This is a genomic window from Pseudomonas sp. GW460-LB5, from assembly GCF_059423245.1.
This window is the reverse complement of sequence record NZ_JBWKXT010000033.1, coordinates 1-54743: the sequence shown is the minus strand read 5'-3', so window position 1 is coordinate 54743 and position 54743 is coordinate 1. Positions and strand designations below refer to the sequence as shown.

Annotated in this window: 57 protein-coding genes; 37 read left to right on the top strand and 20 right to left on the bottom strand. The window is 62.5% G+C overall.

Annotated elements, in window-relative coordinates; all coding sequences use genetic code 11:
* Positions 1–89 precede the first annotated feature (89 nt).
* The 5 genes from pyrG (at position 90) to ispD (ending at position 5164) form a co-directional block, all read left to right on the top strand.
* Positions 90–1718 carry a CTP synthase gene (gene pyrG / locus AC07XM_RS19650; RefSeq protein WP_016485222.1) on the top strand — a complete coding sequence of 543 codons (1629 nt, stop codon included), beginning with the start codon at positions 90–92 and terminating at the stop codon, positions 1716–1718.
* A gap of 3 nt (positions 1719–1721) precedes the next feature.
* A complete protein-coding gene (kdsA, locus tag AC07XM_RS19645) occupies positions 1722–2567 on the top strand; it encodes a 3-deoxy-8-phosphooctulonate synthase (protein ID WP_012270852.1) in 846 nt (281 codons plus the stop codon).
* Positions 2568–2720: 153 nt separating this feature from the next.
* Positions 2721–4010, top strand: a complete 1290-nt coding sequence (gene eno / locus AC07XM_RS19640) for a phosphopyruvate hydratase (RefSeq protein WP_016485223.1) — start codon at positions 2721–2723, stop codon at positions 4008–4010.
* A gap of 168 nt (positions 4011–4178) precedes the next feature.
* On the top strand, positions 4179–4460 hold the full coding sequence (gene ftsB, locus AC07XM_RS19635) for a cell division protein FtsB (RefSeq protein ID WP_016485224.1): 282 nt from the start codon (positions 4179–4181) through the stop codon (positions 4458–4460).
* Entirely contained in the window at positions 4457–5164 is a 708-nt protein-coding gene (gene ispD / locus AC07XM_RS19630) for a 2-C-methyl-D-erythritol 4-phosphate cytidylyltransferase (RefSeq protein ID WP_016485225.1), read from the top strand. Before ftsB ends, ispD begins: the two co-directional genes overlap by 4 nt.
* Before the next feature lie 34 nt (positions 5165–5198).
* Here ispD and AC07XM_RS19625 read toward each other — a convergent pair whose 3' ends face one another.
* On the bottom strand, positions 5199–6095 hold the full coding sequence (locus AC07XM_RS19625) for a LysR substrate-binding domain-containing protein (protein WP_023048356.1): 897 nt from the start codon (positions 6093–6095) through the stop codon (positions 5199–5201).
* A 107-nt stretch (positions 6096–6202) separates the two neighbouring features.
* Here AC07XM_RS19625 and AC07XM_RS19620 point away from each other — a divergent pair, with 107 nt between their 5' ends.
* The 8 genes from AC07XM_RS19620 (at position 6203) to rpoS (ending at position 13507) form a co-directional block, all read left to right on the top strand.
* Positions 6203–7315, top strand: coding sequence for an S-(hydroxymethyl)glutathione dehydrogenase/class III alcohol dehydrogenase (locus AC07XM_RS19620; protein ID WP_016485227.1), 1113 nt, complete (start codon positions 6203–6205; stop codon positions 7313–7315).
* Between the two features lie 8 nt (positions 7316–7323).
* Positions 7324–8178: an S-formylglutathione hydrolase gene (gene fghA, locus AC07XM_RS19615; protein WP_023048355.1), complete on the top strand. Its 855-nt coding sequence runs from the start codon at positions 7324–7326 to the stop codon at positions 8176–8178.
* Between the two features lie 176 nt (positions 8179–8354).
* Positions 8355–8828, top strand: a complete 474-nt coding sequence (gene ispF / locus AC07XM_RS19610) for a 2-C-methyl-D-erythritol 2,4-cyclodiphosphate synthase (RefSeq protein WP_016485229.1) — start codon at positions 8355–8357, stop codon at positions 8826–8828.
* Positions 8825–9883 carry a tRNA pseudouridine(13) synthase TruD gene (truD, locus tag AC07XM_RS19605; protein ID WP_102689722.1) on the top strand — a complete coding sequence of 353 codons (1059 nt, stop codon included), beginning with the start codon at positions 8825–8827 and terminating at the stop codon, positions 9881–9883. Before ispF ends, truD begins: the two co-directional genes overlap by 4 nt.
* On the top strand, positions 9871–10620 hold the full coding sequence (gene surE / locus AC07XM_RS19600; protein ID WP_016485231.1) for a 5'/3'-nucleotidase SurE: 750 nt from the start codon (positions 9871–9873) through the stop codon (positions 10618–10620). Before truD ends, surE begins: the two co-directional genes overlap by 13 nt.
* 35 nt (positions 10621–10655) lie before the next feature.
* Positions 10656–11294 (top strand): protein-L-isoaspartate(D-aspartate) O-methyltransferase, encoded by a 639-nt coding sequence (locus tag AC07XM_RS19595; protein ID WP_015269209.1) that lies wholly within the window; start codon positions 10656–10658, stop codon positions 11292–11294.
* 239 nt (positions 11295–11533) lie between these two features.
* Positions 11534–12391, top strand: a complete 858-nt coding sequence (locus AC07XM_RS19590; RefSeq protein ID WP_095117272.1) for a peptidoglycan DD-metalloendopeptidase family protein — start codon at positions 11534–11536, stop codon at positions 12389–12391.
* Positions 12392–12499: 108 nt separating this feature from the next.
* A complete protein-coding gene (gene rpoS, locus AC07XM_RS19585; RefSeq protein ID WP_003252351.1) occupies positions 12500–13507 on the top strand; it encodes an RNA polymerase sigma factor RpoS in 1008 nt (335 codons plus the stop codon).
* 582 nt (positions 13508–14089) lie between these two features.
* Here the strand turns inward: rpoS and fdxA are convergent.
* The gene (fdxA, locus tag AC07XM_RS19580; RefSeq protein WP_016485233.1) at positions 14090–14413 is read right to left on the bottom strand and encodes a ferredoxin FdxA; all 324 of its coding nucleotides are present in this window, start codon (positions 14411–14413) and stop codon (positions 14090–14092) included.
* A 140-nt stretch (positions 14414–14553) separates the two neighbouring features.
* Entirely contained in the window at positions 14554–17127 is a 2574-nt protein-coding gene (mutS, locus tag AC07XM_RS19575) for a DNA mismatch repair protein MutS (protein WP_060519606.1), read from the bottom strand.
* Positions 17128–17314: 187 nt separating this feature from the next.
* Here mutS and AC07XM_RS19570 point away from each other — a divergent pair, with 187 nt between their 5' ends.
* From AC07XM_RS19570 to recX, 4 genes are all read left to right on the top strand, one after another.
* The gene (locus AC07XM_RS19570) at positions 17315–18382 is read left to right on the top strand and encodes a hypothetical protein (RefSeq protein ID WP_023047667.1); all 1068 of its coding nucleotides are present in this window, start codon (positions 17315–17317) and stop codon (positions 18380–18382) included.
* A gap of 54 nt (positions 18383–18436) precedes the next feature.
* A complete protein-coding gene (locus AC07XM_RS19565; RefSeq protein ID WP_016485236.1) occupies positions 18437–18919 on the top strand; it encodes a CinA family protein in 483 nt (160 codons plus the stop codon).
* Between the two features lie 103 nt (positions 18920–19022).
* The gene (gene recA / locus AC07XM_RS19560; RefSeq protein ID WP_016485237.1) at positions 19023–20090 is read left to right on the top strand and encodes a recombinase RecA; all 1068 of its coding nucleotides are present in this window, start codon (positions 19023–19025) and stop codon (positions 20088–20090) included.
* Between the two features lie 20 nt (positions 20091–20110).
* Entirely contained in the window at positions 20111–20581 is a 471-nt protein-coding gene (gene recX, locus AC07XM_RS19555) for a recombination regulator RecX (RefSeq protein ID WP_016485238.1), read from the top strand.
* 294 nt (positions 20582–20875) lie between these two features.
* Here recX and AC07XM_RS19550 read toward each other — a convergent pair whose 3' ends face one another.
* Positions 20876–21994: an LOG family protein gene (locus AC07XM_RS19550; protein WP_023047668.1), complete on the bottom strand. Its 1119-nt coding sequence runs from the start codon at positions 21992–21994 to the stop codon at positions 20876–20878.
* 160 nt (positions 21995–22154) lie between these two features.
* Here AC07XM_RS19550 and AC07XM_RS19545 point away from each other — a divergent pair, with 160 nt between their 5' ends.
* On the top strand, positions 22155–22364 hold the full coding sequence (locus AC07XM_RS19545) for a hypothetical protein (RefSeq protein WP_016485240.1): 210 nt from the start codon (positions 22155–22157) through the stop codon (positions 22362–22364).
* A 15-nt stretch (positions 22365–22379) separates the two neighbouring features.
* Here the strand turns inward: AC07XM_RS19545 and AC07XM_RS19540 are convergent, their stop codons facing one another.
* Positions 22380–22799: a quorum-sensing-regulated virulence factor family protein gene (locus tag AC07XM_RS19540; RefSeq protein WP_102689723.1), complete on the bottom strand. Its 420-nt coding sequence runs from the start codon at positions 22797–22799 to the stop codon at positions 22380–22382.
* A gap of 260 nt (positions 22800–23059) precedes the next feature.
* Between AC07XM_RS19540 and AC07XM_RS19535 the strand changes: the two genes are divergently transcribed.
* The 3 genes from AC07XM_RS19535 (at position 23060) to AC07XM_RS19525 (ending at position 25038) form a co-directional block, all read left to right on the top strand.
* A complete protein-coding gene (locus AC07XM_RS19535) occupies positions 23060–23770 on the top strand; it encodes a tRNA-uridine aminocarboxypropyltransferase (protein WP_060519603.1) in 711 nt (236 codons plus the stop codon).
* Positions 23771–23948: 178 nt separating this feature from the next.
* Positions 23949–24599 carry a response regulator transcription factor ErdR gene (gene erdR / locus AC07XM_RS19530; RefSeq protein ID WP_016485243.1) on the top strand — a complete coding sequence of 217 codons (651 nt, stop codon included), beginning with the start codon at positions 23949–23951 and terminating at the stop codon, positions 24597–24599.
* A 73-nt stretch (positions 24600–24672) separates the two neighbouring features.
* Positions 24673–25038, top strand: a complete 366-nt coding sequence (locus AC07XM_RS19525) for a diacylglycerol kinase (protein ID WP_016485244.1) — start codon at positions 24673–24675, stop codon at positions 25036–25038.
* Here the strand turns inward: AC07XM_RS19525 and finR are convergent.
* Positions 25035–25961, bottom strand: a complete 927-nt coding sequence (finR, locus tag AC07XM_RS19520) for a LysR family transcriptional regulator FinR (protein ID WP_016485245.1) — start codon at positions 25959–25961, stop codon at positions 25035–25037. The two genes, AC07XM_RS19525 and finR, sit on opposite strands and share 4 nt — an antisense overlap.
* 118 nt (positions 25962–26079) lie before the next feature.
* Between finR and fpr the strand changes: the two genes are divergently transcribed.
* The gene (fpr, locus tag AC07XM_RS19515; RefSeq protein WP_012270923.1) at positions 26080–26859 is read left to right on the top strand and encodes a ferredoxin-NADP reductase; all 780 of its coding nucleotides are present in this window, start codon (positions 26080–26082) and stop codon (positions 26857–26859) included.
* Between the two features lie 187 nt (positions 26860–27046).
* Here the strand turns inward: fpr and AC07XM_RS19510 are convergent, their stop codons facing one another.
* Both AC07XM_RS19510 and AC07XM_RS19505 read right to left on the bottom strand, forming a co-directional pair.
* Complete coding sequence (locus AC07XM_RS19510; protein WP_102689724.1) at positions 27047–27541, bottom strand: SprT family zinc-dependent metalloprotease; 495 nt, start codon at positions 27539–27541, stop codon at positions 27047–27049.
* Between the two features lie 131 nt (positions 27542–27672).
* Entirely contained in the window at positions 27673–28272 is a 600-nt protein-coding gene (locus AC07XM_RS19505; RefSeq protein WP_012270925.1) for a Yip1 family protein, read from the bottom strand.
* 262 nt (positions 28273–28534) lie between these two features.
* Between AC07XM_RS19505 and ttcA the strand changes: the two genes are divergently transcribed.
* Together ttcA and AC07XM_RS19495 are read left to right on the top strand one after the other, a co-directional pair.
* Entirely contained in the window at positions 28535–29359 is an 825-nt protein-coding gene (gene ttcA / locus AC07XM_RS19500; protein ID WP_016485247.1) for a tRNA 2-thiocytidine(32) synthetase TtcA, read from the top strand.
* Positions 29360–29363: 4 nt separating this feature from the next.
* Positions 29364–30035, top strand: a complete 672-nt coding sequence (locus AC07XM_RS19495; RefSeq protein WP_016485248.1) for a DNA-3-methyladenine glycosylase I — start codon at positions 29364–29366, stop codon at positions 30033–30035.
* A 102-nt stretch (positions 30036–30137) separates the two neighbouring features.
* Here AC07XM_RS19495 and AC07XM_RS19490 read toward each other — a convergent pair whose 3' ends face one another.
* From AC07XM_RS19490 to arsC, 3 genes are read right to left on the bottom strand one after another with little or no spacing between them, the layout of a single operon-like run.
* Positions 30138–30551, bottom strand: coding sequence for a DUF2069 domain-containing protein (locus AC07XM_RS19490; protein ID WP_016485249.1), 414 nt, complete (start codon positions 30549–30551; stop codon positions 30138–30140).
* Positions 30544–31149, bottom strand: coding sequence for an NAD(P)H:quinone oxidoreductase (gene wrbA / locus AC07XM_RS19485; protein ID WP_102689725.1), 606 nt, complete (start codon positions 31147–31149; stop codon positions 30544–30546). The genes AC07XM_RS19490 and wrbA overlap by 8 nt, the downstream gene beginning before the upstream one ends.
* On the bottom strand, positions 31146–31499 hold the full coding sequence (gene arsC / locus AC07XM_RS19480) for an arsenate reductase (glutaredoxin) (RefSeq protein WP_060519594.1): 354 nt from the start codon (positions 31497–31499) through the stop codon (positions 31146–31148). Before arsC ends, wrbA begins: the two co-directional genes overlap by 4 nt.
* A gap of 85 nt (positions 31500–31584) precedes the next feature.
* Here arsC and AC07XM_RS19475 point away from each other — a divergent pair, with 85 nt between their 5' ends.
* Complete coding sequence (locus tag AC07XM_RS19475; protein WP_023047672.1) at positions 31585–32049, top strand: TlpA disulfide reductase family protein; 465 nt, start codon at positions 31585–31587, stop codon at positions 32047–32049.
* Between the two features lie 34 nt (positions 32050–32083).
* Here AC07XM_RS19475 and AC07XM_RS19470 read toward each other — a convergent pair whose 3' ends face one another.
* Genes AC07XM_RS19470 through AC07XM_RS19455 form a run of 4 tightly spaced genes read right to left on the bottom strand, consistent with a single transcriptional unit; the run spans position 32084 to position 36740 of the window.
* Positions 32084–32488, bottom strand: a complete 405-nt coding sequence (locus tag AC07XM_RS19470; RefSeq protein WP_016485253.1) for an META domain-containing protein — start codon at positions 32486–32488, stop codon at positions 32084–32086.
* A complete protein-coding gene (locus AC07XM_RS19465) occupies positions 32485–32922 on the bottom strand; it encodes a hypothetical protein (RefSeq protein WP_096425701.1) in 438 nt (145 codons plus the stop codon). Before AC07XM_RS19465 ends, AC07XM_RS19470 begins: the two co-directional genes overlap by 4 nt.
* A 31-nt stretch (positions 32923–32953) precedes the next feature.
* Positions 32954–33943, bottom strand: coding sequence for a 2-hydroxyacid dehydrogenase (locus AC07XM_RS19460; protein ID WP_016485255.1), 990 nt, complete (start codon positions 33941–33943; stop codon positions 32954–32956).
* A gap of 13 nt (positions 33944–33956) precedes the next feature.
* Complete coding sequence (locus AC07XM_RS19455; protein WP_016485256.1) at positions 33957–36740, bottom strand: response regulator; 2784 nt, start codon at positions 36738–36740, stop codon at positions 33957–33959.
* A 193-nt stretch (positions 36741–36933) separates the two neighbouring features.
* Here AC07XM_RS19455 and AC07XM_RS19450 point away from each other — a divergent pair, with 193 nt between their 5' ends.
* The 7 genes from AC07XM_RS19450 (at position 36934) to AC07XM_RS19420 (ending at position 45268) form a co-directional block, all read left to right on the top strand.
* On the top strand, positions 36934–37653 hold the full coding sequence (locus AC07XM_RS19450) for a response regulator transcription factor (RefSeq protein WP_016485257.1): 720 nt from the start codon (positions 36934–36936) through the stop codon (positions 37651–37653).
* A gap of 6 nt (positions 37654–37659) precedes the next feature.
* Positions 37660–39051 carry a sensor histidine kinase gene (locus tag AC07XM_RS19445; protein WP_102689726.1) on the top strand — a complete coding sequence of 464 codons (1392 nt, stop codon included), beginning with the start codon at positions 37660–37662 and terminating at the stop codon, positions 39049–39051.
* A 159-nt stretch (positions 39052–39210) separates the two neighbouring features.
* The gene (gene cysM, locus AC07XM_RS19440; RefSeq protein WP_102689727.1) at positions 39211–40110 is read left to right on the top strand and encodes a cysteine synthase CysM; all 900 of its coding nucleotides are present in this window, start codon (positions 39211–39213) and stop codon (positions 40108–40110) included.
* The gene (gene rlmD / locus AC07XM_RS19435) at positions 40111–41469 is read left to right on the top strand and encodes a 23S rRNA (uracil(1939)-C(5))-methyltransferase RlmD (RefSeq protein ID WP_102689728.1); all 1359 of its coding nucleotides are present in this window, start codon (positions 40111–40113) and stop codon (positions 41467–41469) included. It begins immediately after the preceding gene.
* Positions 41470–41565: 96 nt separating this feature from the next.
* Positions 41566–43806: a GTP diphosphokinase gene (gene relA, locus AC07XM_RS19430; protein ID WP_016485261.1), complete on the top strand. Its 2241-nt coding sequence runs from the start codon at positions 41566–41568 to the stop codon at positions 43804–43806.
* A gap of 62 nt (positions 43807–43868) precedes the next feature.
* Positions 43869–44702, top strand: a complete 834-nt coding sequence (gene mazG / locus AC07XM_RS19425; RefSeq protein ID WP_016485262.1) for a nucleoside triphosphate pyrophosphohydrolase — start codon at positions 43869–43871, stop codon at positions 44700–44702.
* 26 nt (positions 44703–44728) lie between these two features.
* Positions 44729–45268, top strand: a complete 540-nt coding sequence (locus tag AC07XM_RS19420) for a DUF2058 domain-containing protein (RefSeq protein ID WP_016485263.1) — start codon at positions 44729–44731, stop codon at positions 45266–45268.
* Between the two features lie 44 nt (positions 45269–45312).
* Here AC07XM_RS19420 and AC07XM_RS19415 read toward each other — a convergent pair whose 3' ends face one another.
* The 4 genes from AC07XM_RS19415 to purM all read right to left on the bottom strand — a co-directional run bounded on the left by AC07XM_RS19415 (position 45313) and on the right by purM (position 48108).
* On the bottom strand, positions 45313–45495 hold the full coding sequence (locus AC07XM_RS19415) for a hypothetical protein (RefSeq protein WP_016485264.1): 183 nt from the start codon (positions 45493–45495) through the stop codon (positions 45313–45315).
* A gap of 182 nt (positions 45496–45677) precedes the next feature.
* Positions 45678–46388 carry a DUF3108 domain-containing protein gene (locus tag AC07XM_RS19410; RefSeq protein ID WP_016485265.1) on the bottom strand — a complete coding sequence of 237 codons (711 nt, stop codon included), beginning with the start codon at positions 46386–46388 and terminating at the stop codon, positions 45678–45680.
* 8 nt (positions 46389–46396) lie between these two features.
* Entirely contained in the window at positions 46397–47050 is a 654-nt protein-coding gene (gene purN / locus AC07XM_RS19405; RefSeq protein WP_016485266.1) for a phosphoribosylglycinamide formyltransferase, read from the bottom strand.
* Entirely contained in the window at positions 47050–48108 is a 1059-nt protein-coding gene (purM, locus tag AC07XM_RS19400) for a phosphoribosylformylglycinamidine cyclo-ligase (RefSeq protein ID WP_016485267.1), read from the bottom strand. Before purM ends, purN begins: the two co-directional genes overlap by 1 nt.
* Before the next feature lie 436 nt (positions 48109–48544).
* On the opposite strand from purM, the gene AC07XM_RS19395 reads away from it, so the two are divergent.
* From AC07XM_RS19395 to AC07XM_RS19375, 5 genes are all read left to right on the top strand, one after another.
* The gene (locus AC07XM_RS19395) at positions 48545–49612 is read left to right on the top strand and encodes a DUF2066 domain-containing protein (RefSeq protein WP_102689729.1); all 1068 of its coding nucleotides are present in this window, start codon (positions 48545–48547) and stop codon (positions 49610–49612) included.
* Between the two features lie 12 nt (positions 49613–49624).
* Positions 49625–50698, top strand: a complete 1074-nt coding sequence (locus AC07XM_RS19390) for an AI-2E family transporter (protein ID WP_016485269.1) — start codon at positions 49625–49627, stop codon at positions 50696–50698.
* A gap of 252 nt (positions 50699–50950) precedes the next feature.
* The gene (gene hda / locus AC07XM_RS19385) at positions 50951–51658 is read left to right on the top strand and encodes a DnaA regulatory inactivator Hda (RefSeq protein WP_016485270.1); all 708 of its coding nucleotides are present in this window, start codon (positions 50951–50953) and stop codon (positions 51656–51658) included.
* 126 nt (positions 51659–51784) lie between these two features.
* Positions 51785–52438, top strand: coding sequence for a C40 family peptidase (locus AC07XM_RS19380; protein WP_016485271.1), 654 nt, complete (start codon positions 51785–51787; stop codon positions 52436–52438).
* 139 nt (positions 52439–52577) lie between these two features.
* A complete protein-coding gene (locus tag AC07XM_RS19375; RefSeq protein ID WP_016485272.1) occupies positions 52578–53111 on the top strand; it encodes a C40 family peptidase in 534 nt (177 codons plus the stop codon).
* 57 nt (positions 53112–53168) lie between these two features.
* Here AC07XM_RS19375 and AC07XM_RS19370 read toward each other — a convergent pair whose 3' ends face one another.
* On the bottom strand, positions 53169–54476 hold the full coding sequence (locus AC07XM_RS19370; RefSeq protein ID WP_102690332.1) for a PQQ-dependent sugar dehydrogenase: 1308 nt from the start codon (positions 54474–54476) through the stop codon (positions 53169–53171).
* Positions 54477–54743 lie beyond the last annotated feature (267 nt).

Below are 54743 nucleotides of genomic sequence, written 5' to 3'. Positions count from 1 at the left end.
GTGATTGACGCAGGTGATCGGGGGCTTCGGCCTTCCTTCGCTTTCTCCGGCGGCGCTGGCCGCCTTAACGCAGACTTCTAGGGTTTTTCATGACGCGCTACATATTCGTCACGGGCGGTGTTGTTTCTTCATTGGGGAAAGGCATTGCCTCGGCTTCCCTGGCGGCCATCCTGGAAGCGCGGGGCCTGAAGGTCACCATGCTCAAGCTGGATCCGTACATCAACGTCGACCCGGGCACCATGAGCCCGTTCCAGCACGGGGAAGTGTTCGTCACCCAGGATGGCGCCGAGACTGACCTCGACCTGGGCCACTACGAGCGGTTCATCCGCACCACCATGACCCAGAACAACAACTTCACCACCGGTCGCATTTACGAGCACGTGCTGCGTAAAGAGCGTCGTGGTGACTATCTGGGCGCGACCATCCAGGTCATTCCGCACATCACCGACGAAATCAAGCGTCGTATCATCAAGGGTGCCGGCGATGCCGACGTGGCCCTGGTGGAAATCGGCGGTACCGTGGGTGACATCGAGTCGCAGCCGTTCCTTGAGGCGATCCGCCAGCTGCGCGTCGAAGTGGGCTCCAAGCGCGCCATGCTGATGCACCTGACCCTGGTCCCGTACATCGCCACCGCTGGCGAAACCAAGACCAAGCCGACCCAGCACTCGGTCAAGGAGCTGCGCTCCATCGGCTTGCAGCCTGACGTGCTGATCTGCCGCTCCGACCACCCGGTCGATGCCTCGTCGCGTCGCAAGATTGCGCTGTTCACCAACGTTGAAGAGCGTGCGGTAATTTCGCTGGAAGATGTCGACACCATCTACAAGATCCCGGGCGTGCTGCACGCTCAGGGCCTGGACGACTTCGTCGTCGAACGTTTCGGCTTGCAGTGCAATGGTGCCGACCTGTCCGAGTGGGACAAAGTGGTCGATGCCAAGCTCAACCCGGAGCATGAAGTGACCATCGCCATGGTCGGCAAGTACATGGAGCTGCTGGATGCGTACAAGTCGCTGATCGAAGCGATGAGCCACGCCGGCATCACCAACCGCACCAAGGTAAACCTGCGCTATATCGACTCGGAAGACATCGAGAACCAGGGTACCAGCCTGCTCGAGGGCGCCGACGCCATTCTGGTGCCGGGCGGTTTCGGCCTGCGTGGCGTGGAAGGCAAGATCACCGCGGTGCAGTATGCCCGTGAGAACAAAGTACCGTACCTGGGCATCTGCCTGGGCATGCAGGTGGCCGTGATCGAGTTTGCCCGTAACGTGATGGGCTGGAAAGACGCCAACTCCACCGAATTCGACCGCAACAGCGGCCACCCGGTGGTCGGCCTGATCACCGAGTGGGCAGATGCCACCGGCGCCGTCGAAACCCGTACCGAGGCTTCCGACCTGGGCGGCACCATGCGCCTGGGCGCACAGGATTGCCAACTGGCCGCCGGCTCCAAGGTGCACGACTGCTACAACAAGGACGTGATCACCGAGCGTCACCGTCACCGCTACGAAGTGAACAACAACCTGCTGCCGCAACTGGTCGATGCTGGCCTGGTGGTTTCCGGTCGTTCCGAAGACGGTGCGCTGGTGGAAGTGGTCGAGTCCAAGGACCACCCATGGTTCGTCGCCTGCCAGTTCCACCCGGAATTCACCTCCACCCCGCGTGACGGCCACCCGCTGTTCAGTGGTTTCGTCAAGGCAGCCCTGGCTCAGAAGAACAAGGCCTGATCAATGACCCAGAAGATCATTCGCGTCGGTAACATCGAGATCGCCAACGACAAGCCGTTCGTCCTGTTCGGCGGCATGAACGTCCTGGAGTCCCGTGACCTGGCAATGAAGGTCTGCGAAGAGTACGTGCGGGTGACCGAGAAGCTCGGTATCCCGTACGTGTTCAAGGCGAGTTTCGACAAGGCCAACCGTTCGTCGGTAACGTCCTACCGTGGTCCGGGCATGGAAGAAGGGCTGAAGATCTTCGAAGAGATCAAGCGCACCTTCAACGTGCCGGTGATCACCGATGTGCACGAGCCTTACCAGGCCGAGCCTGTTGCCAAGGTATGCGACATCATCCAGCTGCCGGCCTTCCTGTCGCGGCAGACCGACCTGGTGGTTGCCATGGCCAAGACCGGCGCGGTGATCAACATCAAGAAAGCCCAGTTCCTCGCACCCCAGGAAATGAAACATATCCTGGCCAAGTGCGAAGAGGCCGGTAACGACCAGTTGATCCTCTGCGAGCGCGGTTCTAGCTTCGGCTACAACAACCTGGTGGTGGACATGCTCGGCTTCGGCATCATGAAGCAGTTCGAGTATCCGGTATTCTTTGACGTGACCCACGCCCTGCAGATGCCGGGCGGCCGTAGCGATTCCGCCGGCGGCCGTCGCGCCCAGGTCACCGACCTGGCCAAGGCAGGCATGAGCCAGGGGCTGGCCGGCCTGTTCCTTGAAGCCCACCCCGACCCGGACAACGCCAAGTGCGATGGCCCATGCGCCCTGCGCCTGGACAAACTGGAGCCATTCCTGGCCCAGCTCAAGCAACTGGATGACCTGGTAAAAAGTTTTCCGACGGTAGAAACCGCGTAAAGCTCATTTCTCGGGTAAAGTAGCGCCCGATCCACCCCTGACCAATCGGTCAGGGGCTCCCTTCACCCGGCCTGCCCACTGCAAACCCGCCTGGTGAACGGCAAGAATTTCTTAAGCTAGGTTGTTTTCGTCAATTCTGGAGTGCTTACAACAATGGCAAAAATCGTCGACATCAAAGGTCGTGAAGTTCTCGATTCGCGTGGCAACCCCACCGTGGAAGCCGATGTACTGCTCGACAACGGCATCATCGGCAGCGCTTGCGCGCCGTCCGGTGCTTCCACCGGCTCGCGCGAAGCGCTGGAGCTGCGTGATGGCGACAAGAGCCGTTACCTGGGCAAGGGCGTGCTTAAGGCCGTCGGCAACATCAACGGCCCGATCCGTGAGCTGCTGCTGGGCAAGGACCCTTCCGACCAGAAGGCCCTGGACCGCGCCATGATCGAACTGGACGGTACCGAGAACAAGGCCAAGCTGGGCGCCAACGCCATCCTGGCTGTTTCCCTGGCTGCCGCCAAGGCCGCTGCCCAGGACCAGGACCTGCCGCTGTACGCGCATATCGCCAACCTGAACGGCACCCCAGGCCAGTACTCGATGCCGGTTCCGATGATGAACATCATCAACGGTGGCGAGCACGCCGACAACAACGTCGATATCCAGGAGTTCATGGTTCAGCCGGTTGGCGCCAAGACCTTCTCCGACGGCCTGCGCATGGGTACCGAAATCTTCCACCACCTCAAAGCCGTGCTGAAGGCCCGTGGCCTGAACACCGCCGTAGGTGATGAAGGTGGCTTCGCCCCTAACCTGGCATCCAACGAAGACGCCCTGGGCGCTATCGCTGAAGCCGTTGAAAAGGCCGGCTACAAGCTGGGCACCGATGTGACCCTGGCCCTGGACTGCGCGGCTTCCGAATTCTACGAAGACGGCAAGTACAACCTGTCTGGTGAAGGCAAGTCGTTCGATGCCGAAGGCTTCGCCGAGTACCTGAAAGGCCTGACCGAGCGCTTCCCGATCATCTCGATCGAAGACGGCCTGGACGAGTCCGACTGGGCTGGCTGGAAGATCCTCACTGACAAGATCGGCGAGAAGGTACAGCTGGTTGGCGACGACCTGTTCGTGACCAATACCAAGATCCTCAAAGAAGGCATCGAGAAGGGCATCGGTAACTCGATCCTGATCAAGTTCAACCAGATCGGCTCGCTGACCGAAACCCTGGAAGCCATCCAGATGGCCAAGGCTGCGGGCTACACCGCGGTGATCTCGCACCGTTCCGGTGAAACCGAAGATTCGACCATTGCCGACCTGGCCGTGGGTACCGCTGCCGGTCAGATCAAGACCGGTTCGCTGTGCCGTTCCGATCGCGTTTCCAAGTACAACCAACTGCTGCGCATCGAAGAGCAGCTGGGTGCCAAAGCGGTTTACCGTGGTCGTGCCGAGTTTCGCGGCTAAGCAAGAGATGGTAAAAAGACAGCAGCCGGAGCTGTAGGAACGTTCTTACTGAACTTTACTGCGTTCCAACGGGTTTCTGTCTACGAAGCCTGGCCTCGGCCAGGCTTCGTGCTATTTGAGACCCCGAAATGCATAGTGTGCGGCGGTCTTTTTAACCTGGATACCTAGATGCGCAGTCCTTATTGGTTGTTCCTCGTCCTGCTCCTGCTGCTGGGTGGCCTGCAGTACCGCCTGTGGGTGGGTAGTGGCAGCCTGGCGCAAGTGACCGAGCTGAAGCAGCAGATTGCCGAGCAGCATGCCGAGAACGAGCGCCTGCTCGAGCGTAACCGTGTGCTCGATGCCGAAGTGCTGGAGCTGAAAAAAGGCATGGAGACCGTTGAAGAGCGGGCTCGCCACGAATTGGGAATGGTCAAAGAGGGCGAAACCCTCTTCCAGTTGCCACAGAAATGATCGATACGTTGCCGGCCTTCTGGGCCGTGATTCCTGCTGCGGGCGTAGGTGCCCGCATGGCTGCCGACCGCCCCAAGCAATACCTGGAGCTGGCCGGGCGGACCCTGCTCGAGCACAGCCTCGACTGTTTTCTTGGCCACCCGGCGCTCAACGGCGTGGTGGTCAGCCTTGCTGAAGATGACCCGTACTGGCCGGCCCTGTGTTGTGCCAGCGACTCGCGCATCCAGCGCGCGGCGGGCGGGCGTGAGCGCGCCGACTCGGTGCTCAACGCTTTGCTGTTACTGCATGCCCAGGGGGCCTCGGACAGCGACTGGGTGCTGGTGCACGATGCCGCGCGGCCAAACCTTGCGCGCAGCGACCTGGACAAGTTGTTGTCGGAGCTGGCGGACGACCCGGTGGGTGGCCTGCTGGCGGTGCCGGCGCGTGACACCCTCAAGCGTGCCGACAGCAATGGCCGGGTGAGCGCTACCGTGGACCGCAGTACCATCTGGCAGGCGTATACCCCGCAGATGTTCCGCCTGGGGGCGTTGCACCGGGCGCTGGCCGAGTGCCTGGTGTCGGATGTGGTGGTGACCGATGAGGCTTCTGCCATCGAATGGTCCGGCCAGGCGCCGCGGCTGGTGGAAGGGCGCAGTGACAATATCAAGGTGACCCGGCCCGAAGACCTGGAATGGTTGCGCCAACGCTGGGCGGGTAGGCGCTGAAATCGCCGGGTCCGCTCTGCGGCCCCCTTTGCCATCAGATCCCGCGATATTCCGGCAACCCCGCCAACCCTTCCTTCAGGTAATCCACCAGTCGCCGCACCTTCGGTGACAGGTGCCGCTGCTGCGGATACAGCGCCCACACCGCCGTATTCGGCGGCTGGTGCGCCTCCAGCAAAGACACCAGCGCACCGCTGTTCAGGTGCTCCAGCACGTAGTAATCCGGCAACTGACACAACCCTATCCCTTGCAGCGCCGCATCCAGCACCGCCTGGCCACTGTTGCAGCGCCAGTTGCCCTGTATTCGCTGGCTGATCTCGCGGCCGTCCTGCTGCAGCGCCCACAAGTCCGAACTGCCCACCAGGCAATTGTGCCGCGCCAGTTCCGACAGGCTGTGCGGCCGGCCGTAACGCTCCAGGTAGGCCGGCGAGGCGCACAGGTACATGCGTCGCGGCGCCAGGCGAGTGGCCACTAGCCGAGAGTCGGCAAGGCGGCCCAGGCGAATGGCCAGGTCCATGCCTTCATGCAGCAGGTCGAGTGTGTGGTTGCTCAGTTCCACATCCACCCGCAACTGGGGGTACAGCGCCATGAACCGTGTCACCAGCGGCACGATGAAGCGCTCGCCGTAGGCTACCGCGCAGGTCATGCGCAGCAAGCCCTTGGGCTCGCTGGCCAGGTCGCCCATGGCGCGCAGGGCTTCTTCGCGGCCATCCTGCAAACGCTGGCAATGCTGCAGAAAGGTCTGCCCGGCCTCGCTCAGGGTTACCCGGCGCGTGCTGCGATACAGCAGGCGGGTCTGCAGGCGCTCTTCCAGACGGGCGATTTGCCGGCTGATGTGCGACGACGAAACCCCCAGGCGTTCGGCGGCTGCAGTGAACTGGCCCGATTCTGCCACCGCGACAAATTCGTCGATGCCTTCCCAGCGGCTGCTCATGGATTATCCCTGTGTGGCAATAATGTTTTGTCTTTGGCCGGATTATTCATCAAAAGGCGGTGAATTACACTGTGAGACTGAATCGCCCCTCTATTTGGAGACCTTTGATGATCAAGTCCCGTGCTGCTGTAGCCTTCGAAGCCAAAAAACCCTTGGAAATCGTCGAAGTCGACGTGGCCATGCCCAAGGCCGGGGAAGTGCTGCTGCGTGTGGTCGCCAGTGGTGTCTGCCACACTGATGCCTACACCCTGTCGGGTGCTGACCCGGAAGGCATCTTCCCGTCGATCCTCGGCCACGAAGGCGGCGCGATCGTCGAAGCGGTAGGCGAGGGCGTGACCTCGGTGGCCGTCGGCGACCACGTGATCCCGCTGTACACCCCGGAATGCGGCAAGTGCAAGTTCTGCCTGTCGGGCAAGACCAACCTGTGCCAGGCCATCCGTGCTACCCAGGGCAAGGGCCTGATGCCGGACGGCACCACGCGCTTCTCGTACAAGGGCCAGCAGCTGTTCCACTACATGGGCACCTCGACCTTCTCCGAGTACACCGTGCTGCCGGAAATCTCCGTGGCCAAGATCCAGAAAGAAGCCCCACTGGAAAAAGTCTGCCTGCTGGGCTGTGGCGTCACCACCGGTATCGGCGCGGTGCTCAACACCGCCAAGGTCAAGCCGGGTGACACCGTGGCCATCTTCGGCCTGGGCGGCATCGGCCTGTCGGCGGTGATCGGTGCGGTCAAGGCCAAGGCCGCGCGCATCATCGCCATCGACATCAACCCGGCCAAGTTCGAGATTGCCCGCCAACTGGGTGCCACCGACTGTATCAACCCGAAAGACTACGACCGCCCGATCCAGGAAGTGATCGTCGACCTCACCGACGGTGGCGTGGACTTCTCCTTCGAGTGCATCGGCAACGTGCAACTGATGCGCGCTGCTCTGGAATGCTGCCACAAGGGCTGGGGCGAGTCGGTCATCATCGGTGTAGCCGGTGCCGGCCAGGAAATTGCCACTCGTCCGTTCCAGCTGGTCACCGGGCGCGTCTGGCGTGGTTCGGCGTTCGGCGGCGTGCGTGGCCGCAGCGAGCTGCCGAGCTACGTGGAAATGTCCGAAAAGGGCGAGATTCCGCTGGATACCTTCATCACCCATACCATGGGCCTGGAAGACATCAACAAAGCCTTCGACCTGATGCATGAAGGCAAGAGCATCCGCAGCGTGATCCACTTCTGAGGTGTGCCATGAGCCTGGATAACATCTCCTGCCAGAAGAGCTTTGGCGGCTGGCACAAGCGTTACCGGCATCACTCCAAGGTGCTGGGTTGCGACATGGTGTTCGCCGTGTACTTGCCGCCGCAGGCCGAGCAGGGCGAGAAGCTGCCGGTGCTGTACTGGCTTAGCGGCCTCACCTGCACCGACGAGAACTTCATGCAGAAGGCCGGCGCCCAGCGCATGGCAGCTGAGCTTGGGCTGATCATCGTGGCCCCCGACACCAGCCCGCGTGGCGAACAGGTGCCGGGCGACCCGGATGGCGCCTGGGACTTCGGCCTGGGGGCCGGCTTCTACCTCAACGCCACCCAGCAACCCTGGGCCCAGCATTACCGCATGCATGACTATGTGGTGGAGGAGTTGCCGGCGCTGATCGAGGCGCACTTCCCGGCTTCGGGCGAGCGCAGCATCAGCGGCCACTCAATGGGTGGGCATGGCGCGCTGGTGTGCGCCTTGCGCAACCCGGGGCGCTACCGCTCGGTGTCGGCGTTCTCGCCCATCAGCAACCCGATGGATTGCCCCTGGGGCGAGAAGGCTTTCAGCCGCTACCTGGGTGAAGACCGAGCGCGCTGGCGCGAGTGGGATGCCAGCATCCTGCTGGCTGAAACACCGGCCGGCGAATGCCCGCCCTTGCTGGTTGACCAGGGCGACCGTGACGACTTCCTCGAGAAGCAGCTCAAGCCTGAAGCGCTGGAGCAGGCAGCGCGAAAAGGGGGCCATGAAATGACCCTGCGTTTGCAGCCGGGCTATGACCACAGCTACTACTTCATTGCCAGCTTCATCGAAGATCACCTGCGCCATCATGCGGTGGCACTGGGGCGGGTGTAAGGCGTAGCTGGGGTGTTTGCCCCATCGCAGGCAAGCCAGCGCCCACAGGTACTGTGCATGGCTCCAGGGCCATGGGGGCGAGGTGGGCACTGGCTTGCCGGCGATGGGCTGCGAAGCAGCCCCAATGCTGCAAAAGCAGGTAGAATCACGCCCTGACTCATTCAGGGCGTTTTTCTATGCGTATTGGCCATGGCTACGATGTGCACCGGTTCTGCGACGGTGATTTCATTACCCTGGGCGGGGTGCGTATCCCCCACAAATACGGCCTGCTGGCCCATTCCGACGGCGACGTGCTGCTGCACGCCCTGAGCGATGCCTTGCTGGGCGCTGCGGCGCTGGGCGACATCGGCAAGCACTTCCCCGACACCGACCCACAATTCAAGGGCGCCGACAGCCGCGTGCTGCTGCGCCATGTGGTCGGCATCGTCAAGGCCAAGGGCTGGAAGGTCGGCAATGTCGACGCCACCATCGTCGCCCAGGCGCCGAAGATGGCCCCGCACATCGAGACCATGCGCCAGCTGATCGCCGAAGACCTGCAGGTTGAACGCGACCAGGTCAACGTCAAGGCCACCACCACTGAAAAGCTGGGCTTCACTGGCCGTGAGGAGGGGATTGCCGTGCATTCGGTCGCCCTGCTGCTGCCAGCATGACCGAGCAGGAACTGCTGGGCCCGCGCGCATCGGGCGAACCCTTGGGCACCGCCGTCCTCAAGGCAGTGGCTGAAGACTTCCAGGTTGACGAAGTACTGGACATTCCGCTGTCCGGCCAGGGTGAGCACCTGTGGCTGTGGGTCGAAAAGCGCGACTTGAACACTGAAGAGGCCGCCCGCCGCCTGGCGCGCGCCGCAGGCGTGCCGGCGCGCGCTATCAGCTACGCCGGGCTCAAGGACCGTCAGGCCCTGACCCGTCAGTGGTTCAGCCTGCACCTGCCGGGCAAGGCCGACCCGGACCTGTCGCGTGCTGAAGATGCCAGCCTGCGCGTGCTCAAGCAGGTGCGCCACCAACGCAAGCTGCAGCGCGGCGCGCATTCGGCCAACGGCTTCACCCTGCGCCTGACAGCCCTTGCTGCTGACCACCAGGCTGTGGATGCCCGCCTGGCACAGCTCAAGCAGCACGGTGTGCCCAACTATTTCGGCACCCAGCGTTTCGGCCACGGCGGGGGCAACGTCCATGATGCCCTCGACTGGGCCGCGCGCAAGGCGTTGCCCGAGCAGCGTAACGTGCGTTCGCGGTTGCTTTCGGCCGGGCGCAGCTACCTGTTCAATCAGGTGCTGGCTGCACGTGTCGCCGAAGGTAGCTGGGCGCAGGCCCAGGTCGGCGACTTGCTGGCGTTCACCGACAGCCGTAGCTTCTTCCCGGCCGGTGAGGCGGAATGCGCCGACCCACGCCTGGCGATTCTCGACCTGCATCCGACCGGCCCGATGTGGGGCGAGGGCAGTTCGCCCGCAGGCGGCGCCACCGCGCAGCTGGAAAATGCCGTGGGCGAGCGGCAACAGGCACTTTGTCATTGGTTGGCCCAGGCGGGCATGGATCACGAACGGCGTATTTTGCGGCTCCCTATTGGCGGCCTGACATGGCATTATCCCGAGCCTGATATCCTGCAACTGGAATTCGTCCTGCCGGCCGGATGCTTCGCCACCGTGGTGGTGTGCGAGGTCGTGGATCTGGTGTCGGCAGGGCAGACGGACAGCCCATGCGTATTCTGATTTCGAACGACGACGGTGTCACCGCACCCGGCATCGCCGCGCTGCACGCTGCGCTGGCGGATTACGCCGAGTGCGCGGTGATTGCCCCGGACCAAGACAAGAGCGGCGCCAGCAGTTCGCTGACGCTGGACCGGCCACTGCACCCGCAGACCCTGGCCAACGGCTTCATCAGCCTCAACGGCACACCGACCGACTGTGTGCACCTGGGGCTTAATGGGCTGTTGCCGCAGGCGCCGGACATGGTGGTGTCGGGGATCAACCTCGGTGCCAACCTGGGTGATGACGTGTTGTACTCCGGTACAGTCGCCGCAGCGTTGGAAGGCCGTTTCCTTGGTGGCACGTCGCTGGCGTTTTCGCTGTTGTCGCGCCAGCCGGACAACTTGCCGACGGCGGCCTACATCGCCCGTCGCCTGGTCGAGGCACAGTCGCGCCTGGTGCTGCCGCCACGCACCGTACTCAACGTCAATATCCCCAACCTGCCGCTGGAGCACATCCGTGGCATCCAGCTGACCCGCCTCGGTCACCGGGCGCGGGCGGCGGCACCGACCAAGGTGGTCAACCCGCGCGGCAAGGAAGGCTACTGGATCGCCGTGGCCGGTGATGCCGAAGATGGCGGCCCGGGCACCGACTTCCATGCGGTGATGCAAGGCTTTGTCTCGATCACTCCGCTGCAGCTCGACCGCACCTTCAATGATGCCTTCGAGCAGCTCGACGGTTGGCTGGAGGGCCTGCTCTGATGCGCGAGGACGATATGCTGCGGCGTGGCATCGGCATGACCTCCCAGCGTACCCGGGAGCGGCTGATCCAGCGCCTGTGCGAAGAAGGGGTGTCGAACACCAAGGTGCTCGACGTGATTCGTCGTACCCCGCGTCACCTGTTCGTCGACGAGGCACTGGCGCATCGTGCCTATGAAGACACCGCGCTGCCGATCGGCCACAACCAGACCATCTCCCAGCCATTCATGGTTGCCCACATGAGCGAGCTGCTGCTAGAGGCCGGCCCGCTGGACAAGGTGCTGGAGATCGGCACCGGCTCGGGTTACCAGACGGCGATACTGGCCCAGCTGGTGGAGCGGGTTTTCTCGGTGGAACGTATCAAGGTGCTGCAGGACCGTGCCAAGGAGCGTCTGGTGGAGCTGAACCTGCGCAATGTGGTATTCCGCTGGGGCGATGGTTGTGAAGGCTGGCCGGCGCTGGCGCCTTACAACGGCATCATCGTCACTGCGGTGGCGCCGGAAGTCCCCCAGGCACTGCTTGACCAGCTGGCGCCCGGTGGCCGCATGGTCATACCGGTAGGGCCGGCCGGCGAAACGCAGCAACTGATGCTGATCGTGCGCGAGGAGCATGGGTTCTCCCGCCGTGTGCTGGGTGCTGTGCGTTTCGTGCCGCTGCTCAATGGCCCGCTGGCCTGAGTGCAGCGTCGAGCTGGGTGCTGCGGGCATGAGCTGCACGGTATTTTTGCGCCGGTGGCGAATTCTTGTAGCTGCGCCCTGTCTATCTGGCGGAGCGAAGCGCTAGCACACAGCGCGCACCGCGGCTTTGCTACAGCCTTTTGCATCAGCCTGCCATTACCGGCCGGCTTGGTTATAATTGCAATAATATTGCATTTCTTGTCTTCATATCGTTTTTCGGCACCATGAGGGGAGCGCGGGTGGGTCACACAGTCATTCGGCAGCGCAAGGATGGGTCGGGTTTAAAGCTTCTGTTGATTGCACTGGCCATGGGCACGCTACTGGTGGGTTGTTCGAGCACCAGTAATACCAGCGCGCGGGTGGTCGACCGCAACAACACCGTGCCCAAGCGCCCGGCGGTGACGTCCGGGCAGTACATCGTCAAGCCTGGTGACACGCTGTTCTCCATCGCCTTCCGTTATGGCTGGGACTACAAGGAGCTGGCCGCACGCAATGGCATCTCGGCGCCTTATACCATTCGCCCAGGCCAGGCGATTCGTTTCAGCAGTGGTTCTAGCAGCAGTACCACGGTGGTGTCCAACCCGTCCTCGTCGAGCCGCACCACGGTCACGCGGCGGCCTGTGGGGGGCACGTCCACGTCGCCTGCCAGCACCGGCAAACCGGCCACGCCTGCCCCGTCCAGCAGTGCGCCGGTGGTTGCCACCGTGCCGGCTGCGGAGCGCGCGGTAGGCGGCTGGACCTGGCCAGCCAACGGTGTGCTGATTGGAAAATTTGCTTCAAACGGTAGTTTGAATAAAGGCATTGATATCGCCGGTGATTTGGGACAGCCTGTTTTTGCTGCGTCTGATGGTGCGGTGGTGTACGCCGGGAGTGGTTTAAGGGGCTACGGCGAGCTGATCATCATCAAACACAGCGATACCTACGTCAGTGCCTACGGCCATAACCGCAGGCTGTTGGTTCGGGAGGGGCAGCAGGTCAAGGCAGGGCAGTCGATTGCTGAAATGGGGTCTACAGGCACAGATCGGGTGAAGCTGCATTTCGAGATTCGCCGCCAGGGCAAACCCGTCGATCCACTCCAGTTCCTGCCACGCCGTTGATCGTTGTACCCGGCCTGTTCCTGTGATGTAGAGGGGACAGGCTCCAGCGCTGCCAGGGAAAAAGGTGCCGCTCGAGTCTGAGTTCGAACTCAGCAAAGGACTATAACAATGGCTCTCAGTAAAGAAGTGCCGGAGTTTGACATCGACGATGACGTCCTCCTGATGGAGACGGGTATCGTTTTGGAAACGGATGTGGTGTCAGACGAACCTGCTGTATCTTCGGTTCGGACGAGGGCCAAGTCGGGCTCTTCACTCAAGCAACACAAGTACATCGATTACAGCCGGGCGCTTGATGCCACCCAGTTGTATCTCAACGAGATCGGCTTCTCGCCCCTGCTTTCACCAGAAGAGGAAGTGCACTTCGCGCGCTTGTCGCAGAAGGGCGATCCTGCTGGCCGCAAGCGCATGATCGAAAGCAACCTGCGCCTGGTTGTCAAAATTGCCCGTCGTTACGTGAACCGCGGCCTGTCGCTGCTCGACCTGATCGAGGAGGGCAACCTGGGGCTTATCCGTGCGGTCGAGAAGTTCGACCCGGAGCGTGGTTTCCGTTTTTCGACCTATGCGACCTGGTGGATTCGCCAGACCATCGAACGGGCGATCATGAACCAGACCCGCACCATCCGCCTGCCGATCCACGTGGTCAAGGAACTGAACGTCTACCTGCGCGCCGCACGCGAGCTGACCCAGAAACTCGACCACGAACCCTCACCGGAAGAAATCGCCACGCTGCTGGAAAAGCCAGTCGCCGAGGTCAAGCGCATGCTGGGCCTGAACGAGCGGGTGTCTTCGGTGGACGTGTCGCTTGGCCCGGATTCGGACAAGACCCTGCTCGACACCTTGACCGACGACCGCCCCACCGACCCGTGCGAACTGTTGCAGGATGACGACCTGTCGCAGAGCATCGACCAGTGGCTGGGCGAGTTGACTGACAAGCAGAGGGAAGTGGTGGTGCGTCGCTTTGGCCTGCGTGGGCATGAAAGCAGCACCCTGGAAGATGTAGGGCTGGAGATCGGCCTGACCCGGGAACGGGTACGGCAGATCCAGGTAGAGGGGCTCAAGCGTTTGCGCGAGATCCTTGAGAAGAACGGCCTGTCCAGCGAGTCTTTGTTCCAGTAGCGAAGGCCTGTCACCCAAAACGCCCCGATGACCTCGGGGCGTTTTTGTGTGTGTCATTTGAAAATGTTGGGATACGCGATCATCCGGGCAATCACGGTCTCTTGTGGGAGCAGCCTTGTGCTGCGAATGGGCTGCAAAGCAGGCCCAAAATCTGCCGGGTAAACAGATAGCTAATGTGTACTGCGCTACCTCAGTAACATTGCGTGTAAGCCTTTTCTTACTTGTTTTGTAAGCTATCTATGCAAGCCTCAGTACATCATTGTCGCTTCCAGCCTGTGCATTTTTCCAAGCCATTGAAAAACATGACTTATTCGGCTGTGAGGAAATGTGTCCCCAGCAATACCTTGTGAGGTTTCGCGCTTGCCCGCCCGGCTCAACCCGCTAATATTCGAACTGTGCACAGGGACATGCACAGGCTTTCAGGACGAAGGCCAAGGACGTCGCAAGAAGCGATTTCATCAGGATGATGTTAGGGACAAGCAGGGACTACGGAAAAAATGTGGGCGGGTCAAACCGCCCCTTTTTTTTGCCCGTAAAAAACCAGAAAAGGCCCCGAGGGGCCTTTTCCGTGTCCGGGCGCTATCAGCGCTCCAGGTCTGCAATCTTGCCAGTCTTGCCGTCCCACTCTTCAGCGTCAGGCAGGGCTTCCTTACGCTCGGTGATGTTTGGCCAGACTTCCGCCAGCTCGGCGTTCAGCTCGATGAAGTTCTCCATCCCGGCAGGGATTTCGTCTTCCGAGAAGATGGCTTGCGCCGGGCATTCCGGTTCGCACAGTGCGCAGTCAATGCACTCGTCCGGGTGGATGACCAGGAAGTTCGGGCCTTCGTAGAAGCAGTCCACCGGACAGACTTCCACGCAGTCGGTGTATTTGCATTTGATGCAGTTGTCGGTGACGACGAAGGTCATTTCTAGTTCTCTCCTCAGGCGACGGCGGCGGCCCTTCCTCTCAGGGCCGCGCGGTTTACAGGTATGTGGCTGCAGGCCAGGCTAATAACCTGCAGCACCAGCAAACCGCGGCGGATTCTACCAGCTTGTAGTGGGCGCCGTTATAACAGGTTCTTTAGTTGATATAGCATTTCGATAGCTTGGCGCGGGGTCATGTCGTCCAGTTGCAGCTTGCCCAGCTTCTCGATGGCTGGGTGTGGCAGGCTGGCGAACAGATCGCTCTGGTGCGGCACCTGTGGCACATCCCTGGCCTTTTCGGCCGGGGCTTGCTCATGCGGCAGGCTGGTGGTTTCCAGGCGCGCCAGATGTTCCCGGGCACGCTGGATCACCACACCCGGCACACCGGCCAGTTGTGCCACGGCCAGGCCGTAGCTCTGGCTGGCAGGGCCAGGCAGTACGTGGTGCAGAAACACGATGCGTTCGTTGTGCTCGGTGGCATTCAGGTGCACGTTGGCCACCAGTGGCTCACTTTCCGGCAGCACGGTGAGCTCGAAGTAGTGAGTGGCGAACAGCGTATAGGCGCGCAGCTGAGCCAGGCGCTCGGCCGCAGCCCACGCCAGCGACAGGCCGTCGAAGGTGCTGGTGCCGCGGCCCACTTCGTCCATCAGCACCAGGCTGCGCTCGGTCGCGTTGTGCAGGATGTTGGCGGTTTCGCTCATCTCGACCATGAAGGTCGAGCGCCCGCCGGCCAGGTCGTCACTGGAACCGATGCGGGTGAAGATGCGGTCGACCAGCGACAGCTCGCAGCTGGCTGCCGGCACGAAACTGCCGATGTGCGCCAGCAGCACGATCAAGGCGGTCTGGCGCATGTAGGTGGATTTACCGCCCATGTTCGGGCCGGTGATGATCAGCATGCGCGTGCTGTTGTCCAGGCCCAGGTCGTTGGCCACGAACGGCGTGGTCAGTACCTGCTCCACGACCGGGTGACGGCCTTGCTCGATGCGCAGGCACGGCTCGTCGACGAAGCGCGGGCAGTTCAGGTCGAGGGTCAGCGCACGTTCGGCCAGGTTGCTGAGCACGTCCAGTTCGGCCAGGGCGGCAGCGCTGTCCTGCAGCGGCGCCAGGTGGCTGATCAGGGTTTCCAGCAGGGCGTCGTAGAGCATCTTCTCACGGGCCAGAGCGCGGCTCTTGGCTGACAGCGCCTTGTCCTCGAACACTTTCAGCTCGGGGGTGATGAAGCGCTCGGCGCCCTTGAGGGTCTGACGGCGGATGTAGTCGCCCGGTGCCTGCTCGGCTTGCTTGGTGGGCAGCTCGATGAAGTAGCCGTGTACACGGTTGTAGCCGACCTTGAGGTTGGCAAGGCCGGTGCGGGCCTTTTCCCGGGCTTCCAGGTCGATCAGGAACTGGCCGGCGTTCTCGCTGATCGCCAGCAGCTCGTCCAGCTCGTTGTCATAGCCGGCCTTGAGCACGCCGCCGTCGCGGATTACCGCCGGCGGGTTGTCGATGATCGCCCGCTCCAGCAGGCTGGCCAGTTCCGGGTAGGTGCCGGTAATGGCTGCCAGGCGCGCAAGGTGCGGCGCCTCCAGCTCGGTCATGGCGTTTTGCAGTTCGGGCAGGGCGCCCAATGCATCGCGCAGGCGCGCCAGGTCGCGTGGGCGGGCATTGCGCAGGCCGATTCGGGCGAGGATACGCTCGATGTCGCCAATTTCTTTCAACTGTGGCTGCAGCTTCTCGAAGCGGTAGCTGTCGAGCAGGCAGCGGATCGAGTCCTGGCGTGCTTGCAGAACCTTGAGGTCGCGCAACGGGCGGTTCAGCCACCGGCTCAGCAGGCGGCTGGCCATGGCGGTCTGGCAGCGGTCGACCACCGATTGCAGGGTGTTGTCACGCCCACCCGCCAGGTTGACGTCCAGCTCCAGGTTGCGACGGCTGGCGCCATCGAGGATGACCGTGTCGTCCAGGCGCTCATGGCGCAGGCTGCGCAGGTGCGGCAGGGCGGTGCGCTGGGTTTCCTTGGCGTAGGTCAACAGGCAGCCGGCGGCACCGATGGCCAGGGTCAGCTTGTCGCAGCCAAAGCCCTTGAGGTCCTTGGTCGCGAACTGTTGGCACAGGGCCTTGCGTGCCGAATCGCGGTCGAAATCCCATGGCGCACGGCGGCGGGCACCGGGGCGTTTTTCGGCGGGCAGGTCACGTGGCCAATCGTCTGGGATCAGCAGTTCGACAGGGTTAAGGCGCTCAAGCTCGGCCAGCAGGTTTTCCCAGCCTTTGATTTCCTGCACGCTGAAATTGCCGCTGGTGATGTCCAGCACCGCCAGGCCAAACAGGCGTTCATCACCGAGCAGCGCGGCAATCAGGTTGTCGCGGCGCTCGTCCAGCAGCGCCTCGTCGCTGACGGTGCCTGGGGTGATGATGCGTACCACCTGGCGCTCCACGGGGCCCTTGCTGGTGGCCGGATCGCCAATCTGTTCGCAGATCACCACCGATTCGCCCAGCTTGACCAGCTTGGCCAGGTAGCCTTCCAGCGAATGGAACGGAATCCCGCACATGGGGATGGACTGGCCGGCCGACTGCCCGCGCGCGGTCAGGGTGATGTCCAGCAGTTTTGCGGCCTTCTTTGCGTCTTCGTAGAAGATTTCGTAGAAGTCGCCCATGCGGTAGAACATCAGCTGGTCCGGGTGCTGGTTTTTCAGCTTCCAGTACTGCTGCATCATCGGGGTGTGTGCGGAAAGATCTGACATTCAGGGCCTTACAGCGGGTGATCTGGTTGGCGATGGTAAACCGGCAATGGTACAGGCTTTTTTGTTGCGATGCAGGCGCAGGCTTCGGGGCATGTGCGCGCAGCCTGGCGGGCAATGGTGGAGCTGTGCGGCGTTAGCCTCTAAAATGCGCGGCCCTCGACGAACGCCTGTAGCCATGACGTGCACGATGAATGTGTCCAGCCCTGTCCCTTATGTTAAGCAACAGCTGATCTACCTCCTGTACGGCGAGCGCCGGATCTATCAGCTGGAGGCCAAACTCAGCATCCTCACCGCCGTGGCGCGCTGCAACCCGGCAGAGCTGCCGGTGATCCGTGTGCTTACCGACCAACCACAGGCCTTTGTCGGTTGGCCGGTGGAAGTGATCACGCTGGATGAGCAGACCCTGCAGGCCTGGACCGGTGACGGTGGCTACACGCACCGGCGCAAGGCCTGCGCCATTGCCCAGGCGGGGCAGTGGGCGGAAAAAACTGTGTTTATCGATACCGATACGGTGTTCCTGCAATCGCCGCTGAAGCTGTTCAGTCAGGTCGATGCCGGACAATTTCTGGTCGACGAGGTGGAAACAAGCTGGGCCGAAGCTTTGCGCAGCAGCGACTACCTTCGCTTCAGCGCGGGGCTCGCCGAGGCAGGAAGTGCGCCGGCCGATGATTTGCGGCTGTGCAACAGCGGTGTCATGGGCTTCACCCGCTGCAATGTCGGCATTGCTGAACGCGCCATCCCGCGCATCGATGCCTGGACACCCTATACCGGTGACCTCCACACCATCGAACAGATTGCTTTTTCCTTCGAATTGCACGGGGCGAAGGTCAATGAAGCGCGTGGCGTGATCAGCCATTACTTCGCGATGAAGCAGTACGTGCATGCCATCCTGGAAATTTTCTTTGCCAGGCACGGCGAAGGCTTCCATCCACAGATGCCAAGGCTGGCCCTCAAGGTGCCGGCACATCGCCCTGTCCCTTCGTGGCTGGCGCGGCTCTCGGTAAAATGGAGCCTCAAGCGTGTGCCTCGGGAGCTGCGTGGCATCGGCCGTAAGCTGCTTTACGGCAGTGTGATGAGCGGCGACGACTACCAGCGTGCCTGCAAGGTGATCTGGTGGCGTTCGGCGATTGATGACATGCGCAAGCAAGGTGGTATCGACTGGAACCAGGATTGGCCAGCAGGGCTGCCGCGCCTGGGGCGGCGTGACGAGCGTGCGTTCAGCGAAATTGCCCGGGAGAGCCTGAAGGTTTCCTGAGCCAGGGGCCGCGGCAGGGTGATAGGGTAGAGGGTAGCCTTCCAGGAGCCTGACATGGACCCGATCACCACACTTGCCACCCGCCTGGGTGAACACTTGCGTCGTTTCAACGCACAGGTGGCTACCGCCGAATCCTGCACCGGCGGTGGCATTGCCGAAGCCATCACCCGTATACCTGGCAGCTCGGCCTGGTTCGAGGTGGGCTACGTGACCTATTCCAACGCCCAGAAAACCCGCCTGCTGGGCGTGCCCCCCGCCTTGTTCGGCCAGGTTGGTGCAGTCAGCCAGGAAGTGGTCGAAGCCATGGTCCGAGGGGCCCAGGCCGCCAGCGGCGCCCGCTTTGCCGTGGCGGTAAGCGGTGTGGCCGGGCCGGATGGTGGTTCGCCAGCCAAACCGGTAGGTACCGTGTGGCTGGCTTGGGGCGATGGCAACCGCGTGTTCAGCGAGCGCCGCCAGTTCGACGGTGACCGCGAAGCCGTGCGCCGACAGACGGTGATCGCCGCGTTAGACGGCTTGTTACAGCTTGGCGCCGAGTAAATCGACGACAGGGGTTTGCGCGAGCGCCTGCCTGTGGAATAATACTGGCTACTTATACAGGTATTCCGGCCATCAGGGCCAAGTCGAACACGTGAGGATTTCAATGGACGACAACAAGAAACGCGCCTTGGCTGCGGCCCTGGGTCAGATCGAACGCCAATTCGGCAAAGGCGCGGTCATGCGCATGGGTGATCACGAGCGCCAAGGCATTCCTGCCATTTCCACCGGCTCGCTGGGCCTGGATATTGCGCTGGGCATCGGCGGCCTGCCAAAAGGTCGTATCGTCGAGATCTATGGCCCGGAATCGTCGGGTAAGACCACACTGACGCTGTCGGTTATCGCCGAAGCCCAGAAGAACGGTGCCACCTGCGCCTTCGTCGACGCCGAACACGCCCTCGACCCTGAGTACGCCGGCAAACTGGGCGTCAACGTCGACGACCTGCTGGTCTCGCAGCCGGACACCGGTGAGCAGGCCCTGGAAATCACCGACATGCTGGTGCGCTCCAACGCCGTTGACGTGATTATCGTCGACTCCGTGGCTGCGCTGGTGCCGAAGGCCGAGATCGAAGGCGAAATGGGTGACATGCACGTGGGCCTGCAGGCTCGTCTGATGTCCCAGGCGCTGCGCAAGATCACCGGTAACATCAAGAACGCCAACTGCCTGGTCATCTTCATCAACCAGATCCGTATGAAGATCGGCGTGATGTTCGGCAGCCCGGAAACCACCACTGGTGGTAACGCCCTGAAGTTCTACGCCTCGGTGCGTCTGGACATCCGCCGTACCGGTGCGGTCAAGGAAGGCGACGAGGTGGTCGGCAGCGAAACCCGCGTCAAGATCGTCAAGAACAAGGTCTCGCCGCCGTTCCGTCAGGCCGAGTTCCAGATTCTTTACGGCAAAGGTATTTACCGTAACGGCGAGATCATCGACTTGGGCGTGTCTCAAGGCCTGGTCGAGAAGTCGGGTGCCTGGTACGCCTACCAGGGCAACAAGATCGGTCAAGGCAAAGCCAACGCTGCCAAATACCTGGCCGAGAACCCGGCTATTGGTGCCGAGATCGAGAAGCAGATCCGTGAAAAGCTGCTGAAAGCCGGTGCGGGTGCTGAAGCCAGCAAGGCTGCCGCCGCTGATGCCAGTGCTGACGATGTGGCTGACGCCGAAGCCGGTTATTGATTGCGCGGTAGATAGCCAACATGTCCGCCGTACTCGACACCCCCGTCGCCATTCGGCGGACAGCCATGGACCTGCTCGCCCGACGCGAGCACGGTCGCGTCGAGCTGACGCGCAAGTTGCGTCAGCGCGGTGCTTCGGATGAGCTGATCGAGCCTGAACTCGACCGGCTTGCCGAAGAAGGGCTGCTTTGTGAAGCCCGCTACCTCGAAAGCTTCATCAGGTACCGTTCCAGCGCTGGCTATGGCCCTTTGCGAATTCGCGAGGAGCTGGGGCAGCGGGGTCTGGCGCGTGCTGATATCGAGCAGGCGTTGCGCGAGAGCGAGGTGGATTGGCGCGAGCGCATGCGTGATGTCTGGCAGCGCAAGTTTGCCGGGCAGCGCCCACAGGATCCGCGCAGCCGCGCCCAGCAAACCCGGTTTCTGGCTTACCGGGGTTTTCCCATGGACATGATCGGCCGCCTGCTCAGCGGGCGTGAGCTCGACGATTACTGACCACTCTGATTGTTTAGTGCCTGTGAGATCGAGCGCCGCCCGCGCGGCGCATCGCGAGCTGCGCTCGCTCCTACGTTTGTTTGGGGCGAGTCATGCCTGTGACAGGCGCGCGCGACCGCCTTGTTTGTACGACACGATATCGCGCCATGCACCGAGGCGTCCGCGCACAAATCCCACAGAAATAACTGGCCCGAAACAAACGTAGGAGCGAGCGCAGCTCGCGATGCGCCGCGTGGGCGGCGCTCGGTCGCGCAGGCGATAAAACTGTCGTGGCGAACGCTTCAACGCCCCGCATCAGCTCACCTTCAACGCCTCCCTGGCTCGCTGCGTGGTATGCATGGGTTGCGGTTTGGCCCAGTTCTCCGACAAGTTGATGAAATCCACCAGCTCGCGCAGCCGGCCCTGGTCCCGGCCGGTGAAGGCAAATGACAGCCGGGTCAGGTGGTTGAAGTTGCCCACTTCATGTTCCGCACTGCTGTCCGCTTGCTGGTGAAACTTGCCACTCAGGCGCAAGTCTGCAAAGCCTTCCTGGATATCAAACAGCGCTGCTTCGCTGAGCGGGTGGTGCATGCGGATCACAAACTGGTTCTTAAGCCAGCGGCTGGAGTGGTAGTTGCTATAGAACTGGTTGATTTCCTCCACGGCCTCATCGGCACTGTGCACCAGGCGCAAGAGCTTCAGGTCGCTGGGCAGGATATAGCGGTTTTCTTCCAGTTGGCGGCCGATGAAGTCCAAACAGTCGCGCCAGAAACTGCCGCCGGGCGAGTCCAGCAGCACCACTGGCACCAAGGGGCTCTTGCCGGTCTGGATCAGCGTCAGTACTTCGAGCGCTTCATCCAGTGTGCCGAAACCGCCCGGGCATAGCACCAGGCCGTCAGCCTCTTTGACGAAGAACAGCTTGCGGATAAAAAAGAAATGGAAGGGCAGCAACTTGTCGGTGCCATCCACGGTCGGGTTGGCGTGTTGCTCGAAGGGCAAAGTGATGTTGAAACCCAGGCTGTGGTCGCTGCCAGCGCCCTCGTGAGCGGCGGCCATGATGCCGCCGCCGGCGCCGGTAATGACCATCAGGTCGGCGCGCGCCAGGGTGGCGCCCAGCTCGCGGGCCAGGGCGTACATCGGGTGCTCCAGCGGGGTGCGCGCCGAGCCGAACACGGTCACCTTGCGCCGGCCCTTGTAGCGCTGCAGCGTGCGGAATGACTGGTCCAGTTCACGCAGGGCCTGCAGGGTGATCTTGGCGCTCCAGCGGTCGCTGTCGTCATGAGCCATGCGCAGGATGGTCAGCATCATGTCGCGATACAGCGGCAGGTTGGGGCTGTCGGGGGCTACCAGTTGCAGTTGTGCGTCGATGTTGCTCAGGTCGATATTGTTGTCGCGGAAGTGGCTGAACAGCAGGTCATTCGCTTGGTAAGGCATGCAACGTCTCCTTCTGCACCAATACCTCTGACCTCAATCTAGACCCTCGGGCCGGTTCGTGCCGGGCTGTTTGGTGCAGCCGCCCGTCGGTATGTGGCCACCGGCAGCAGGGGTTTGGTTAACTGGTGAAGCGAAACGTATCGATGCAGGAGGTGGCGGTATGCATCGCTTGATCATCGAGGTGGACCGGCAGCTCTACCAGCAGCTGGAGGATGCGGCTCAGGTGCATCACTTGAGCCTTGAGGACGAGTGCTGTCGCAGGTTGGCGGGGTTGGAGTGCCAATCGCGCTACTTGCAGGCGTTATTGGCCGAGATGCGCGCCGATGCCGCCGAAGGGCATTGGCGCGCCCGCGAGGACGAGAAGGTGTAGCTTGAACAGCTGTGGTTATTTCTTCTTGTTACCGGCCACGCAGTTGGCATTGTCGAAGGCCTGGTCCATGATCGGCTGGTTGGTCTTGTACACCGTGAAGCGGTAGACCATCACCGCGCCCTTGGACATCAGGTTGCGGAAGCCGCTGTTGCGACAGACGCTGTCGCCCAGCTGGCTGCGTACCTGAGCGGGATTGGCCCGCATGCGCTCGGCGTGGCTCTCGCGTACGCTCAGGTGGTTGACCAGCGCCTTGCCTTCCACCGTGTAGCCTTGGTCGAGGATGTCCTCGTTGATGGCGCGTGGGGTACCGACGCTGCTCTCTTTGGCGACCTTCTGCAATGTCCTGTTCAGGTCGTAATCCTGCTTGGAGGCTGCCTGGGCTGCCAGTGGCAGAGCGAGTAGCAGGCTCAGGGCGGGGACGATAAGGCGCAGCATGAATCTCTCCTGGTTCGATGACTGGCGCTTTGACATGCGCAGGTCTGCAGTGTTCCATAAAACGATACTGTGGCTGCAATTGGGGCCGTGCAAAGTCCCATCGCGGGCAAGCCGGCTCCCGCAGGTGCACGGCAAGCATCGATTATAAGGCGCGCCTTGCCAGCTGCACAGCAAATGCCCCCTGTTCTGGTAAACTGGCCGCCTTGTTTTTTCCGAGCCATCCTTGTGCCCATTTCCAACCTGTCCAAAGGCCTGTCGGCATGAGCCACGCGGTAGCGCGCCTGCGCGCCGAACGCCTGGCCCGCAGCAACAAGCCCTTCATTGCCCGTGGCTCGCGTGCCGAACGCTGCCCGGATTGCCGGGTCATCGCCACCCATTGCCTGTGTGCCTGGAAGCCCAGGGTGCAGGCCGAGTCGGGCGTGTGCCTGCTGATGCACGACACCGAGCCGTTGAAACCCACCAACACCGGCTGGCTGATTGCCGACCTGATCGAAGACACCTGGGCCTTTGGCTGGCTGCGCACCTCGGTCGACGAACGCTTGCTGGCTTTGCTGGACGACCCGACCTGGCAGCCCTATATCGTCTTCCCCGGTGAGTTCGTGGCCCAGCAGCGGGTGGTCAGCGAGGTGGCGCGTGAGCCGGGCAAGCGCCCGCTGTTCATCCTGCTGGATGCCACCTGGACCGAAGCCCGCAAGATGTTCCGCAAAAGCCCGTACCTTGACCGCTTCCCGGTGTTGAGCCTGCAGGCCGAGCAGATGTCGCGCTACCGGCTGCGGCGCTCCAAGCGCGACGATCACTTCTGCACGGCAGAGGTCGCAGCCATGTGCCTGGACCTGGCCGGCGACAGTCAGGCCTCCCAGGCGCTGGATGCCTACCTGGATGTATTCAGCCTGCACTACCTGAGCGGCAAGCGGCGCCTGCCGCTGGATGATCAGGACGATACCCACCAGCGTTTGCATACCTTCCTATAGTCCAAGGGGCACAACCCCTGCTTTGGTTCATAATGACGGGGCTGGCAGCCAGGGTGGGCGAGACGGCAGAGCAATGGCTTGACCGCTCTGGACCGTGCTCGGCATCCTTGGCGCCGATTCCCCGCCGGGCGCTTCTCATACCCCCGAGTGCCTGGCATAGAACAGGATCCTTAGATCGATGGCCACTTACGAAATCCTGATTGCCGATGACCACCCGCTGTTCCGTGGCGCCCTGCGCCAGGCCGTTACCCTTGGCCTGGGCCCGGATGTGCGCCTGGTCGAAGTCGCGAGCATTGCCGAACTGGAAACCCGCCTGAGCGAAAAAGCCGACTGGGACCTGGTGCTGCTGGACTTGAACATGCCGGGTGCTTATGGTTTTTCCGGGCTGGTGCTGCTGCGCGGGCAATACCCGCAGATCCCCGTGGTGATGGTGTCGGCGCAGGAAGAGGCCGCCGTTGTGGTCAAGTCCCGCGAGTTTGGCGCCAGTGGCTTCATTCCCAAGTCCAGCACCCTGGAAGTGATCCAGGAGGCCGTGCGCAAGGTGCTCGATGGCGAGGTCTGGTGGCCGCCGCAGGCGTTCGAAAAGGTCGATGTCTCTGCCGAGGCCAAGGCCGCCAGTGAAGGCCTCGCCAGCCTCACGCCGCAGCAGTTCCGCGTACTGACGATGGTCTGCGAGGGCCTGCTGAACAAGCAGATTGCCTATGAACTGAGTGTCTCCGAAGCCACTATCAAGGCGCATGTGACTGCGATTTTCCGCAAGCTGGGCGTACGTACCCGCACCCAGGCCGCGCTGCTGCTGCAACAACTTGAATCGGTTGCCAGCAACTGACTGCGCGTGGCTTCACGCTTTTTTGACCCGTGCCGGTCTAGTCTGCTGGCCTTTCTGTTGTGAAGTGACTCACATGACATCGCCATTCAAGGGCCAGACCGGCCTGAAACGCATCTTCAACGCCGCCGGCTACTCGCTGGACGGCCTGCGCGCCGCCTTCAAGGGTGAGGCCGCATTCCGCCAGCTGGTGCTGCTCAACGTGCTGCTGATCCCGATCGCCTTCTGGTTGCCGGTCAGCCGTGCGGAGCGGGCGATCATGATCGCGGTGTGCTTGTTGGGGCTGATTGTCGAGTTGTTCAACTCCGCGGTGGAGGCGGCCATCGACCGTATCTCGCTGGAGCGCCACCCGCTGTCGAAAAACGCCAAGGACATGGGCAGCGCCGCGCAACTGGTGGCAATGACCATGGTGGCGCTGGTGTGGGGCGTGATCCTGCTTTAAGCGATCGGCGGCAGCACGATTTCATCACTGCGGGTATAGCCCGCAGTGAAGTTGCGGCACAGTTCCAGAAACTCGCGCATTGCAGAGGTCTGGTACTTCTGTTTGTGCCAGATGAAGTAGAACTGGCGCATCAGGTCCAGTTCCGGCGTTTCTACCGGTACCAGGCTGCCTCGGCGGAAGGCGTCACGCAGCGCCAGGCGCGAAATACAGCCAATGCCCAGGCCCGATTCCACCGCGCGCTTGATCGCTTCGGTGTGTTCCAGCTCCAGGCGGATGTTGAGGTTGGCGCGGTGATGGCGCATGGCCTGGTCGAAGGTCAGGCGCGTCCCGGAGCCTTGCTCACGTAAAATCCACGCCTCTTGCGACAAACTTTCGATATCGGCACGGCCCAGCTTGGCCAGCGGATGCTGCGGTGCGCAGAACACCACCAGCTCGTCCTCGACCCACGGCTGCACTTCCAGGTCCGGGTGGTTGCAGTCGCCTTCGATCAGACCCAGATCAATTTCGTAGTGCGCGACCTGTTGCACGATGTGCACAGTGTTCTGGACATGCAGTTTGACCTGGCTTTCCGGGTGGGTCTGCATGAAGCTGCCGATCAGCAGGGTGGCCAGGTAGTTGCCGATGGTCAGTGTGGCGCCGACCGCCAGCGAACCGAAGCCGGACTTGCCGTTTAGCAGGTCTTCGATTTCCTTGGCCTGGTCGAGCAGGGCCACGGCTTGTGGCAGCAGTTGATGTCCCAAGGCGTTCAGGGCCAGGCGCTTGCCGGCACGGTCGAACAACTGGCAGCTCGATTGCCGCTCCAGCTCGGTGATGGAAGTGCTGGCGGCCGACTGCGACAACGCCAGCAGGCTAGCGGCCCGAGAGACGCTTTGATGCTGTGCGACGGCGACGAAGACCTGCAGTTGACGAAGTGTGAATCGCATATCTATATAACCGATAACACATATCTTGATAATTCAGTTAACAGATATTGTCGCTGCCCCTAAACTATCGCGCAACTGCGCGTTTTGCGCGCCGCGTTTTTCTTCAGGAGCCCCATCGATGAGCAACATGAACCACGAACGTGTCCTCAGTGTGCACCACTGGAACGACACCCTGTTCAGCTTCAAGTGCACCCGCGACCCGGGGCTGCGCTTCGAGAACGGTCAGTTCGTGATGATCGGCCTTCAACAGGAAAGCGGCCGTCCGCTCATGCGTGCCTATTCCATCGCTTCGCCGAACTGGGAAGAGCACCTGGAGTTCTTCAGCATCAAGGTGCCGGATGGCCCGCTGACTTCGCAGCTGCAGCACCTGAAGGAAGGCGATGAAATCATCATCAGCAAGAAGCCTACCGGTACCCTGGTGCTGGACGACCTGAACCCGGGCAAGCACCTGTACCTGCTGAGCACCGGCACTGGCCTGGCGCCGTTCATGAGCGTGATCCAGGACCCGGAAACCTATGAGCGCTTCGAAAAAGTGATCCTGGTGCATGGGGTGCGTTACGTGAACGAAGTGGCCTACCGCGAGTTCATTACCGAGCACCTGCCGCAGAACGAGTTCTTCGGTGAGTCGGTTCGCGAAAAGCTGATCTACTACCCGACCGTGACCCGCGAGCCGTTCGAGAACCAGGGCCGTCTGACCGACCTGATGCGCAGCGGCAAGCTGTTCAGCGACATTGGTCTGCCACCGATCAACCCGCAGGACGACCGTGCGATGATCTGCGGCAGCCCGAGCATGCTCGACGAGACCAGTGAAGTGCTGGACAGCTTCGGCCTGAAAGTCTCCGCCCGCATGCGCGAGCCGGGTGACTACCTGATCGAGCGTGCCTTCGTCGAGAAGTAAGGCGCAGGCTGGTACAGGAAGGCGACCCCCGGGTCGCCTTTCTTATGCCTGAAAGTTGTATATGGGCTGCACCGGCCCTTTCGCGGGGCAAGCCCGCTCCCACAAGGATGCTACTGGGCCTGTGCGAATGGTGTCCCTGTGGGCGCGGGCTTGCCCCGCGAAGAGGCCCGCACAGGCCGTGCACAATCTATTCGACGCGAGTTTCACCGCTATACACCAGAATCTCCCGGCAGCGTTTGCACAGGTACCGCCGCCCCTGGCGCACCAGCTTGTGACGCTGGGCGGTAAACGGGAAATCACCCTGTGGGCATGGGCAGCGGTAGATGTAGCGGGTTACCACACGCCGTTGCACTTCATAGTCGTGGCAACGGTTGGGTGGCAGTTCATACACCCCGCGCATGATCAATTGCCATTCTTCGCCATGGGCCTGGATGCGGTCGCCAAACAACTGGTGGGCCACCAGGTGCGCCACTTCGTGGGCAACGGTCTGGCGCAGGAAGTCTTCCTGGTTTTCCCGGTAGAGCTGCAGGTTGAAGCGCAGCAGGTTCTCGTGCAGGTGGGCGACGCCGGCTTTTTGCCCGCGCAGCTTGAAGCTGACTTCCGGGCGCGAGAAGGGGCGTTTGAAAAAGGTTTCGGCTTGCTGGTAACAGGTTTCGACGCGTTGTCTGAGCAGCTCGGGCATGGTGGGGCGGTTCTCCTGACCGGGCATTATGCCGCAAGCACTGGCGGGCTGCCGAGCCACCGGTCAGCGCACAGCCAGGGGCCGCCTTGCGGCGGCCCCTGGTTGATGCCCCAGTGTTGGTTGAGTCTGTTCTAGTTGGTGTAGACGGGCCCCACGCCCAGTCCCCAGATGATGACCGTGGCAGCCATGATCGCCACCAGCACCACAAGGCCCACCGCCAGCACGGAGCTGGAGAACAGGAAGCCTTCGTCGGACGGTATGTTCATGAACGTCGGCAGGCCGACATACAGCAGGTACACCGTGTAGCAGATGGCGGCAGTGCCGATCAGCATCCCCAGCCACAGGTGCGGGTACAGTGCCGCCAGGCCACCGATGAACAGCGGTGTAGCGGTGTAGGTGGCAAAGGCGATGCACTGCGCCATGGACGGGTTGGCATCGTAGGTGCGGGCCATCCAGTGGATGAACGCGCCCATTACCGCCACCCCGGCGAGCATGGCCAGGTACGACATGATGCTCATCCAGATGGCACTTTCCATGGTCAGCATCACAGCCGGCCGGTCACCGATGACCCAGCCCACCTGGGTAGTGCCGATGAAGGCCGAAATGGCAGGGATGGCTGCCAGGATCAGGGTGTGCGTCAGGTACATGTGGCTGATGGTTTCTTCTTCGCCACGAATTTCCCGCCATTCCTGATCGGGATGGGTAAACAGCCCCACAACGTGATGAATCATGCCGATCACTCCTCTCAATGTTGCCAAACGCCCCCCAAATGGAGCGCAAGCGGCCCGAGGCCCGAACACCGATGCAAGCGGTAATGTGGCCTTATGTCGCAGTATAGGAAGCGGTTACCGGCACGAACCGTGCTTTTTAGAGCAAATTGCGCTGTCAGTGGGGCTGTTGATTACATCGAAGTCTTTATCGGAATGCCTACAGCGATGCTGCGTTTGTGCGTAAAATAGCCGGCTTTTGTCACACCTCGCGGATCCAAGCGCTATGGGCACCCTTTCGGTCAACCAGAACAAACTGCAAAAACGCCTGCGTCGTCTCGCCGGCGAAGCCATCACCGACTTCAACATGATCGAGGATGGCGACAAGGTCATGGTCTGCCTGTCCGGCGGCAAGGACAGCTACACCATGCTCGACGTTCTGTTGCACCTGCAGAAGGTGGCACCGATCACGTTCGAGATCGTCGCGGTGAACATGGACCAGAAACAGCCGGGCTTTCCAGAGCACGTGCTGCCGGCTTACCTCAAAGAGCTGGGCGTCGAATACCACATCGTCGAGAAAGACACCTATTCGGTGGTCAAGGAACTGGTGCCCGAGGGCAAGACCACGTGCTCGCTGTGCTCGCGCCTGCGCCGTGGCACCTTGTATACCTTTGCCGACGAAATCGGCGCAACCAAGATGGCGCTGGGGCACCACCGCGACGACATCGTCGAAACCTTCTTCCTCAACATGTTCTTCAATGGCGCGCTCAAGGGCATGCCGCCGAAGCTGCGCGCCGACGATGGCCGCAACGTGGTGATCCGCCCGCTGGCCTACTGCAGCGAGAAGGACATCCAGGCCTACTCGGACATGAAGCAATTCCCGATCATCCCGTGCAACCTGTGCGGCTCGCAGGAAAACCTGCAGCGCCAGGTGGTCAAGGACATGCTGGTGGAGTGGGAGCGCAAGCACCCGGGCCGTACCGAAAGCATCTTCCGTGCCCTGCAGAACGTGGCGCCGTCGCAACTGGCCGACCGCAACCTGTTCGACTTCACCAGCCTGAAAATCGACGAGAACGCCACGCCGCGTTTCCTCGACGTGCTGAACATCTGAGCCGATGCGCGACTATCAGTGGTTGCATGAGTACTGCCTGAACCGCTTTGGCTCGGCCCAGGCGCTGGAGGCCTTTCTGCCGCAGCCGCGCACGTCGGCGCAGCTGCGCGGCATCAGCGACGACCGCTACCTGTCGACCTTGGCGCTGCGCGTGTTCCGCGCCGGGCTCAAGCACAGCCTGGTGGATGCCAAGTGGCCAGTGTTCGAGCAGGTGTTTTTCGGTTTCGACCCGGAGAAGGTGGTGCTGATGGGCGCCGAGCACCTGGAGCGGCTGATGCAAGACGAGCGCATCATTCGCCACCTGGGCAAGCTCAAGAGCGTGCCGCGCAATGCGCAGATGATCCTCGACGTGACGAAGGAGAAGGGCAGCTTTGGCGCCTTCATCGCCGACTGGCCGGTGACCGACATTGTCGGCTTGTGGAAGTACCTGGCCAAGCACGGCAACCAGCTGGGTGGGCTGTCGGCGCCGCGTTTCCTGCGTATGGTTGGCAAGGACACCTTTATCCCCACCGATGACATGGCGGCGGCGTTGATTGCACAGAAGGTGATCGACAAGCAGCCGACCAGTCAACGCGACCTGGCCTTGGTGCAACAGGCGTTCAACCAGTGGCATGCAGAGAGTGGGCGGCCGCTGTGCCAGTTGTCGGTGATGCTGGCGCATACCGTCAACCATTGAGATTTGTGTTGGCCTTTTCGCGGGCATGCCCGCTCCCACAGGTCCAGCGCAGGCCTCAAGTGTGGCGCGATCCCTGTGGGAGCGGGCGAGCCCGCGAAAAATTCAACTCCCTTCGCCCGCCATGCGCCGCTCATGCTGGAACTTCCAGCGCACATACAGCAGCCCGGCAATGAACAACCCCAGGCTCAGCAACACTTCAAGCCAGCCAAAAATCGCCCGCGCCGGGTCAAATGCCGCCAGCACGCCCTTGATGAAATAGATATTCACCACGAAACAGGCCCAGGCATGTGCCCGGGCGCTGCCTGTCAGCATGCCCGGCAACAGCAGCAGTAGCGGCACCAGCTCGATCGCCAGAATCACCCCGACCCGTGCCCCATGCAGGTTGGCAAACCACAGGTTGTTCACCACCAGCAGGGCGATGAGGCCGAAGAAGAACGCCAGGCTCAAGGCCCGTGTCAGGCGCAGGCGCGGTGCCAGCCATTCCAGCGGCGGCAACACCTTGGGCTTTTTAGCCACGCGCGGCCTCCAGGGCTTTGGCTGTGGTGGCCAGGCGTTGGCCCAAGGCACGACACAGGGCGGTCTCGTGCTGGTCAAGTTCGCGTTTGCCATCTGCACCTGCATGGTGGCTGGCGCCGTAAGGCGTGCCGCCGCCGCGGGTTTCCAGCAAGGCCGACTCGCTGTACGGCAGGCCCATCACCAGCATGCCGTGGTGCATCAATGGCAGCATCATCGACAGCAGGGTGGTTTCCTGGCCGCCGTGCAGGCTGGCGGTAGAGGTGAACACACCCGCCGGCTTGCCGACCAGTTCACCACCCAGCCACAGGCTGCTGGTGCCATCCAGGAAGTACTTCAGCGGCGCCGCCATGTTGCCGAAGCGGGTCGGGCTGCCCAGTACCAGGCCGGCGCAGTGGCGCAGGTCGTCCAGGGTGGCGTACAGCGCCCCGCTGGGCGGGATGTCCGGGGCCACCGCTTCACATTCGGTAGAAATAGCGGGCACTGTGCGCAGGCGAGCCTCCATGCCGGCCAGTTCGATGCCGCGGGCAATATGCCGGGCCATTTCACTGGTCGACCCATGGCGGCTGTAATACAGCACCAGGATGTAGGGGGCGCTCACGGCAGGATCTCCAGCACTTTTTCCGGTGGGCGGCCAACCACGGCCTTGTCGCCGGCAACCAGAATCGGCCGTTCGATCAGTTTGGGGTGCTGGGCCATGGCCTCGATCAGCTGCGCGTCGGTCATTGCCGGGTCGGCCAGGTTCAGCGCTTTGTATTCGTCCTCGCCAGTACGCAGCAATTGGCGTGGGGCGATGCCCAGCTTGTCGAGCAGTGCCTTGAGGGTGGCCACGTCGGGCGGGGTTTCCAGATAGCGCACGATGGTCGGTGCCAGCCCGCGGGCTTCGAGCAGTTCCAGCGCGCCGCGGGATTTCGAGCAGCGCGGGTTATGATAAAGCGTGAGGTCAGTCATGTCGGGTCGCATCCAGCTGGGTGTGGCGGCTATTCTAACCGCAGCGACTGACCAATTTGCTTTAAAACTCGAGAAGGATTGACCCATGGCAAGGCGTCTGGCAGCAGTACTGGCCATCACCGCGAGCCTGTTGCTCGGTGGTTGCGGTGCCGATTATGGCGTGGACCAACACGGTAATACGGTTAAGGCCGAACAGATCGAAGGGCACTGGCTGGTGCTCAACTATTGGGCCGAATGGTGCGGGCCGTGCCGTACCGAAATCCCGGAATTGAACGCGGCGGCCAAGCAGTGGGCGGCCGATGGCATCAAGGTGGTGGGGGTGAACTTCGATGGCTTGCAAGGGCAGGACCTGAAACAGGCCGCTGAAACCCTGGGCATCGGTTTTACCGTACTGGCCCAGGACCCGGCCGAGCGTTATGACCTGCCCCGCAGCGAGGCGCTGCCGGTGACCTACATCATCGATGACAAGGGCAAGGTGCGTGAGCAGTTGATGGGCGAGCAGACCCTGGAAGGGCTGCAGGCCAAGATCAAGGCCCTGAAAGGCGCCTGATGCAGTTGGGGCCGCAAAGCGGCCCCGGCAATCCTCAGCCTTCCTCAGGCCAGAACCGCAGTGGCTTGCCTTCGGCGGGCCAGAAGCGCATCTGCTCCACCGGCGACACATCCCAGCGCTCTACCGTTTCCAGCGCCTGCAAAAAGCGCTTTTCCTGCTCCATCAACGCCGGTGCGCACAGCTTGCGGGTCTTGCCGACCTTGCCGAAGCTCAGGCGCTCACCCTCCAGCGTATACGGCGCAAACCAGTGGTTGCAGCCGGCATTGCCATAGGCGCGGCCGTCGCTGGCCAGGGTCAGGGTCAGGTGGCTGTAGTCGATCAGCGGGCGTTCGCCAATCCACTCCAGCACGTAGCTGCGCTCCTGTTGCAGTTTTGAAGGTTGTGCGGCGCAGCCGAGCAGGCTGGTGGTAATCAGCACGCCGGTCAGCAGATTTTTCACTCGGCGCTCTCCTGGCAACGCGGGCACAGGTGTTTTTCGCCACGGCTGGCCCAGCCCAGTTCGGCGATACGTGCGTTGGCGGCGGGCTGGCGGGCTTTCTTGCCCAGCTTGGCGTCCACGGCAAATTCGAAATCCAGCACGGCGTCGCAGCTGTCGCACTCAACCTGCCAAGTGAGGATTTCCAGTTCGTTGAACACGGGCCCGCTGGCCACGGCAACCCACTGGCCGCGCGGGTTGATCAGGTGGCGCACGCTGTCCACGGTCAGTCGCATGGACAAGTCCTTGCTGCCCTTGAGGGTCACCAGCAGGGTGTCGCCTTTGTGCATCGAACCGCCGTTGCCGGTGACCTGATAGCGGCCCGGCACCAGTGCACGGCACTCGATCAGGGTGTGTTGCGGGTTGAAAAGGGTGTAGCGGAAATCGTGCTCGACCATGGGTCCTCCAGAAATGCCGCGTATCCTAGCACTAACCCATGACCAGATTCTGTGGATTGCCTGCCGCCCAGCGGTTGATGTTGTCCAGCGTGGTGGCGGCAATGGCGTCCAGCGCTTCGCGGGTAAGGAAGGCCTGATGGGCAGTGATGATCACGTTGGGGAAGGTCAGCAGGCGGGCCAGTACATCGTCCTGCAGGGGCAGGTCGGAGCGGTCCTCGAAGAACAGCTGGGCTTCTTCTTCGTAGACGTCCAGGCCCAGGTAGCCAAGCTGGCCGCTTTTCAGCGCGTCGATCAGTGCCGGGGTATCGACCAGTGCGCCACGCCCCGTGTTGATCAGCATGGCGCCGTGCTGCAGTTGCGCCAGGCTTTGTGCATTGATCAAATGCCGGGTGTGCTCGGTCAGCGGGCAGTGCAGGCTGATGATACGGGCTTCGCGCAACAGCTCGGGCAAGGTCAGGTAGCGCGCGCCAAGGGCCAGCAGCTCTGGGTTGGGGTAGGGGTCATAGGCCAGCAGCTGGCAGCCGAAGCCAGCCATGATACGGGCGAAGGCGGCACCGATCTGGCCGGTGCCGACCACACCGACGGTTTTGCCGTGCAGGTCGAAACCGGTCAGCCCGTGCAGGGTGAAGTCGCCTTCGCGGGTGCGGTTGTAGGCCCGGTGCAGGCGCCGGTTGAGGGCCAGGATCAGTGCCACGGCGTGTTCGGCCACAGCGTGCGGCGAGTAGGCCGGCACGCGCACCACGGCAAGGCCCAGGCGCTGGGCAGCGGCCAGGTCGACATGGTTGTAGCCGGCCGAACGCAGGGCGATCAGGCGTGTGCCGCCTTCGGCCAGGCGCTGGAGCACCGAGGCGTCGAGTTCATCATTGATGAAGGCGCAAACGGCTTCGTAGCCGCTGGCCAGGGCAGCGGTGTCGAGGGTCAGGCGGGCGGGCTGGAAATGCAGCTCCAGCGCGCTGCCGCTGGCGGCCCGGGTGAAACTTTCCTGATCGTAATGCTGGCTGCTGAACAACAGGACGCGCATGGTCAGGCTCCTCCTACAAATGCTGCGTAGGCCACAGCAACGGCCATGCACTCAATCTGGCCTGCGCCGCTAGCCGGCTGATCGCACCGTCCAGCTCATCCAGCGCTTGCTGTGCCTGTGGGTGGTCCTGCTTGAGCAGGGTTTCGCTGCGCTGACAGGCTGCGCGCAGCTGTGGCACACCACAATAGCGCGAGGCACCGTTAAGGCGGTGTACCTGTTCTATCAGGGCATTGCGGTCGTCTGCCTCGCGGGCGGCGCGTATGGCATCGCGGTCGGCGTCCAGCGAGGACAGCAGCATGCTCAGCATGTCGGCCGCCAGGTCCGCCTTGCCTGCCGCCAGGCGAAGGCCTTCTTCGGGGTCGAGCACCTTCAGGTCATCACTGCTGGCCAATGGCTCTGTCTGCGCCTGTTGCGGCACGCCCAGGCTCAAACCAGTCCACTTCATCACCACTTGCGCCAGTTGCCGCTCGCTGATCGGCTTGGTCAGGTAGTCGTCCATGCCAGCGTGCAGCAGTGCGCGCTTTTCGTTGGCCATGGCATGGGCGGTGAGGGCGACGATTGGCAAAGGGTTACTACTTTGGGTGTTTTCCCAAAGGCGAATCTGCTCGGTGCAGGCGCGGCCATCCATGCCGGGCATCTGCACGTCCATCAGCACCAGATCGAACGGCTCGTCCTGCACGGCCTCCACCGCTGCATAGCCGTTGTCCACGGCCAGCACCTGGGCGCCCAGGTCCTCGAGCAGGGTTTGCACAAGCAGCAGGTTGGCGGCGTTGTCGTCGACGCAGAGAACCTTCGGCTGGCGCTGGCCATTGATGTTGTGCGCCTCGCTCTGTGGACGGCGCGGTTGCACCAGTTCCATCAGCAGACGGCGCAGTTTGCGGGTGCAGGTGGGCTTGGACAGCAACTGGCCATGGCCGTTGGGCAGGTAGGGGTGATAAAGCGCCTGCTCGGTGGTGGGGCACAGCACCACGCACTGGCAATGGTAACGCTCAAGTTGCTGGTGATAGTGGCCCAGTTGTTCGGGCGACAGGTTGCCCATGTTCGCCCCGAGCACGGCGAACTCGAACGGCAGGCCGGCCTGGCTGGCGGCCTGTACCGCCTGCAGCAACTGCTCGTAGGAGGCGAACAGGCTGACGCTGAGGCCGCAGTCCTCCAGCTGGTGTTCCAAGGCCTGGCGCGCCAGCTCGTGGCCGTCGACGATGGCTGCGCGGCGGCCCAGCAGCGGCTGCAACGGCTGCTCCTCGAGGTCGTCGTGGGCTTTTGGCAGGTTGAGGCTGATCCAGAACTGCGACCCCTCGCCCGGGGTACTGTCGACACCGATTTCGCCACCCATCTGCTCGATCAGGCGCTTGGAAATTACCAGCCCCAGCCCCGTGCCACCGGGTTGGCGGGCCAGCGAGTTGTCGGCCTGGCTGAAGGCCTGGAACAGCGTGCGCACCTCCTGCGGTGACAAACCGATACCCGTGTCCTGCACGCTGATGCGCAGCTGCGCGCTGTCCTCGTGCTCGTCTTCGAGCATGGCGCGCACGACGATGGTGCCTTCGCGGGTGAACTTGATGGCGTTGCTGACAAGGTTGGTGAGGATCTGCTTGAGCCGCAACGGGTCGCCGATCAGCGAAGAAGGGGTGTCGCGGTAGATCAGGCTGAGCAATTCCAGCTGCTTGGCGTGGGCGGCCGGGGCGAGGATTGTCAAGGTGTCCTGGATCAGGTCGCGCAGGTTGAAAGGAATGCTGTCGAGCACCAGCTTGCCGGCCTCGATCTTGGAGAAATCGAGGATTTCGTTGATGATCCCCAGCAGGTTGTCGGCTGACTTCTCGATGGTGTTCAGGTAGTCCAGCTGGCGTGGCGTCAGCTCGCTTTTCTGCAGCAGATGGGTAAAGCCCAGGATGCCGTTGAGCGGCGTGCGGATTTCGTGGCTCATGTTGGCCAGGAACTCCGACTTGATGCGGCTGGCCTCAAGGGCCTCTTTGCGCGCCATGTCCAGTTCGATGTTCTGGATTTCGATGGTTTCCAGGTTCTGGCGCACGTCTTCAGTGGCCTGGTCGATGCTGTGCTGCAGTTCTTCGTGAGCGTTTTGCAGGGTTTCGGCCATGCGGTTGATGCCACGGGCCAGCTCGTCCAGCTCGTGGCTGCCCATGGTCGGCAGGCGTTCTTCGAGGTGGCCGTCCTTGAGTTGGTTGACCGCGTGTTTGATGCGCTCGATGGGGTCGTTGATGGTGCGGCTCATGCGCAGCGCCAGCAGGCCGCTGAGTACCAGGCAGGCGAGGATCAGCAGCAGGCTGGTGAACAGGTTGCGGTAGCCGCGCAGCAGGGTGCCGTCGTGCGACAGCTCGATCTCGACCCAGCCTAGCAGGCGCTCGGCTTCGGCCGGCACGGCATCGGTGGCGAGGTCGCGGTGGTGGCCGAACACGGGCATCAGGTAGCGGGTGGCGTCATTGCCGCTGCGTTGCAGCAGTTGCGTGCCAGTGCCTCCGCTGGGCGGCTGGTTGAGCATGCTCGGGCCCGCGTGGGCCAGGCGCGTGCGGTCCGGGGCCAGGAATGCGACTGCGCGCACATCGGCCTGTTCCAGGGTCTGCGCGGCGATGCGCTCCAGCTGTGCGGGCGCAAGCCGGGCCATGGCGGGTGCAGCCAACGGCGCCAGCTGCTCGGCGATCATCTTGCCGCGTTGCAGCAACTGGGTACGCAGGTCGTTCTGTTGCAGCCAGGTAAAGTAACTGCCGAGCACCAGGGCCATCAGAGCGGCCGGCAGCAGGGCCAGCAGCAGGACCCGGCTGCGGATTCCCAAACGATCGAGCACACTCGCCTCCTGTCATGTGCCTGGACGCCGTCAAGCGATGACGGCCAAGCCGGGAAGTTACTCCGCCTGCAGCGCTATTGCACCTCTTTAGTGGCTGTTTTGCACCATTGCCGGGGCATTGGTCACAGGGCGGTTGCCTGGCGGGTATTGGATGCTCAATAATCGCGCAATTGAGAATGCATGGCAGTTGCCAATGAATCCTGTAGCTATTTACAACTCCAACATCCTCGCCATCGAGGACGACCCGGTTCTGGGTGCCTATCTTCACGAAGAGCTGCAACGCGGCGGCTTCCAGGTAACCTGGTGCCGAAATGGGCTGGAGGGGCTGGAAACGGCGGGTCGCCAGGTTTTCGATGTGGTGCTCATGGATATTTTGCTGCCCGGGTTGAACGGCCTGGATGCCTTGGCGCAATTGCGCAAGCGCAGCGCGACGCCGGTGATCCTGATGTCGGCGCTGGGTGCCGAGGCCGACCGCATCAGCGGCTTCCAGCGCGGGGCCGACGATTACCTGCCCAAGCCGTTCAGCATGGCCGAGCTGCAGGTGCGCATCGAGGCAATCTTGCGCCGGGTAGCGCTGGAGCGCCGTCACCAAGCCCCGCTGGAGCATGCCGCCTGCGGCGAGCTGCAGTTTGACGAGGGCTTGTGTGACGTACGCCTGGACGGTCGCCTGGCGGGCCTGACCCCCAGTGAATACCGGCTGTTCGACATCCTGAACCGCAACTTCGATGATGTCCTGAGCAAGCCATTCCTGTACCAGCAGGTGTTGCAGCGTGGCTATTCGCGGCATGACCGCAGCCTGGACATGCACGTCAGCCAGATCCGCCGCAAGCTCAAGGGCATTGGCTATCACGAACGGCAGATCCGAACCGTGTGGGGCAAGGGTTATGTCCTCAGCGCCAGCGAGGCGGAGTGATCCCCCATGCTTGACCGCCATTCGCTGTTCTGGAAACTGGCCATCCTGCTGGTGGGCTTCTGCCTGCTGATGATCGGCCTCAGTTACACCTGGGGCCGGCACATGGAAATCCAGAATGCCTTCCTCTCGGAGCCGGCGCGGCAGGTGTTGCGTGGCTATGCCGGCGAGGCTGAACAGGCCTGGCGCAGCGGCGGCCGGGCAGGGCTTGACCAGTGGGTGGCGACGATGCACCAGCGCGAACGGGGCTGGGTTGGCGTGCTCGATATCAACCTGAGGCCGCTCGACAGCGCCACCCTCGACCCGCAGATCATGCAGCGGCTGACGCGCCTGCGGGGTGTCGACTGGCCGATGAGCCGGCGCAGCGTCGACCAGCCGTGGGTACGTATACCGTTCCCGGGGGCGCCTGAGCAGGGCATGGTGGTGATCGAACTGCCACAGCGGTTCAATCCGGACCAGTACCGGTTGCTGTGGCGCATCGTCACCAACGGCGTCATCCCTGGCCTGTTCACCTTGCTGTTGTGCGTGGGCCTGTACCGCATGTTGATCGTGCCGCTGAATCAGCTTCGCGAGCAGGCCAATGCCTGGCGCGCCGATCAGTTATCGGCTCGCCTCGACTCGCGCACTATCGCACGCCATGACGAGCTGGGCGAACTGGCCCGCGCCTTTGACCAGATGGCCGAGCGCCTGCAGGGCACGGTGGCCATGCAGCAGCAGTTGCTGCGCGACCTGTCCCACGAAATGCGCACACCGCTGAGCCGCTTGCGGGTGGCATGCGACGGCGAAACCGACCTGCAGCGCCTGCGCGAACGCCTGACCCGTGAAGTGGACTGCATGCAGCAGTTGGTGGAGGACACCCTGCAGTTGGCCTGGCAGGACGCCGAACGTGCGCCGATGAACCTGGAGCCCATCGAAGTCCACGCGCTTTGGGAACTGCTGGCAGAGAATGCCAGCTACGAAAGCGGCTGGTCTCCCGCGCGCCTGCGCTGCGAAGTACCGGCCGACTGTTGGGTGCAGGGCAACCTCAACCACTTGGCCCAGGCACTGGAAAACATCTTGCGCAACGCCATTCGTCACTCGCCGGCCGAGGGGGTGGTGCGGCTGGGTGGTCAGCCCGAAGGCAGTTATTGGCGGCTGTGGCTGGAGGACGAGGGCGGCGGTGTGGCTGAAGAAGACCTGGAGCGGATCTTCGCCCCGTTCTCGCGGCTGGACGGTTCTCGGCCGGGGGATGGGGGGTTCGGCCTGGGCTTGAGCATCGCCCGCAGTGCCATTCAGCGCCAAGGCGGCACTTTGTGGGCGCAGAATGGCAAGCGTGGGCTGCGGCTGTGGATGAGGTTGCCGTTACATGCGCCGGCCCCTTCGCGGGTAAACCCGCTCCCACAGGGTCACCACTACGCTTGAGGCCAGTGGAGTACCTGTGGGAGCGGGTTTACCCGCGAAGAAGCCCGCACAGGTTCGCGTTATAGCTTGTAGCTATATACACCACAGATTGCGTGATATGGCCGCGAAGGGTTTGCCGGTATGATAGGCGCCCCTGCCGTCCGGATTGTGAAATACACCATGACCTTGCAGTACCCAACCATCGCCGATTGCGTCGGCAATACGCCCCTGGTTCGCCTGCAGCGCATTGCTGGTGAAACCAGCAACACCCTCCTGCTCAAGCTCGAAGGTAACAATCCTGCCGGCTCGGTGAAGGACCGCCCGGCGCTGTCGATGATCACCCGCGCCGAATTGCGTGGCCAGATCAAGCCCGGCGACACCCTGATCGAAGCCACGTCCGGCAATACCGGTATTGCCCTGGCAATGGCGGCGGCGATCAAGGGCTACAAGATGATCTTGATCATGCCCGACAACTCCACCGCCGAGCGCAAGGCCGCCATGACCGCCTACGGCGCCGAGCTGATCCTGGTGACCAAGGAGGAGGGTATGGAAGGCGCCCGCGACCTGTCCGAGAAACTGCAAGCCGAAGGCCGCGGCCTGGTGCTTGACCAGTTCGCCAACGGCGACAATCCGATTGCCCACTACAACAGCACCGGCCCTGAGATCTGGCAGCAGACACAGGGCAGCATCACCCATTTTGTCAGTTCCATGGGCACTACCGGCACCATCATGGGTTGCTCGCAATACCTCAAGGAGCAGAACCCGGCGGTGCAGATCATCGGCCTGCAACCGATGGAAGGCTCGGCTATCCCGGGCATTCGCCGCTGGCCCGAGGAATACCTGCCGAAAATCTTCGACGCCACCCGTGTCGACCGTGTGGTCGACATGTCGCAGCAGGAAGCCGAAGACACCACCCGCCGCCTTGCCCGTGAAGAGGGCATTTTCTGCGGCGTGTCCTCTGGTGGTGCGGTTGCAGCCATGCTGCGCCTCTCCCGCGAGGTGGAAAATGCCGTGATGGTTGCCATCATCTGCGACCGCGGCGACCGTTACCTGTCCACCGGCCTGTTTGATCCGAGCTAAATGTCCAAGAAAAAAAGCAACAGCGGCCTGCGCTTCCAGCCGGCCGGCGGCAACCGCACCCCCCAGGTCCCCGTGGGCAAGAAGCAGCGCCTGGACATCGAGCGCCTGGCCGGTGACGGCCGTGGCATCGCCTTCCTTGACGGGCGCACCTGGTTCGTCAGTGGTGCCCTTGCCGGTGAGGCCGTGGAGGCGCGGGTGCTCAACGCCCGTGGCAAAGTGGTCGAGGCCCGCCTGGAGCGGCTGCTGCAGGCCAGCCCCGAGCGCCGTGAGGCGCCGTGCCGCCATTATGCGCGCTGTGGTGGCTGCAACCTGCAGCACCTGCCCCATGAAGCGCAGCTGGCACTCAAGCAGCGCACCCTTGCCGAGCAACTGCAGCGGGTGGCCGGCGTGCAACCCGAGGAATGGGCCGCGCCCCTGAGCGGGCCGGAATTCGGCTACCGGCGCCGGGCCCGTGTGGCCGTGCGCTGGGACGTCAAGGCGCGTCAGCTGGAGGTGGGCTTCCGTGCCGAAGCCAGCCAGGACATTATTGCCATCGGCGATTGCGCGGTGCTGGTACAGCCCTTGCAATCGATTTTGCGTCACTTGCCGACGGTGCTGCGCTCGTTGAGCAAACCGCAGGCGGTGGGCCATGTGGAACTGTTCAGCGGTACCGCCGAGGCGGTGTTGGTGCGCCACGTCGCGCCGCTGCCGGCAGACGACCTGGCAAAGCTGCAGGCGTTCTGCGAACAGGCCAATGCCCAGCTGTGGCTGCAGGGTGAAGATGAGCCGGCGCCGGTGGACCCTGCCGCACAACTGGGCTTTGCCCTGGCGCCGTGGCAGCTGGAACTGGCCTGGCGCCCTGGTGACTTCGTGCAGGTGAATGCCCAGGTCAACACGGCGATGATCGAGCAGGCCCTGGCCTGGCTGGCACCGCAAGCCGACGAGCGGGTGCTTGACCTGTTCTGCGGCTTGGGCAACTTTGCCCTGCCGCTGGCCCGCAAGGCGCGCGAGGTAGTGGCGGTAGAAGGTGTTCAGGCCATGGTCGATCGGGCCGCGGCCAATGCCCGGAACAACAATGTGCATAACGCACGGTTTTTTCAGGCCGATTTATCGCAGCCTTTGGCAGGCACCGGATGGGCCGCCGAAGGCTTTTCTGCGGTACTCTTGGATCCACCGCGCGACGGTGCGTTCGAGGTGGTGCAAGGCATCGCACGCCTCAAGGCCAAACGGCTGGTCTACGTATCGTGCAACCCGGCCACGCTGGCGCGAGACGCGCAGGTGCTGGTCGGCCAGGGGTACCGGTTAAAAAGGGCCGGGATTCTCGACATGTTTCCTCAAACGGCGCATGTCGAGGCCATGGCGTTATTCGAAGCGGGCTAGCAGAGTGGCCCCTTGGTGCGGCTTCCATGGAATGGTTGCCGTACGGTGATCTCCAGCGCTCCCGCGTGGCGCGCTGTATGGAAAGGTAAAACAAAGATGGTACAGGTGAGAGTGCACCAGCCGGTCAACACCGACGGCAGTATCAATCTCGAAGGATGGTTGGACCATGTGGTAAGCGTCGATTCGGCACTGGATCGCGCAGCGCTCAAAGAAGCCTGCGAGTTTGCCCATGAGATCGAGAAGAAGGGCAACCCGGCCAAGCATTCCTGGGCGGACGGTACGTCCAGTTTCCAGGCAGGCCTGGAAATTGCCGAAATTCTGGCAGACCTCAAGCTTGACCAGGACTCCCTGGTGGCAGCGGTCATCTACCGTTCGGTACGCGAAGGCAAAGTGACCCTGGCCGAGGTCAGCCAGCGGTTCGGGCCGGTGGTGTCCAAGCTGATCGACGGCGTGTTGCGCATGGCGGCCATCAGCGCCAGTCTCAGCCCGCGGCAGTCGTTGGTGCTGGGTTCGCAGGCGCAGGTCGAGAACCTGCGCAAGATGCTCGTGGCCATGGTCGACGATGTGCGTGTGGCACTGATCAAGCTGGCCGAGCGTACCTGTGCAATCCGTGCGGTCAAGGCCGCCGACGACGAGAAACGCCTGCGTGTCGCGCGTGAGGTGTTCGACATCTATGCGCCGCTGGCGCACCGCCTGGGTATCGGCCACATCAAGTGGGAGCTGGAAGACCTGTCTTTCCGCTACCTCGAACCCGACCAGTACAAGCAGATCGCCAAACTGCTGCACGAACGCCGGCTGGACCGCGAACGCTTCATCAGCGACGTGATGAACCAGTTGCAGAACGAGCTGCTGGCCACGGGCGTCAATGCCGACATCAGCGGCCGGGCGAAGCATATCTATTCGATCTGGCGCAAGATGCAGCGCAAAGGCCTGGAATTCAGCCAGATCTACGACGTGCGTGCAGTGCGTGTGCTGGTGCCGGAAATTCGCGACTGCTACACCGCGCTGGGTATCGTGCACACGCTGTGGCGGCACATCCCCAAAGAGTTCGACGACTACATCGCCAACCCCAAGGAAAACGGCTACCGCTCGCTGCACACCGCAGTGATCGGCCCCGAGGGCAAGGTGCTGGAGGTGCAGATCCGCACCCACGGCATGCATGAAGAGGCCGAGCTGGGGGTTTGCGCCCACTGGCGCTACAAGGGCACCGACGTCAAGCCCAGCTCCAACCATTACGAAGAGAAGATCTCCTGGCTGCGCCAGGTGCTGGAATGGCACGAAGAGTTGGGCGACATCGGTGGCCTGGTCGATCAGTTGCGGGTCGACATCGAGCCGGACCGGGTCTATGTGTTCACCCCTGACGGCCACGCCATCGACTTGCCCAAGGGCGCGACCCCGCTGGACTTCGCCTACCGTGTGCACACCGAGATCGGCCACAACTGCCGGGGTGCCAAGATCAACGGCCGTATCGTGCCGCTGAACTACAGCCTGCAGACCGGTGAGCAGGTGGAGATCATCACCAGCAAGCACGGCAACCCCAGCCGTGACTGGTTGAACTCCAACCTGGGCTACGTCACCACCTCGCGGGCGCGGGCAAAGATCGTGCACTGGTTCAAGCTGCAGGCGCGCGACCAGAACGTAGCCGCCGGCAAAACCCTGCTCGAACGCGAGCTCAGCCGCCTGGGTTTGCCGCAGGTGGACTTCGAGCGCCTGGCAGAGAAGACCAACGTCAAGACTGCCGAGGACATGTTCGCCTCGCTTGGCGCGGGCGACCTGCGCCTGGCCCACCTGGTCAACGCCGCCCAGCAATTGCTGGAGCCCGAGCGTATCGAGCAGATCGAACTGGTCCCGCGCAAACCTACCGGGCCGCGCAGCGGCAAGCGTGGCGACATCCAGATTCAGGGGGTCGGCAACCTGCTGACGCAGATGGCCGGCTGCTGCCAGCCGCTGCCGGGCGACGCCATCGTCGGTTATATCACCCAGGGCCGTGGCGTGAGTATCCACCGCCAGGATTGCGCCTCGGTGCTGCAGCTGGCGGGCAAGGAGCCGGAGCGCATGATCCAGGTGAGCTGGGGGCCGATCCCGGTGCAGACCTATCCGGTCGACATCGTTATCCGTGCCTACGACCGCCCGGGGTTGCTGCGCGACGTGTCGCAGGTGCTGCTGAACGAGAAGATCAACGTGCTGGCGGTGAACACCCGATCGAACAAGGAAGACAACACTGCGTTGATGTCGCTGACCATCGAGATTCCAGGCCTGGATGCGCTGGGGCGCCTGCTGGGGCGGATTTCGCAGTTGCCGAACATCATCGAGACGCGGCGTAATAGAACCCCTTGAGATTGCGTGGCCTTCTTCGCGGGCAAGCCTGCGAAGAAGCCACTGCCGAAGGACCTGTCTAGATGACCTACACCCTCGAAGACCTGCTGCACCTCATGGCCCGCCTGCGCGACCCGCAATATGGCTGCCCGTGGGATCTTCAGCAGAACTACGCGAGTATCGTTGCGCACACCATCGAAGAAGCCTACGAAGTCGCCGACACCATCGAGCGCGGCGATTTCGAGCACCTGCAGGGTGAGCTGGGCGACTTGCTGTTCCAGGTGGTCTACTACAGCCAACTGGCCCGGGAAGAGGGCCGTTTCGAGTTCGATGGCGTGGTCGACAGCATCACCCGCAAGCTGATCCGCCGCCACCCACATGTATTCCCTACCGGCGAGCTGTATGCGCCGCTGGATACGCCCAGCCTGAACGAGGCCCAGGTCAAGTCACGCTGGGAAGAGATCAAGGCCCAGGAGCGGGCCGAGAAAAGCACACCCGAGCAACTGTCGTTGCTCGACGATGTACCGTCAGCCTTGCCGGCCCTGTCGCGGGCAGCCAAACTGCAAAAGCGTGCGGCCACGGTCGGTTTCGACTGGCCTGCTGCATTGCCGGTGCTGGACAAGGTGCGCGAAGAGCTGGATGAAGTGCTTCAGGCCATGGCCGACGGTGATGCCGATGCGCTTGAAGACGAGGTGGGCGACCTGCTGTTCGCCGCCGTCAACCTGGCCCGCCACCTCAAGCAAGACCCGGAAAACGCCCTGCGCCGCGCCAACCGCAAGTTCGAGCGACGTTTCCGTTTTATCGAACAGGCGTTGCGCGACAGTGGCCGCCCCATTGAAGATTGTGACCTTGACGAACTGGACGCCCTTTGGGGTGAAGCCAAGCGTCAGGAAAAGAACCTGCCCAGCTGCGGCTGAGCTGTTGCATAAGTGAGTGAACATTCATGAGCCTTTCCCTTCGCGACCAATTGCTCAAAGCCGGTCTGGTCAACCAGAAACAGGTCTCGCAGACCAACAAAGCTGAAAAGAAACAGAAGCGCATGGAGCACAAAGGCCAGGTCGAAGTCGACGACAGCCAACAGCGCATTGCCAAGGAAGCCATGGCCGAAAAGGTCAAGCGCGACCAGGAGCTGAATCGCCAGCAGCAGGAAAAGGCTGAGCAAAAGGCCCGTGCCGCGCAGGTCAAGCAATTGATCGAAGCCACGCGCCTGCCCAAGCTGAACACCGAGGACTACTACAACTTTGTCGACGACAAGAAGGTCAAGCGCATTGCTGTCAATGCCCTGATGCGGACCAAGTTGAGTAACGGCGCACTGGCGGTCGTGGCCCATGCCGGCGGCTACGAGGTCATTCCTCGTGAGGCGGCGGTCAAGATCCAGGAGCGCGACCCCAACCGCATTCTGCTGCTCAACACCCATGTCGAGGAAGCGGACGAGGATGACCCGTACGCGGCCTACAAGATCCCGGACGATCTGATGTGGTAAAAACCAAAAACCCCGCCTTGGCGGGGTTTTTTATTTGAAGAGGGCTACTGCGTGGTGCGCTGGCTTTCCAGGTCTTCCAGCTCTGCGCGGTACTGGTGTGCTTCGTGTTCATTGTGGAACATGCCCACCAGTTGGCCTTGTTGGTGCACATCCCAGATCCGCACGCCAGCGGCCAGGCCTTCGTGGGACATTTTCGATTCGTCGCGTTCGGTTACTTGGACTGTCATCGGTAAACTCCACTTCTTCAGTTGGCTGCGACAGTGTGTCGCACACCCTCTTTATAGAGTTTGTTAGCAGGCTAAGTAAATAAAACGGGCATGAAACAAGTTTCATGAAGCGATGGCGGTGCAGGGCAGGCACAAAAAGCCCCGCACTGAGCGGGGCTTCGGGTGCTGCTGGCAGTGCGGGGTCAGTTGCCCTTCACCGGCTTGCCATCGACCGTGCCATCCTGCAGCACGATCACATACTCCTTGCCATCAGTCTCGACCTGGCGCAGTTGCACCAGCAGGTAGTCCCAACTCTTGGCGAACCACAGCTCGGTGATGCGTTTACTCTGGCTTGGGTCGCGCACGCGCTCGACCTTCACGGCATCGACCTGGCCGGTCTTGGTGGTGACCTTTTCGGTACCCAGTACACGGAAGTCGTAGGTGTCGATCTCGTCACCGTCGACCACCTGGTAGGTCATGCTCTTCTTGCCGGCCGCCACGTCATGCTGCAGCGCCAGCTGGTAGGACGACTTGTCCAGCACGCCGCGGATCAGTGGCAGGTTGATGGCATCGCCACGGTCGCTGCCGGTGACCTTCTTGCCGGTCCAGTCGAAGTTCAGGTCGACCTTCTTGGCTTTGCCCAGGCCGCCGCGCTCGAAATGGTACTTCTGCGGCAGCAGGGTGTCGTTTTCCAGGCGCAGGGTGCTTTGCTCGGTCAGGCTGGCGATCATCATGGAAGCCTTGAAGTTAAGGTCCCAGGTACCGTTGGCATTCTTGACCAGGCTGCGCTCGGCGGTGCCACTCATGGGCAGCTGCTTCCAGTCGGCGGTGTAGCTGGCCGAGAAAGGCTTGAGGTCAGCTGCCTGGAGGGGCAGGGCAAGCACGGCAAGAGCCAAGAGCAGGGCGCGACGCATAAATTCTCCTAGGATCGAATCAAGTGGCCGCTGGCCGCCAGCGGCTGGCCATCCAGTAATGCACCCTGTTCGCCAAGGCGCAAGCGCCCTTCAGCGAACCAGCGCACTGCCAGCGGATAGATCAGGTGTTCCTGATGGTGTACCCGCTGGGCCAGGCTTTCGACGGTGTCGTCAGACGCAACCGGTACCACAGCCTGTACGACCAGTGGGCCGCCATCGAGTTCCTCCGTCACGAAGTGTACGCTGCAGCCATGTTCGGCGTCGCCTGCCTCAAGCGCCCGGCGATGGGTATGCAGGCCCTTGTATTTGGGCAGCAACGACGGGTGAATGTTGAGCAGGCGGCCTTGATAGTGGCGCACAAAGCCGCCACTGAGGATGCGCATGAAACCGGCCAGCACCACCAGGTCGGGAGCGAAGCCGTCGATGCGCGCCATCAGCGCGGCATCGAAGGCCTCACGGCCGTCGAACTGGGTGTGGTCGAGCACGACGGTGTCGATGCCGGCCGCCGCTGCGCGTTGCAGGCCGTAGGCATCGGCGCGGTTGGAAACCACCGCACGGATGCGCACCGGGCTGTCCTGGCCTTGGCAGCTGTCAATCAGGGCTTGCAGGTTGCTGCCGGAGCCCGACAGCAACACCACTACATTGCAGGTCTTGCTTGGCATCAGTGTGCCTTGAGGTTTTGCAGCTCGACCTGGGCGGCGCCTTCGGCGGCTTCGGCGATGTGGCCGATCACCCATGGCTGCTCACCGGCGGCGCGCAGTTCGTTCAGCGCAGCTTCGACCTGATCCTGGGCTACGCAAATGACCATGCCCACGCCGCAGTTCAGCACACGGTGCATCTCATGCTCGTCGACGTTGCCTTTTTCCTGCAGGAAGTCGAACACCACCGGGCGCTGCCAGCTGGCTACGTCAACCACGGCCTGGGCGTTTTTCGGCAGTACGCGCGGGATGTTGTCCAGCAGGCCGCCACCGGTGATGTGGGCCATGGCCTTCACGGCACCGGTGTTCTTGATCAGCTGCAGCAGCGGCTTGACGTAGATGCGGGTAGGCGCCATCAGCAGGTCGGTCAGCGGTTTGCCGTCCAGCTGGGTGTTCTCGATGTCGGTGGCGGACACTTCGAGGATCTTGCGGATCAGCGAATAGCCGTTGGAGTGCGGGCCCGAAGACGGCAGGGCGATCAGCGCGTCGCCAGTGGCAACCTTGGAGCCGTCGATGATCTCGGCCTTTTCCACCACGCCGACGCAGAAGCCGGCCAGGTCGTAGTCTTCGCCTTCGTACATACCAGGCATTTCGGCGGTTTCACCACCCACCAGCGAGCAACCAGCCAGTTCGCAACCGGCGCCAATGCCGGTAACCACGGTGGCGGCCACGTCAACATTCAGTTTGCCGGTGGCGTAGTAGTCGAGGAAGAACAGTGGCTCGGCACCGCACACCACCAGGTCGTTGACGCACATGGCGACCAGGTCCTGGCCGATGCTGTCGTGCTTGTTCAGGTTCAGCGCCAGGCGCAGCTTGGTGCCGACGCCGTCGGTGCCGGAGACCAGTACTGGCTGCTTATAGCCGGCCGGGATCTCGCAGAGGGCGCCGAAGCCGCCCAGGCCACCCATGACTTCAGGGCGTGCGGTGCGTTTTGCCACGCCCTTGATGCGTTCGACCAGTGCTTCGCCGGCGTCGATGTCTACACCGGCGTCCTTGTAGCTCAGGGAGGGTTGCTTGCTCATTGATCCAGGCCTTTAGGAGGGAGGGATTCTTAAAAACGACCATGACGGCCAAGACCGGCGGGTAAGCGGCGGCTGCCTGAAACGTCAGTGGTCTGTGAAGGCGCGCGATTTTATCAGGGTTGCCGGGCAGCGGCCATCCTCAGGCCGACGGGCAGGGCATGAAAATGGCTATCTTGCCGGACAAACAGGGCGGTTGAGCGCTCAGGCACAAGCGACATTGGCCCGAAACAGATCCAGGCGCGAACTTCGCTTGCGATGTGTCGAGCGGGCGGCGCTCGCTCGCCCAGGCACTGAACCTGTCGTGGCGAACACCTGTCCGACCCGGCGCACGCTCCCGACAACACCCCGCAACCAATCTTTCACCCTCTCACGACTGGTTACCTTGCGCCCCCGTGTATAAGGTATAGACATTGCGGTAACTGGACAGGAATCCTCCATGCGTTTGTTCAATATTCTGGCAACCGGTTGCCTGGCCCTGATCTCGGCCACTGCCTTGGCTGAAAATGTTTCCGGCCTTTATCAGGTGCGCGAGCCGGTCACCGGGCAGGGCGCCGAAGCCCGTACCGCTGCCACCGCCAAAGCCCTCGACACGCTGGTGCTGCGCCTGACCGGCGACCCAAAGGCAGCGCAGAGCCCGGCGTTGGCCGACCTGCGCAAGGATCCGCAGCAAATCATCAACCAGGTCGGCAGCGAAGCCGGCCCGCCCGAGTCTGTGCTGGTCGAGTTCGACCCGGGTAGTACCGAGCGCGCCCTGCGCAAGGCCGGCCTCGCGCTGTGGGGTAGCAATCGGCCATCGATTCTCGGCTGGTGGCTGAATGACAGCGTCGAAGGCAGTAGCCTGGTCGGTGATGGTCAGGCCAGCGCCCAGCCTTTGCGTCGTGCCGCCCAGCACCGTGGTCTGCCGCTGCGCCTGCCACTGGCCGACCTGCAGGAGCAACTGGTGGCCAATGCCAAGCAGATCGAAGGCAGCGACCCGGCCCCACTGCGCGAGGCCTCTGAACGCTACGGCGCCGACGCCTTGCTGGCGGTACATGCCCAGGAAGCCGACGGAAAGTGGCAGGGCAAGTGGCAGTTGTGGCTGGGCGACCAGCGTGAGCAGGGCACGGCCGAGGGGGCCGACCCGGTAGCCTTGGCCGATGCGGTGATGTTGGCGGTAAGCAGCCGTCTGGCGCCGCGTTATGTCGCCCGTCCGGGCGCCAGCAGCCAGATGCAGGTGCAAGTGCAGGGGATGAGCCTGCAGCGTTATGCCGAGCTTGCCCGTGTGCTTGAGCCTTACGGCCCGCGCCTGCAGATGGCCGAAGGCACCACCCTGACCTATGGCGTGACCGGCAACCGCGAGCAATTGCGTGCCCAGCTTGGCCTGGCCAAGTTGCAGGAACTGCCTGCCGACCAGGCGCCCGCAATGCCCCCCGCACCAGCCCCGTCTGCGAGTGCAACGGGTGAGCAACCCGCGCCGGCCACACCTGCGCCCAAGCCGTTCGACGGCCTGCGTTTTCGCTGGTAAGAGGAGCATACCGTGACCGATGTTCGTCGCTGGATCTGGCTGGGTGTTGCTCTGCTGATCGCTGTGCTGCTTTATAGCTTGCACAATATCCTTACGCCGTTCCTGGTAGGCATCCTGCTGGCCTACCTGGCCGACCCGCTGGTTGACCGCCTCGAGCGCTTGGGCCTGTCGCGCACCTGGGGCGTTGTGGTGGTGTTCAGCCTGTTCACCCTGCTGATGCTCGCCCTGTTGTTGGTGCTGGTGCCGATGCTTGCCAAGCAGCTGGTGCGCCTGTACGAACTGGCGCCGCAAATGCTCGATTGGCTCGAACAGGTGGCGCTGCCTTGGGTGCAGGGTCGCCTGGGCCTGGCCGATGGTTTCTGGAAGTTCGACAAGATCAAGGCTGCCATCGGCGCGCACATGGGGCAGACCACCGATATCGTTGGCATGCTGTTGTCTCAGGCCACTGCCTCGAGCCTGGCATTGATGGCCTGGCTGGCGAACATGGTGCTGATCCCTGTGGTGGGTTTTTATCTGCTGCGCGATTGGGACCTGATGATGGGCAAGCTGCGCGGCCTGCTACCGCGCCAGCGTGAACCGCAAGTAGTGGGCCTGGCTGGCGAATGCCATGAAGTGCTGGGGGCATTCGTGCGCGGGCAACTCATGGTGATGGTGGCTTTGGGCATCATCTATTCAGCCGGGCTCATGCTGGTGGGGCTTGAACTCGGCCTGCTGATCGGCATGCTTGCGGGCCTTGCGGCCATCGTGCCTTACATGGGCTTCATCATCGGCATTGGTGCCGCGCTGGTGGCCGGCCTGTTCCAGTTTGGTGGTGACCTGTACCCGATGCTGGGTATCGTTGCGGTGTTCATGGTCGGGCAGGCGCTGGAAGGCATGGTGCTGACCCCGCTGCTGGTAGGCGATCGTATCGGGCTGCACCCGGTGGCGGTGATCTTTGCCATTCTTGCCGGTGGTGAGCTGTTCGGCTTTACCGGGGTGCTGCTGGCCCTGCCGGTGGCGGCGGTGATCATGGTGCTGCTGCGCCATGCCCATGACCTGTACAAAGAATCGGACATGTACGCCGGGGACATTGACCCGGAGCTGTGAGGGACAGGTCTGTGCCAAACCTGTGGGAGCGGGCATGCCCGCCAAGCATGTGACACGGTGCATGGCACCGGCTTTGCCGGTGTTCGCGCACGCGCCCGCTCCCACAGGGATCGATGTCAGCGGCAAAATAGCGCAACTTGTTGATTTTGCTTGTGCTATCCATTGCCGTGATTGTGCGCCCCGCGTTGCGGGTATAGACTTTGCAGATTGTTCACCAAAGGCCCCCTGCGGTCCTGCCGACCGCCCGCGAGCATGAAACCACCGATCCAGTTGCCCCTGGGTGTGCGCCTGCGCGATGACGCCACCTTCATCAACTACTATCCGGGCGCCAATGCTGCGGCATTGGGTTACGTCGAGCGGCTATGCGAAGCCGACGCCGGCTGGACCGAGAGCCTTATCTATCTGTGGGGCAAGCAGGGTGTTGGCCGTAGCCACCTGTTGCAGGCCGCCACCCACCGTTTCCAGCAACGCGGCGAGCCCGCTGTCTACCTGCCATTGGCGCAACTGCTCGATCGGGGTGTGGAGGTGCTCGACTACCTGGCCCAGTACGAGCTCGTGTGCATCGACGACCTGCATGTGATCGCCGGCAAGGCAGACTGGGAAGAGGCCATGTTCCACCTGTTCAACCGCCTGCGCGACAGTGGCCGTCGCCTGTTGCTGGCCGCCTCGGCATCGCCACGGGAGCTGCCGATCAAGCTGCCGGACCTGAAGTCGCGGCTGACCCTGGCGCTGGTGTTTCAGATGCGTGGCTTGTCCGATGAAGACAAGCTGCGTGCCCTGCAGTTGCGTGCTTCGCGCCGCGGCCTGCACCTTACCGACGAAGTCGGCCACTTCATTCTCACCCGCGGTGCGCGCAGCATGAGTGCGCTGTTCGACCTGCTCGAACGCCTCGACCAGGCCTCGCTGCAGGCACAACGCAAGCTGACCATCCCGTTTCTCAAGGAAACCCTGGGCTGGTAACCCCCTGAAAACGCTGGGCCAGAGCGGCAAAACAGAAAAGTCACATCTTTTTCGATAAAATTTGCAAATGGCCATGATAGAGGGCATAGTTTCCCCCTCTAAAGGATTACAGACACGGTCGTGCCCATGCTAAAGCGCTTCGCACCCCTCGTGCCACTCGCACTCGTGACCCTGCTTTTTGGCTGCGCGGCCCAAGGCCCAGCTTCTCATTCAGCGCTGCAGCCCCAGGATCACACCCCGATCGCCGCACAATCGGCAATCAAGGCCAAGGCCTCGCCTTCGTCGGTATTCGGCGAACCGGAAGAGCTGGCCACTGAAGATGACCTGGAGGCTTTCTCCAGCAATAGCAAGCCTTACCAGTTGCCGGTACTGGCGGACAGCATTCTCGAGCGCGGCATGTCGTTGATCGGCACCCGCTACCGCTTCGGTGGTACCTCGGAAAAGTCCGGTTTCGACTGCAGCGGTTTCATCGGCTATCTGTTCCGCGAAGAAGCGGGCATGACCCTGCCGCGTTCCACGCGTGAAATGATCAACGTCGATGCCCCGAAAGTGGCCCGCAACAAGCTCAAGCCAGGTGACCTGCTGTTCTTCAGCACCAACGGCCGCGGTCGTGTGAGCCATGCCGGCATCTACCTGGGTGACAACCAGTTCATCCACTCCAGCAGCCGCCGCAGCGGTGGCGTTCGCATCGACAGCCTCGGTGACCGCTACTGGAGCAAGACCTTCATTGAAGCCAAGCGTGCCTTGGCCATGGCGCCGACCAACATCGCGCGCAACTGATAGCAAAATGATATATCCTGCGGCGGCGGCGATGCTTTGAAAAAAGCTCGCCGCCGTGCGCATTTACAGAAAGCGTCTAATCTAAATTCTCAACTCTTTTCGGCTGCAGCGCAGCGGTCTCAGACAGGATGTTCTGGCCATGATAAAGATGGCGCGCTTTGCATTTCTCTCCCTGGCAGCATTGCTTGCTGCCTGCTCCAGCCGTGCGCCTGCGCCGGCCCCTGTGGTTACGCCGCAGGTTACTTACAGCCAGCCAAGCCCTTCGCCGATTGCCGATGACGTATTGATCCGCGCCATTGGCCTGGTGGGCACGCCCTATCGCTGGGGCGGCAACACCCCGGACTCCGGCTTCGACTGCAGTGGTTTGATCAAATACGTCTACCGTGACGCGGCCGGTATCAGCTTGCCGCGTTCAACGCGGGAGATGATCGTCATGCGTGCACCTACGGTGGATGCCAAGGCACTGCAATCCGGCGACCTGGTGTTCTTTGCCACCAGTGGCGGTTCGCAAGTCAGTCATGCTGGCATTTATGTAGGGGAAGGGCGTTTTGTGCATGCGCCTTCCACGGGTGGCACGGTGCGCCTGGACTATCTGTCCAACAGCTATTGGGCCAAGGCTTACCTTCAAGCCAAGCGTGTGATTCCGCAAGGGCATCTGGCGCAGAACCCCTGATGATCAACGCCTGTAGCAGCGGCCCCGTTCAACGGGGCTGATACAGGCCGCCCGGTTTCAAGGTGCTTTGCTCACCCGCCAGATCACATTGCCGACATCGTCGGCCACCAATACACCGCGTTGCCCATCGTTGATCACGCCCACCGGACGCCCCATCGCCTTGCCCTCTTGGTCGAGAAACCCCGTGAGCAGGTCGATGGGGCGGCCGGCAGGTTTGCCTGAGCGGTCGAAAGGTACGAACAGCACTTTGTAGCCGCTGTGTGGTTTACGGTTCCACGACCCGTGCTGGCCGACCAATGCCCCCTGATCGAAAGGCGGCGGCAGTACACCAGGCTCGGTGAATGCCAGCCCCAGGGATGCGGTATGCGGGCCGACCGCATAGTCTGGCGCCAGGGCCTGGGCCACCTTTTGCGGGGCCTGTGGATGTACCCGGTGATCTACATGCTGCCCGTAGTAGCTGTATGGCCAGCCATAGAAGCCGCCGTCTTTTACCGAGGTGATGTAATCAGGCACCAGGTCGCTGCCGATTTCGTCACGTTCATTGACTGCTGTCCACAAGACGTTGCTGTGTGGCTCCCAGGCCAGGCCGTTGGGGTTGCGCAGGCCGGTGGCGAACAGCCGGTGCTTGCCGCTTGCGGGGTCCACTTCCCAGATAGCGGCGCGGCCTTGCTCCTTCTGCATACCGTTTTCCCCGATGTTGCTGTTCGAGCCAACCGTCACATAAAGCTTCTTGCCATCGGGGCTTGCGATCACGTTCTTGGTCCAGTGATGGTTCAGCGGCCCGCCGGGCAGCACGGTCACCGGGTGGCCTTTATCGGTTATCTGCATGGCGCCCGGTTCATAGTGAAAGCGCAGCAGCCTGTCGGTGTCGGCCACGTACAAGTCCTTGCCCACCAGGGTCATGCCGAAGGGTGAGTTGAGCCCTTCGATGAAAGGGGTGCGAGTTTCTGCCACCCCGTCATGGTCGGCATCGCGCAGCAGGGTTATACGGTTGGCGCTGGGTACGGTCGCGCCGGCGCGTTTCATCGCCTTGTCCATGGCCCAGCCGCGAATGCCCTTGCCATCTTCGGGCTTGGGTGGCGCGTTGGTCTCTGCCACCAGTACATCGCCGTTGGGCAGCAAGTAGAGCCAGCGCGGGTGGTCGAGGCCGCTGGCGAAGGCTTTGACCTGGGTGCCTGGTGCCGGGGTCGGCTTGCTGCCCTTTGGCCAGCCCACTGCAGGGGCGATATTTACGGTGGGGATCAGTGTTGTGACGGGGGTGGGGAGGCGGGGGTTTGGCCCGCTGCCGTCGTTTACGCTCAACAGGGCTGTTTCGCCGCAGCCTGCCAGGCTGGCTGCGATTAACCAAGGCATCAGGCATTTCATGTGCGGCGTGCTCTAAAGAAGCCTGTTGAATTGAGAGGCCGGCTGGGTTCGGCAGGTTCCCCTTGGTTTGCTTGCTCTTGCTCTTGCTCTTGCTCTTGCTCTTGCTCTTGCTTTTGCTTTGGCTTCTAAGCGCGCGGTAGCTCAGGCAACGCAGATTGCGACTTCAGGAGGCCGAGCGCAGGGCTTGCGTAGGGAGGTGACGGGCATGGATGCCCGTCAAGCGCTGGGCCCCAGGATGGGGCCTGCAGCGCGGTCCTCCCGGGAGCA

Excerpts from the sequence above, each read along its gene's own strand:
- pyrG (WP_016485222.1), top strand. The coding sequence starts at position 90 with ATGACGCGCTACATATTCGTCACGGGCGGTGTTGTTTCTTCATTGGGG.
- kdsA (WP_012270852.1), top strand. The coding sequence starts at position 1,722 with ATGACCCAGAAGATCATTCGCGTCGGTAACATCGAGATCGCCAACGAC.
- eno (WP_016485223.1), top strand. The coding sequence starts at position 2,721 with ATGGCAAAAATCGTCGACATCAAAGGTCGTGAAGTTCTCGATTCGCGT.
- ftsB (WP_016485224.1), top strand. The coding sequence starts at position 4,179 with ATGCGCAGTCCTTATTGGTTGTTCCTCGTCCTGCTCCTGCTGCTGGGT.
- ispD (WP_016485225.1), top strand. The coding sequence starts at position 4,457 with ATGATCGATACGTTGCCGGCCTTCTGGGCCGTGATTCCTGCTGCGGGC.
- AC07XM_RS19625 (WP_023048356.1), bottom strand. The coding sequence starts at position 6,095 with ATGAGCAGCCGCTGGGAAGGCATCGACGAATTTGTCGCGGTGGCAGAA.
- AC07XM_RS19620 (WP_016485227.1), top strand. The coding sequence starts at position 6,203 with ATGATCAAGTCCCGTGCTGCTGTAGCCTTCGAAGCCAAAAAACCCTTG.
- fghA (WP_023048355.1), top strand. The coding sequence starts at position 7,324 with ATGAGCCTGGATAACATCTCCTGCCAGAAGAGCTTTGGCGGCTGGCAC.
- ispF (WP_016485229.1), top strand. The coding sequence starts at position 8,355 with ATGCGTATTGGCCATGGCTACGATGTGCACCGGTTCTGCGACGGTGAT.
- truD (WP_102689722.1), top strand. The coding sequence starts at position 8,825 with ATGACCGAGCAGGAACTGCTGGGCCCGCGCGCATCGGGCGAACCCTTG.
- surE (WP_016485231.1), top strand. The coding sequence starts at position 9,871 with ATGCGTATTCTGATTTCGAACGACGACGGTGTCACCGCACCCGGCATC.
- AC07XM_RS19595 (WP_015269209.1), top strand. The coding sequence starts at position 10,656 with ATGACCTCCCAGCGTACCCGGGAGCGGCTGATCCAGCGCCTGTGCGAA.
- rpoS (WP_003252351.1), top strand. The coding sequence starts at position 12,500 with ATGGCTCTCAGTAAAGAAGTGCCGGAGTTTGACATCGACGATGACGTC.
- fdxA (WP_016485233.1), bottom strand. The coding sequence starts at position 14,413 with ATGACCTTCGTCGTCACCGACAACTGCATCAAATGCAAATACACCGAC.
- mutS (WP_060519606.1), bottom strand. The coding sequence starts at position 17,127 with ATGTCAGATCTTTCCGCACACACCCCGATGATGCAGCAGTACTGGAAG.
- AC07XM_RS19570 (WP_023047667.1), top strand. The coding sequence starts at position 17,315 with ATGAATGTGTCCAGCCCTGTCCCTTATGTTAAGCAACAGCTGATCTAC.
- AC07XM_RS19565 (WP_016485236.1), top strand. The coding sequence starts at position 18,437 with ATGGACCCGATCACCACACTTGCCACCCGCCTGGGTGAACACTTGCGT.
- recA (WP_016485237.1), top strand. The coding sequence starts at position 19,023 with ATGGACGACAACAAGAAACGCGCCTTGGCTGCGGCCCTGGGTCAGATC.
- recX (WP_016485238.1), top strand. The coding sequence starts at position 20,111 with ATGTCCGCCGTACTCGACACCCCCGTCGCCATTCGGCGGACAGCCATG.
- AC07XM_RS19550 (WP_023047668.1), bottom strand. The coding sequence starts at position 21,994 with ATGCCTTACCAAGCGAATGACCTGCTGTTCAGCCACTTCCGCGACAAC.
- AC07XM_RS19545 (WP_016485240.1), top strand. The coding sequence starts at position 22,155 with ATGCATCGCTTGATCATCGAGGTGGACCGGCAGCTCTACCAGCAGCTG.
- AC07XM_RS19540 (WP_102689723.1), bottom strand. The coding sequence starts at position 22,799 with ATGCTGCGCCTTATCGTCCCCGCCCTGAGCCTGCTACTCGCTCTGCCA.
- AC07XM_RS19535 (WP_060519603.1), top strand. The coding sequence starts at position 23,060 with ATGAGCCACGCGGTAGCGCGCCTGCGCGCCGAACGCCTGGCCCGCAGC.
- erdR (WP_016485243.1), top strand. The coding sequence starts at position 23,949 with ATGGCCACTTACGAAATCCTGATTGCCGATGACCACCCGCTGTTCCGT.
- AC07XM_RS19525 (WP_016485244.1), top strand. The coding sequence starts at position 24,673 with ATGACATCGCCATTCAAGGGCCAGACCGGCCTGAAACGCATCTTCAAC.
- finR (WP_016485245.1), bottom strand. The coding sequence starts at position 25,961 with ATGCGATTCACACTTCGTCAACTGCAGGTCTTCGTCGCCGTCGCACAG.
- fpr (WP_012270923.1), top strand. The coding sequence starts at position 26,080 with ATGAGCAACATGAACCACGAACGTGTCCTCAGTGTGCACCACTGGAAC.
- AC07XM_RS19510 (WP_102689724.1), bottom strand. The coding sequence starts at position 27,541 with ATGCCCGAGCTGCTCAGACAACGCGTCGAAACCTGTTACCAGCAAGCC.
- AC07XM_RS19505 (WP_012270925.1), bottom strand. The coding sequence starts at position 28,272 with ATGATTCATCACGTTGTGGGGCTGTTTACCCATCCCGATCAGGAATGG.
- ttcA (WP_016485247.1), top strand. The coding sequence starts at position 28,535 with ATGGGCACCCTTTCGGTCAACCAGAACAAACTGCAAAAACGCCTGCGT.
- AC07XM_RS19495 (WP_016485248.1), top strand. The coding sequence starts at position 29,364 with ATGCGCGACTATCAGTGGTTGCATGAGTACTGCCTGAACCGCTTTGGC.
- arsC (WP_060519594.1), bottom strand. The coding sequence starts at position 31,499 with ATGACTGACCTCACGCTTTATCATAACCCGCGCTGCTCGAAATCCCGC.
- AC07XM_RS19475 (WP_023047672.1), top strand. The coding sequence starts at position 31,585 with ATGGCAAGGCGTCTGGCAGCAGTACTGGCCATCACCGCGAGCCTGTTG.
- AC07XM_RS19465 (WP_096425701.1), bottom strand. The coding sequence starts at position 32,922 with ATGGTCGAGCACGATTTCCGCTACACCCTTTTCAACCCGCAACACACC.
- AC07XM_RS19460 (WP_016485255.1), bottom strand. The coding sequence starts at position 33,943 with ATGCGCGTCCTGTTGTTCAGCAGCCAGCATTACGATCAGGAAAGTTTC.
- AC07XM_RS19450 (WP_016485257.1), top strand. The coding sequence starts at position 36,934 with ATGAATCCTGTAGCTATTTACAACTCCAACATCCTCGCCATCGAGGAC.
- AC07XM_RS19445 (WP_102689726.1), top strand. The coding sequence starts at position 37,660 with ATGCTTGACCGCCATTCGCTGTTCTGGAAACTGGCCATCCTGCTGGTG.
- cysM (WP_102689727.1), top strand. The coding sequence starts at position 39,211 with ATGACCTTGCAGTACCCAACCATCGCCGATTGCGTCGGCAATACGCCC.
- rlmD (WP_102689728.1), top strand. The coding sequence starts at position 40,111 with ATGTCCAAGAAAAAAAGCAACAGCGGCCTGCGCTTCCAGCCGGCCGGC.
- relA (WP_016485261.1), top strand. The coding sequence starts at position 41,566 with ATGGTACAGGTGAGAGTGCACCAGCCGGTCAACACCGACGGCAGTATC.
- mazG (WP_016485262.1), top strand. The coding sequence starts at position 43,869 with ATGACCTACACCCTCGAAGACCTGCTGCACCTCATGGCCCGCCTGCGC.
- AC07XM_RS19420 (WP_016485263.1), top strand. The coding sequence starts at position 44,729 with ATGAGCCTTTCCCTTCGCGACCAATTGCTCAAAGCCGGTCTGGTCAAC.
- AC07XM_RS19415 (WP_016485264.1), bottom strand. The coding sequence starts at position 45,495 with ATGACAGTCCAAGTAACCGAACGCGACGAATCGAAAATGTCCCACGAA.
- AC07XM_RS19410 (WP_016485265.1), bottom strand. The coding sequence starts at position 46,388 with ATGCGTCGCGCCCTGCTCTTGGCTCTTGCCGTGCTTGCCCTGCCCCTC.
- purN (WP_016485266.1), bottom strand. The coding sequence starts at position 47,050 with ATGCCAAGCAAGACCTGCAATGTAGTGGTGTTGCTGTCGGGCTCCGGC.
- purM (WP_016485267.1), bottom strand. The coding sequence starts at position 48,108 with ATGAGCAAGCAACCCTCCCTGAGCTACAAGGACGCCGGTGTAGACATC.
- AC07XM_RS19395 (WP_102689729.1), top strand. The coding sequence starts at position 48,545 with ATGCGTTTGTTCAATATTCTGGCAACCGGTTGCCTGGCCCTGATCTCG.
- hda (WP_016485270.1), top strand. The coding sequence starts at position 50,951 with ATGAAACCACCGATCCAGTTGCCCCTGGGTGTGCGCCTGCGCGATGAC.
- AC07XM_RS19380 (WP_016485271.1), top strand. The coding sequence starts at position 51,785 with ATGCTAAAGCGCTTCGCACCCCTCGTGCCACTCGCACTCGTGACCCTG.
- AC07XM_RS19375 (WP_016485272.1), top strand. The coding sequence starts at position 52,578 with ATGATAAAGATGGCGCGCTTTGCATTTCTCTCCCTGGCAGCATTGCTT.
- AC07XM_RS19370 (WP_102690332.1), bottom strand. The coding sequence starts at position 54,476 with ATGAAATGCCTGATGCCTTGGTTAATCGCAGCCAGCCTGGCAGGCTGC.